Genomic DNA, 53901 nt, shown 5'->3' with positions numbered 1-53901 from the left:
TGGATGTGGGCGATGGCAGCGCCGGCTTCCGCGGCTTCCAGCGCGGAGGTCGCGATCTGCTCGGGCGTGATCGGGAGATATGGCGACTGTTCGGGCTTGGTGAGATTACCGGTGATGGCGCAGGTGATGATGGTTTTGGCGGTCATTTGATGCTCCCGTCTTCCTTCTCCCCTTGTGGGAGAAGGTGGCGCGAAGCGCCGGATGAGGGGTACCTCTCCACTGACGAGATCGGTCGTGAGGAGAGATACCCCTCACCCGTCTTCGCTTCGCGAAGCCACCCTCTCCCACAAGGGGAGAGGGAAAAAAGTCAGATGATCCCCTGCTTCTTCAACTCCTCGATCTTGCCCGCATCATAGCCGAGCTTGCCGCCGAGCACTTCTTGCGTGTGCTCGCCCAGCAGCGGCGGGGCGCGATATTCGGTGATCGGGGTGCCCGAGAGGGTCAGCGCATTGCGGATCAGCGAAAGCTCCGGCTCGAACTTGTGCTCGGTCTTCACCCGCATGCCGCGAGACTGGACGTGCGGATCGGCAAACACCTGCTCGAAATTATTGATCGGGCCCGAGGGCACGCCGGCCTCCTCCAGCTTGTCCAGCCAGTAGGATACCTTCTGCTTCAGGAACAGGCCCGCGAAGATCGCCATGATTTCCTTGCCGTGCACGACGCGGTCGTTGTTCTTGACGAAGCGCGGATCGGTCGCCAGCTCCGGCGCGCCGAGCACGGCGCAGGTGCGCTGGAACTGGCCGTCATTGCCGACCACCAGCATCAGCTCGCCGTCGGTGCAGCGGAACACGCCGGCCGGCATGCCGCCATTGCCCCAGGTGCCGCGCCGCGGCGGCGTCTTGCCGTTGACGAGATAGATCTGCAGCCAGTGCGACAGCGAGGCGATGACGGTGTCGAACAGGCAGACGTCGATGTGCTGCCCCTGCCCGCCATTGACGTCGCGATGGTAGAGCGCGGAGAGAATGCCGATCGAGGTGTTCATGCCGGTCATGTAGTCGACGATCGACGGGCCGACCTTCATCGGGCCCTCGCCGGGCTCGCCGTCGATATGACCGGTGACGCTCATCAGGCCGCCCATCGCCTGCAGGATGGCGTCATAGCCGGCGCGCGGTGCGTAGGGGCCGGTCTGGCCGAAACCGGTCACCGAGCAATAGATGATGCCGGAGTTGATCGCCTTGATGGTTTCGTAGTCGAGGCCGTAGCGCTTGAGGTCGCCGACCTTGTAGTTCTCCATGAAGACGTCGACGTCCTTGGCCAGTTCGCGGATGATCGCCTGCCCCTCGGGCTTGGCGATGTTGACCGTGACCGACTTCTTGTTGCGGTTGGCGCAGAGGTAGAAGGAATTGTTGTTGTTCGCCTTGCCTTCGGGATCGGTGAGGTAAGGCGGCCCGAAGGCGCGTGCGTCGTCCCCGGTGCCCGGCCGTTCGATCTTGATCACCTCCGCGCCGAGATCGCCGAGCATCTGGGCCGACAAGGGCCCGGCAAGCACGCGGGTGAGGTCAAGGATCTTGATGCCTGAAAGCGGCAGGGCCGACATGTCGATTTCCTCCGGGGAACTGATATTGGCGCGCCTGCGAGATCACGGGGTCGCGCTTCCCAGCGGATACACCATTTTGGCGCCCTGAGCACTGCACTCCGCTCATGCGGCTATCCCCGGCCGGCGCCGGAAGCGCGCGTCGCGGCCGAATTCCGCGCCACGAAGATCGTCTCAGGTCGCGGCCGCGACCGCGACCCGCGGCCGCCGCCGGCCGAGCAAGACCAGGATCAGCACTGCCGCGCAGGAGAACACAAAGGTGAGACCAAGCGCGCCGCGGCCGCCGAACTGGCTGAGCAGACCGGCCAAAAGAGGTGGAGAGAGCGCGGACGCGAGGTTGAGCGGCAGTGCGATCATCGACGACGCCTTGGCGAATTCGGTCTGGTCATAGAAAACCAGCGGGATGGTCGCTCGCGCCACTGCCATCGCGCCGCTGCCGGCGCCGTAGAGCAGGATGAAGACCGCGACCGCCCAGGTCGCCCCTTCGCTCAGCATCAGGAGCAGCATGGCGACAGGCAGCGCCGTGCCGGCGACGAGCCCGGTCGTGATGCCGTCCCACCGCCCGCCGCCGAGGAAGTCGAGCCCTCGCGCGCTGACCTGGATCACGCCGAGCATCGAGCCGAAGGCGATGGCCTGCGACGGCGCCAGCCCCTCGGCCCGCAACAATTCGACAAAGACGGCGCTGAGGCCGAACGTGACGAAGGCATTGAGGGTGATCGCGGCGACGACGAGGCCGAACGTGCTCCGCGGGATTGACGGCGCATCGGCTTGCCTGGCGGTCGCCGTGCCTGCCTCCGTCGCGACCGCCCGGCGCGGCGTTGCGAAGGCGTAGAGCGGAAGCGAGACCAGAAGCAGCATTGCCGCGTAAACCAGACACGTTCCGCGCCAGCCGAAATGTCCGCTGAGGAACGAGGTGGTCGGCCAGAAGATGCTGCCGGACAGGCCCGTCACCAGCATCAGCGCGCCGATGGCGCTCTTGGCCTTGGGGCCTGCCAATTCGTTGAGCAGTATATACGCGCCCGTGGACAGCGTGGCGCTGCCGGCGATGCCGAGGATGACCCAAGCCGCGAAATAGAGCATCGGCTCGTGGGCAAGGGACAGAACGATATAGCCCGGCACGGCCACGATCGTGCCCGCCATCATCACCTTGCGCGCACCGTGCCGCGCAAAGGCCCTGGCGAGCCAGGGCGCGCACAGCCCCATCGTGACATAAAGGGTCGAGGTGCCCGCAAACACCATCGGCAGGCTCATGCCGAGATCGGCGGCGAGGTCGCGGCCGACGATGGGCGGAAGGCCGATTGTACCCCAGCCAATGAGCTGGGTGATCGCGAGCACCAGCAGGACGCCGGTCAGCCTGCTGTCAGATTTCAAGAACCGCATTCCAAACGTCGCCTGCCCGGCGGCGCAGATCGCGCCGACAAGCATCTCTTACCTGCACATCGAGGTCACGGGAATGTCGGTCGGGATGGGCACTGCTGCGTCCGCCGCAGAGCAGCCGTCCTCAAGCGGTATGGCCGGGATCGACGTGCTTCGGCGTCTTCTTGTCGCGCTGCGGCGTCATCTTGGCCGGATCGGGCGCACCGGGGACACCGCGGGGACCCAGCTGTTCGCGCTGGATGTCGTCCTCGGAACGGGATGGCTCGACGCCGTTCGGCTCAGGAGACTTGGTCATCGCGTTATTCTCCTTGTTCGGTGACGCCGCTAAGGGGCCGCCTTGAACCCCAGCGTGCCCTCGCCCTCCTGGCGGCCGGGAACGCTGACGTGAACTTCATGTCCCTGCCGAATCGCCAGCGTCGCGGCCGACACCGCGGACTCGAACGCCGCTTCCTTGGTGGCATACCTGTTCTTGACATCGCCGTCGTGCAGCACGCCCCACTCGTCCTCGACGGGAACGATGGCATATTGTGCAAGGCTCATTGATCACTCCTGACGCTGCGTGAGTTGGGGATGCGCGGCGGTGACGCGCCAGACGGTGTTGCCGGTGTCGTCTGCAATCAGCAACCCGCCGCTCTTGTCCAGCGCAACGCCGACAGGACGACCGCGCGCCTGATTGTCCTGGTTGAGAAAGCCGGTGACGACGTCCTGCGCCGGCCCTGAGGGCTTGCCGCCCTCGAACGGGACGTAGACGACCTTGTAGCCATTCAGCACCTGCCTGTTCCAGCTACCGTGCTCACCGACGAAGGCGCCGCCGCGATAGGCGGCGGGCAGGCTCGTGCCGGTCGAGAACACCATCCCGAGCGGAGCGACATGCGAACTCAGGGCATAATCCGGCATGATCGCCTTGGCGACCAGATCCGGCCGCTGCGGCTTGACGCGGGGATCGACGTGCTGGCCGTAATAACTGTAGGGCCAGCCGTAGAAGCCGCCGTCCTTCACCGAGGTCATGTAATCAGGGACGAGATCGGGCCCGAGTTCGTCGCGCTCGTTCACCACCGTCCACAGTGCACCGGTCTGCGGCTCGAAGCTGAGCCCGTTGGGATTGCGCAGGCCGCTTGCGAACACGCGCCAGCGGCCGCTGGCACGGTCGACCTCGAGGATCGCCGCACGGTTGTGCTCGGCTTCCATGCCGTTCTCGGTGATGTTGCTGTTGGAGCCGACGCCGGCATAGAGCTTCGAACCGTCGGGGCTCGCCACCAGGCTCTTGGTCCAATGATGGTTGATCGGCCCGCCCGGCAGCGGCGTCAGCACCGTACCCGGCGCGGTGATCGTGGTCTCGCCCTCGGTGTAGGGATATCTGACGATTGCATCGGCATTGGCGACGTAGAACTCGTTGCCGACCAGCGCGATGCCGAACGGCGAATTGAGATGGTCGAGGAAGACGCTTTGCGTATCCGGCACGCCGTCGCCATTGCTGTCGCGCAGGAGCGTGATGCGATTGCCCGGTCCGGTGTCGTTGCCGCCCGAGGTCGCCCAGGACTCGATGTAGCCCATGACGATCTCCTTGGGGCGCTTGATCCCCGCCCCCTTCGGCGCCTTGGATTCCGCCACCAGCACGTCGCCATTGGGCAGCACGTAGATGAAGCGCGGATGCTGCAGGCCGGTCGCGAAGGCCTTGACCTGCAGACCCTCAGCGACGGTCGGCGTCTCGTCCTTCTTCCAGCCGACGATGCGCGCGATGTGCATGGGCGGCAGCAGATATTGCTGGATGTCGGGGAGCTTCGGGTTGGCGCCGATCTGCGCCTTGGGATCACCGCTACCGTCGTCGCAGCCGCCCAAGAGCAGCACGGAGGAGCACAGCAGGGCGCGGGACAGCTTCGACATCATCGCGCAACTCCCACGCCGTGACGATACACCATGGCCCAACCGAGCCAGCCGGTGACGAGCAGGATCAGGACAGTGAGGATTGAAAGAACAAGGCCGATGGGCCACACCGACGTCCAGGCATCGCGGCTGTGGATTAGCGTGTTGACGATCGCCAGGACCAGCGCCACGACATTGCCAATCAGATGCGGCCAGGCTGGCGTCTGCGCCCGCACCAGGCGGTTGCCGAGGAAATCGGTGAGGCCCGCGATCGCCGCCAGCACGCCGAAGATGACGCCGACAACGAGAAGCCAGGCGGAGAAATCCGCCCACATGATCTCGGCGCTGGCGACGTAGGCGATGTCGGTCAGCAGCGCTCCGATGAAGCACGCGATCGGGATCGGCACCAGCATCGGATGAATGGGATGACCCGCGATCTGCGCGGTCGTGCGCAGGCGCACCTGCTCTCGCACAGTCTCTTGCACGGTCTGTCCTCTTGCCATTCGCCCCACTACCCGATGGAAAACTCGACCTCGTGACGAAGGTTCCTCAGCGTCGATTGGACGCATCATCGTAACGACCGCACTGCACGGCGGAACCGACGAGCGCGACCGGCCTTGAAAGCGATCACCATTCGGAGACCCAGCGTGGATCAACGCCGCGACGACGACTCATTCAGTGCGGCCTCGAAGCTGGACGGCGTCTCGCAGCGCCAAACCGAGCAGATCGAGTCCCAAAGCCGGCCGAATGCTGCGCTCATCCACGAGACGATCCGCGCCGAGGGCGAGCAGGAATTGGAGCGGCGATGGTGGGCGATCGTGATGTCCGGCTTTGCCGCCGGCCTGTCGATCGCGCTGTCGCTGATCGTCCAGGGGGAGTTTTACGCGCTGATCTCCGATGAGGGAACGCGTCGCCTCGTTGCGCCGCTCGGCTACACCGTTGGCTTTCTGGTCGTCGTGCTGGGGCGGCAGCAGCTTTTCACCGAGAACACGCTGACACCGATCCTGCCACTGCTGCACAATCGCGATCTCGGCACGCTCGGAAGCGTGGCCCGTCTGTGGGCCCTGGTCCTCGCCTCCAACCTCGCGGGGACCTGGGCGGTCGCCTCCGTGCTCGCTCACACCAGCATCTTCGAGCCGCGTATCGTCGATGCCTTCGTTGAGATCAGCCGGCACACCGTGGAGGGCGACTTCACGTCGACCCTCGTCCGCGCGATCTTTGCGGGCTGGCTGATCGCCCTGATGGCATGGCTGCTGCCGGCCGCCAAGGGATCGCGCGCGCACATCATCGTCGTGATGACCTATGTGGTCGCACTCGGCGGGTTCGCGCACATCGTCGCGGGCTCGGTCGAGTGCGCCTTTCTGGTGCAGAGCGGCCGGGCATCGCTCGCTCAATACGTCATGGACTTCTTCACGCCGACGCTGCTCGGCAACATCCTGGGAGGAACGACCCTGGTTGCGCTATTGAACTACGGACAGGTCGCCTCTGAGATTGACGACCACAGGGAATGAAAAGGACCGCGGCCTGGATGGCCATGGGCCCGGGCCGCGCTCGCGGCGGCGACATCAGCTTTCTCGGTGCCCGCGAGCGCCGACGCGCGTCAGGCCTAGCCTTTCACGGACCGCGTCATCCTCGATCGCCTGATCCAGGCGCGCATCCTTGCCGGTTTCGAAATCTTCCGCGATCGCCTCGAGTGCCCGAAACGCCTCCCCTGCGCTGGGTGCCGCCGCGATGTGAGCAAGCGACTGACCGTTGACCGTGAGATCGGCCTCGCCCCACGGCGTGGTGTCAATCTCAAGGCGGTCGCCGCCGGCCTTTGCGGTGAAGTGCTGGACGGTGGATTTGGAAGTCGGCAGCGTGAGATCCGGCGTCCAATCGATCGGCTTGTCTGTCATGTCGTGGTTGTCCCGAAGTTGCAGCCAACGGATAGACGATCGGGTGCCGGGGGCATTGACCTGGATCAGCTCATGGCGATCTGCCTTGGCCAGTGTCTGGCAACGGCCACAGGCCTTGATCGGAATCAAGACACACCCGGGCTGCGGCCTTAACATCAGGCAAGCGCAGATTTGCTCCTGAACGGATCGAAGCGGCTGATCCAAACGCTGAGGAAGACATCCATGAGCCGTCTTCGCCACAACGAAACACACCTGGTCGATCGCATAGGATGGCTCAGGGCCGCGGTGCTTGGCGCCAACGACGGAATCATATCAACCGCTAGCCTGATTGTCGGAGTAGCGGCAGCTGCGGCGAAGCAGAACGACGTTCTGATTGCAGGGGTCGCGGGACTGGTCGCCGGTGCCATGTCCATGGCCGCAGGCGAGTATGTCTCTGTGAGTTCGCAGTCCGACACTGAGAGAGCGGATATCGCAAGAGAACGAAGCGAACTGCGCAGTAATCCCGTCGGCGAACTCGGTGAGCTTGCAGAAATCTACATCCGGCGCGGGCTCGACGCTGACCTTGCCCAGCGAGTTGCAGCGCAACTGATGAAGAACGATGCGCTCGGTGCCCATGCTCGCGATGAACTGGGCATTTCAGAGATGACCACCGCACGGCCCGTGCAAGCAGCTATAACTTCGGCCGTGACATTTTCGGTAGGAGCAGCAATGCCATTGCTGATGGTCGTCGTGTCACCTTCGAACGTGCTGGTGCCGGTTACGTCAGCGGCGGCCCTGGGCTTTCTTGCGCTTCTCGGCGCGATCGGCGCAAAGGCAGGCGGAGCGAATATCCTTCGCGCGACGATCCGGGTCACGTTCTGGGGAGCATTGGCACTCGGCATCACCGCTGGGATAGGAAAACTGTTTGGCGCGATACTCTAGCAACCAGACCTATCCTCTCTCGGAAAGCGAGTATCAGAACGCGTAAAGCAGCCCATTTGTCAGAATGAAATCCGACGCTTTCGCTAAGTCTTTGAAAAGGCTGGAGCGGGTGAAGGGAATCGAACCCTCGTATTCAGCTTGGAAGGCTGCTGCTCTACCATTGAGCTACACCCGCGTGACCGGCTCCCTAACACGGCCGGGCGGCGGTCTCAACTGCCCAGGCGGTCGGTTTCCAACGTCTCCCCGGCCCTGCGAGCCCCAGGTTCCGCCGGAGCCGCCGCCTCTTAACAGCGGCGCCGATGCCGCCTATATTGAACTCTTCCGAAACCAACGAAAGGAGGTGATCCAGTGTCTCTTACCAAGCGCTGTCACCTCGCTGGGATCGCCCGCTAAGCTCTGAATAAGGGCCTGGCATCGGGGCGCTCTCAGCCCTGGACCAGCGAGCAAGAAATCGGGCGCGACGGGGCTTCCCCGCCGCGCCTTTTTCTTGAGATGTCCTGAATCGGAAAACGAGGTCAGCCCGTGCGAAGCCGCTCGCGCAGCGCGACGGCGGCGATCAGCATGCCGACGCACCAGGCCACGACTGCGCGGTGAGGCTCCCCGCCGAGCAGCACCGTGACAATGCTCGTCAGCAGGCACGGCACGATGGCCCTGCCCGTCCGGCTCGTCAGCGCGAGCAGGAAGGGCATCGCCGCGATCGATATTTGAAGGACGTCCATATTGGTCATCGGTCGCGAGGCTTCAGAAGCCGCAAACACCGAGCGCGCGCGGGCGCTTGCCGCCCCGGCTTTCGACGATGCGCTCGCCGCCATTCTCCGCCGAGCTGCCGTAATAGCGGTGATGGCCGCTTTGGTCGTGCAGATCGGCCGCCTGAGATTGTCCGGCCCGACGTGCGTCGCAGATGATCTTGATATGACTCGACATTGCCGCCTCCAGCAGAAATCTTGTTGTTGTGGTCATCAGTCGCGATCGCTTCCGGCGGCGTTCACACGACGGGTGCGCAATCGGGTTTCAGGACGGTTTCGTCGCGGCACGGCAACGCAATATTTTATGTGCGGGGATTGTCGGCATCGCCTGCGGTGCTACGTCCTCTGAGACCGGTGCAGAAAGACAACGAGGTGACGATGCTGTACGCCATCCTGGCCTACCATGTGGAAGACGAAATCCTGTCCTGGACGCCTGAGCAGGACGCCGCGGTCGTCGCCAAGGTCATCGAAGTTCAAGCCCCCTTGCGGGCCAGCGGGCAATTCGGGCCGGCCGCTCGGCTGGATGAGACCCGAAAGGCCCGCACCTTGCGCGGCCCCGGCGCTGGCATGGTGCTGGACGGCCCGTTTGCCGAGACCAAGGAACAGCTCCTGGGCTTCCATTTGATGGAATGCGCCACCGAGGAAGAGGCGATCACGGCGGCGCGGAAACTGCGTGCGGTCAATCCGACGGCGGTCTACGAAATTCGCCCGGTCAAGCTTTACGTGCCAGCCGATGGGTTCGGCGCGACGTCCGGGTGAGGCTCAGCCTCACGCGCCCGGCCCCGTCCGCGCACCGTAAAAGCGCTGGATCAGGAGGCCGCCGAAAGCGATGAACCACAGGAAGGGCGCGGCGTGCGGCGCGAAGGCCGCCACGATCGTGCCCGGAATGAACACGAGCAGCGGAAACAGCGAGGCCATGATTTCATGGCTCCAGCCGCCCAATATCCTCCACCATAGCCAGGCGTTGAGGCCGGCGATAGCGCTCAGATGCAGGCCATAGAGCACGGCGACCGCGCTGCTGAGGGGATAGTTGGTGTAGAGGCCGTTGGTAACCGGCAGCAGCACGATTGAGAGCAGGAAAAACAGATTGAGCATCACCGCCCCGCGGCTGCCCACCGGCTGACGCGCCAGCCGCCGGTGATGGCTGATCCAGAATACGCCGGCAATGATGAAGCTGAGGGCGAAGCCGATCAGCTTGCCGGAATAGACCCGGGCCAGATCGTTCCAGTCGGGCGCGCCAGTAAATACAGCGGCCTTCGGCAGGTCATAAGCCAAAAGCGTCATGGCGACGCCAAAGATGGTATTGCTGAGCGACTCCAGCCGCCGCATCTCGAACTGTTCGGGCTTGGACTCGAACTTGGGCTCGGTCATGCCGGTTGCGCGCTTTCGGGCTGGAACTTTTGGGCCTTCTTGTCCCTAGGTGTTAAATCGAGTTGCGTCCAGACGCATTGCGATTCGCGCGGCAATAGCCGACTCTCGCTCTTTCACCGGGGCGATTCGTGGCGACATATCTGGACACGCTCAATGCGGAGCAGCGCCGCGCCGTCGAGCATGGCGTGGCCGATGGCGCGACCGTGGGCGCCCCCCTGCTGGTCATTGCCGGCGCCGGCTCCGGCAAGACCAACACGCTGGCGCATCGCGTCGCGCACCTGATCGTCGCCGGCGCCGATCCGCGCCGCATCCTGCTGATGACGTTTTCCCGCCGCGCCGCGGCCGAGATGGCAGGCCGGGTCGAGCGCATCTCCCGCAAGGTGCTAGGTGAGAACAACGCCGCGATCATGCGCGATGCCCTCACCTGGGCCGGCACCTTCCACGGCATCGGCGCGCGCCTGTTGCGCGAATATGCCGAGCGGATCGGCGTCGATCCCGCCTTCACCATCCACGACCGCGAGGATTCCGCCGACCTGATGAACCTGGTCCGGCACGAGCGCGGCCTGTCGAAGACCGAGAGCCGCTTTCCCGCCAAGGGCACCTGCCTGTCGATCTACTCGCGTTGCGTCAACGCCGAGTTGGAGATCGAGAAGGTGCTCGGGCAGCATTATCCCTGGTGTGCGGGGTGGGCTGCCGAGCTGAAGGGCCTGTTCGCCGCGTATGTCGAGGCCAAGCAGGCCCAGCACGTGCTCGATTACGACGACCTGCTGCTCTACTGGTCGCAGATGATGAGCGATGCGCTGATCGCCGAGGAGATCGGCGGCCGCTTCGATCACGTGCTCGTCGACGAGTACCAGGACACCAACCGCCTGCAATCCTCGATCCTCCTGGCGCTCAAGCCCGACGGACACGGGCTCACCGTGGTCGGCGACGATGCGCAGTCGATCTATTCGTTCCGCGCCGCCACGGTGCGCAACATCCTGGATTTTCCGCAGAACTTCTCGCCCCGCGCGGAAATGATCACGCTCGACCGCAACTACCGCTCGACGCAGACCGTGCTGGCGGCGGCCAACGGCGTCATCGGGCTTGCGCGCGAACGCTTCACCAAGAACCTCTGGACCGACCGCACCGCCTCGCACAAGCCGCAGCTCGTCACCGTGCATGACGAGGCCGACCAGGCGCGCTATATCGTCGAGGAGGTGCTGGCGAACCGCGAGCAAGGCGCGCTGCTCAAGCACCAGGCAGTGCTGTTCCGGACCTCCTCGCATTCCGGTCCGCTCGAGATCGAGCTGACCCGGCGCAACATTCCGTTCGTGAAGTTCGGCGGGCTGAAATTCCTCGACGCCGCGCACGTCAAGGACGTGCTGGCGCTGCTGCGCTTTGCCGAGAACCCGCGCGACCGCGTCGCCGGTTTCCGCATCCTGCATCTGTTGCCGGGCATCGGGCCCGCGACCGCGCAGCGCGTGCTCGACCAGATGGCGGAAAGCACCGACCCGCTTGCCGTGCTCGGCCAGCTGCCGGTGCCGCCACGCACCGGCGCGGACTGGACCGACTTCGTCCGCACCGTCGAGAATTTGCGTTACTCGGAATGGCCGGTCGATCTCGAACGCGTGCGGCTGTGGTACGAGCCGCATCTCGATCGCCTCCACGAGGAGTCCGAGACACGTCGCGCCGATCTGATGCAGCTCGAGCAGATCGCGAGCGGCTATGCCAGCCGCGAAAAGTTCTTGACCGAGCTCACGCTCGACCCGCCGGATGCGACCAGCGACAAATCCGGGCCGCCGCTGCGCGACGAGGACTATCTGATCCTCTCCACCATCCACTCCGCCAAGGGCCAGGAGTGGAAGTCGGTGTTCGTGCTCAACGTCGTCGACGGCTGCATGCCGTCCGATCTCGGCGCCGGTACCTCCGCCGAGCTCGAAGAGGAGCGCCGCCTGCTCTATGTCGCGATGACACGCGCCAAGGACGATCTGCACCTCGTCGTGCCCCAGCGCTTCTTCGTTCACGGCCAGGCCGCCAAGGGCGACCGCCACGTCTACGCCTCGCGCACCCGCTTCATCCCGGAGCAACTGGTCTATTTGTTCGAGCGCACCGCCTGGCCGAAGGCCGCCGCAGGCGCAGCCCGCACCGCGGCGCAGGGCCCGAAGGTCGACATCGGGGCGCGGATGCGCGGGATGTGGCGGTAGACGCAAGCGGCTCGTCGCAGGACCTGTCAGGATAACGGAAACAACAGAGGTCCGGCATGAAAGCCGTCGTCGTCGAGCGATACGCCCCCATCGATCAGATCGAACTGAAGGACGTTCCGTCGCCGTCCATGGAGCCGGGACAGGTGCGCGTCCGGGTCGAAGCTGCGGGAATCGGCTTCGTCGACGGCCTGAAGATCGAGGGACGCTATCAGACCAAAGATCCCCTGCCCTTCATCCCCGGCACGGAGTTCGCGGGCGTGGTGACGGACGCGCCCGGCTCCCCCGGCGGCTATCAGGCCGGCATGCGCGTGATGGGCATGACGCGGTCGGGCGCGCTGGCCGAGGAGATCGTCGTTGGGCCCGAAGCGCTCCATCGCCTGCCCGACGGCGTCGCGGCCGAAGTCGCCGCCTCGTTTCGTGCCAACTATCTCACCGCCCTCTATGCGCTGAGCGCGCGCGCCTCGCTGGTCGCCGGCGAGCAGCTGCTGGTGCTGGGTGCGGCCGGCGGCACAGGCACCGCAGCCGTGCAGATCGGCAAGCTGCTCGGCGCCCGCGTGATCGCGGCGGCATCGACGCCGGAGAAACGCGACTTCGCGCAGGCGCACGGCGCCGACGCGGTGATCGACTACACGCAGACCGGCTGGCGCGACACGCTCAAGGAGTTGACCGACGGACGCGGCGCCGACGTGATCTTCGATCCCGTCGGCGGCGAGATTTCGGTGCAGGCGTTTCGCTCCATCGCCTGGCGCGGACGCCATCTCGTGGTCGGCTTTGCCGCCGGCGCCATTCCCGCATTGCCGTTCAATCTGCCGCTTCTCAAGGGCGGCGCGCTGCTCGGCGTCGACCTCGCGCAGATTGCAGCCCGCGAGCCCGACGTTCAGAAGCGTCTGATGTCGGAACTGATCGGCTGGCTCGCCGACGGCAAGCTGAAGCCCGCCGTCGGCCGCGTCTTCGCGCTCGAGGAGTTTCGCGAGGCGTTCAAGACGATGCAGACGCGCGAGGCGCTCGGCAAGATGGTGTTGCGGATCGCGCGATAGGCCCCACAAACGGAAACCGAGCATTTCCGGAATGCAGCCTTGTGGGCTGGCGGTCGTCCATTAAATCTGGCCGATCCTCCACAGAGATCTGATCGATGACCGCACCGCTTCAATTCGGACTGGACACCTTTGGCGACATGACGAAGGACGCCGCCGGCGCCATGCTTCCGCACGCGCAGGTGATTCGCAACGTCGTCGACGAAGCCGTGCTGGCCGACGAGCTCGGCCTCGACTTCATCGGCCTCGGCGAGCATCACCGCGCCGATTTTGCGATCTCCTCGCCGGAGACCGTGCTCGCGGCGATCGCAGCGCGTACCAAGCGCATCCATCTCGGCTCGGCCGTGACAGTGCTGTCTTCGGACGATCCCATCCGTGTGTTCCAGCGCTTCGCCACGCTGGATGCGCTCTCGAACGGACGCGCGGAAGTGATCCTCGGCCGCGGCTCGTTCACGGAATCCTTTCCGCTGTTCGGCTTCGACCTGCGCAAATACGAAGAGCTGTTCGAGGAGAAGCTCGACCTGTTCGCCGCGCTCCTGTCGCAGAAGCCGGTGAGCTGGGAGGGCAAGCTGCGTCCGCCGCTGCGGGATCAGCTGGTCTATCCGCCGGTCGAGCACGGCACGCTCAAGACCTGGATCGGCGTCGGCGGCAGCCCGCAATCGGTGGTGCGCGCCGCGCATTACGATTTGCCTTTGATGCTCGCCATCATCGGCGGCGATCCCGCGCGCTTTGCGCCCTTCGTCGATCTGCATCACCGCGCCGCCAAGGAATTCGGCCGCACCGCGCAGCCGATCGGCGTGCACTCGCCCGGCTATGTCGCCGAGACGGACGAAGAAGCGCGCGAACAGCTGTGGCCCGACTACAAGGCGATGCGCGACCGCATCGGCAAGGAGCGCGGCTGGCCGCCGATGGGCCGCGACGAGTTCGTCAACGAGGTCGAGCACGGCTCGCTCTACGCGGGCTCGCCGGAGACGGTGGCACGCAAGATCGCGAGGACGGCGAAGACGCTCGGCATTGCACGGTTTCAGCTGAAATATTCGGCGGGGCCGCTGCCGCACGAGAAGCTGATGAAGAGCATCGAACTCTATGGGCGCAAGGTGGTGCCGATGGTCCGGGAGCTGATGGGATAGCGGTTTGGCTTCAGTCCGTCTTCGCCCTACGGCTTCGCCGGACACCACGCTTCGGGCTGCGCCACGCGTAGCCCGAAGGGCGAAGCATGGTGGGGGAGGCAGGACTCGAACCTGCGAAGCCATAAGGCGGCTGATTTACAGTCAGCTCCCTTTGCCACTCGGGACACTCCCCCGCTCGACGGCAGCACAATCGGGCCGGACCTTGCCGGCGACCGAAGACGGCCATGGAACGTGAAGGCCGCGACAGCCCGGATGGGGGCGCGACCGGGCGCGGTTATCGGCGAAGCCGTGGGGTAAAGTCAACCGAGGCGAACAGCTAAAATCGCCCTCTTGGGCGTCCAAATTGCCATATTCGGGGACCCGTGACACAAGCGAGCCCATGAAGGATCGAAAATTCACCCCGAGGGGCCCCCGCGGCGGGGCTAAGCCTTTCAACAGACCCGGGAAATCGGCCGGCAAGCCAGCCTGGCGCGACCGCGATTCGCACCCCGACGGGCCGGTCATCCTCTACGGCTGGCACACCGTCACCATGGCGCTGGCCAATCCGGCGCGGCAGATCCGCAAGCTGACGCTGACCGAGAATGCCGCCAAGCGGCTCGCCGACGAGAACATCCAGACCCGCGTCACCCCCGAGATCGTCCGGCCCCAGGAGATCGACCGGCTGCTGTCGCCGGACGCCGTGCACCAGGGCCTGCTCGCCGAGGCCGATCCCCTGCCCTCGCCCGACATCGAGGACCTCAAGCAGGACGGCATGGTGCTGGTGCTCGACCAGATCACCGATCCCCACAATGTCGGCGCCATCCTGCGCTCTGCGGCAGCCTTCGCGGTGAAGGCGATCGTCACCACCGCGCGCCACAGTCCGGAAGCAACCGGCGTGCTCGCCAAGGCCGCCTCGGGCGCGCTGGAGCTGGTGCCAATGGTGACCGTGCAGAACCTCGCGCGCGCCCTGACCACGCTGAACGACATCGGCTTCCAGACTGTCGGCCTCGACAGCGAAGGCAGCGAGGATCTCTCGGAGGTCGCGCTGCGCGAGCCGCTGGCACTGGTGTTGGGGGCCGAAGGCAAAGGCCTCAGGCAATTGACCCGCGAGACCTGCAGCGTCGTGGCGCGGCTCGACATGCCCGGCGAGATCAAGAGCCTCAACGTGTCGAACGCCGCCGTGCTCTCGCTCTATGTCGGCGCGAGCCGACTGGGGCTGATGAAGCGGTAATTCAAACAAGCAAAACGCCCGTCCGCATCGCGCGAACGGGCGTCTCGTCAGCTCAACCGATCAGGGATCAGTAGTAGCGGCGCAGCACGCGGTGGCCGCCGTAATACGGGGCCGGCGCGTGGCGGTGGGCGTAGCCGTAGCGCGGACCGTAGCCGTAATGCGTGCGCGGAAGATAGCCGACACGCGGGCCGTAGCCGTAGCGATACGGCCGATAGTACGGGCGATGATAGGGAACCACGGCGGCGCGATAGCCGTAGCCGTAACCACGGCCATAGCCGTAGCCGTAATTGGCGGGCGCGACGACCGCGTCTTCACGGTAGGTCGGATACGGCGCAAAGGCACCCGGGCCGGTATAGGTCGGACCCTGGTTGACGTGATAATATTGCGTGGTCGGCTCGGCGAGACGCTCATAGGCGCCGTAGCCGGCGCCATAGCCGTAGCCGCCGCAACCGGTGTTGCAGCCGGAATAGACCGGTGCGACCGGCTGGCAGGGGTTGAAGCCGCACGCCGCGGCGGGTGCCGTGGCGACGAACATCGCGGCAGCTGCCGCGACCAGTCCCGAAATCATCTGACGCATTACTCTCTCCTGTTGATTTCCGTTTGTTGGATTTTGACGTTTCTTAACCCGGCGGCCGGCCGGGGGCTTGGACACGCGGTCGCGGTGGCCGCGGACGATCGTTGATCTCGGGTGCGAGGATCACCGGCGGCGCGTCGACCGGCGCATTCATTTGCGCCGGCAGCGGCGCCGATTGCGCGCCCCAGCTCTGGTAATAGCTCTCGGCAGGCTTCGGCAATTTGCGGTTCGCGGGCGGCTCGACCTCGAGCCGGCCATAGCCGGGCCGCAGGCCCATCGTCGGATAATAATGGCCGACGTCGGCCGGTTGCCGCTCGGCGACATAGCGTCCGCCATAGATCGTGGGCTGCACCTGCTGGTTCTTGCCCAGGCCCCAGACACCCTCGACCACGGCATAGGACGCGTCGATATTGTTGATGATGATCGGCACGCCGGGCCGGCCGGGCACGACGATATCGAAGCCGCCGCCGGCAAACGCCGTCGCGGGCAGTCCGATCAGAAAGGCAGCGAGCGCTACAGCACGCATCAGGGGACCTCGGTTATGCGCCGGCAACCTACCCGATGGCGGCGACAAGAGGGTTAAGGCGCCCTCACCAATTTCCGGTAAGCCTAATGTGTAAGGATTGCGCGGCGTTCAAATGCCGCCGAGCCAGCTAGCGAAGCGTTAACGGCGCGCGTCAGAGCCAGCATGGAACCGCACCGTGCTCACATCGGTTTGACCAACCAACTCGCGAAAAGCGTCGGTCTTCGCGGAACGTCCGGCGCCGCCGGCGTTTAGCCATCGTCAAGAATTTGGGAGACAAACAATCATGAACATCAAACTTCTCGGAGCGACGGCGATTGCAGTGACCATGCTGGCAGGCGCGGCCAACGCGCAAGCGGTCATCAATGAACCGGGCCGTTGCGCAGCGCAATTCCCCAACGCGAACTGCACGAATCTCGGTCCCGGCAATCCCTACACCGATCGCGGATACCGCAATCATCGCGTGTCTTACCGTCAGACCGATTCCTACCGCCAGACCAATGGCGACTGGAATAACGACTGGAACAGGAGCCGCACCGGCTTCTGGCCGACCGACGTCGCGGTCGGCGTAGCCGGTGCCGCGATCGGCACCGCGGGCGCGATTGCCTCCGCGCCGTTCCGCGCCTGGGACGATTCATACGCTTCCGACAACAGCTGGAACACCTCGTGGGACAACCGCGGCTGGGACAATCGTGGCTGGGACACCCGCAGCTACGCCCAGCGTAACGGCTTCGTCTGCACGCCCGGCACCTGGTTCAAGGGCGAAGACGGCCGCCGGCACATCTGCCAGTAAGCCTGTTTAAATCTTGCGAGCGATCAGGCGGCCTCCGGGCCGCCTGATTCATGTCGGGGCCGACGGCCTTCCGGTTCTGGCACTTTCCGATCAAGTCTGGTATTGCGGCGCGCAACGGGTGGACACCCGGCCCATGCCGGCCCCTGCCCGCGTCGTAAGGTGTCGCCGGCTTAGCTCAGCGGTAGAGCAGCGGTTTTGTAAACCGAAGGTCGGGGGTTCAATCCCCTCAGCCGGCACCATTCGTCGCCGGGAATCAAGAACTTGCTAATGGCGGCAGGAGCCTGTTTCTGGGACTGCGGGGGTCTAACTCCGCATATCGCTCGGTGACGCCTTTGCCGTGGCCGAGCTGGCCTTGCACCTCCCACTTGGAAACGCCCTTCGCGCGCATCCAGCGGCCAAGAATGTGGCGCCACAATATTCGGTCGGCAAGGGTGCATGCTCCCCGCATTTACCGTGAAGCTTGCGGAGATAAATCGTAAACGTCAAAAATTCTCGCGCATTTTCTTCCGTCCAATGCGATGGCCGATCGCGCCGAAGACGACCGCGAGGAAGAGCATCACGAAGAACTTGCTCCAACCTGGTCCGTCGAAGACAAATTTGTTCACGACCAGTGCAAGCATCACGCCGTGGCCAGCAAAGATCAGGCCCTTCCACCGAATCGTCCAGTCGTGGCTCATTGCCGTCCCCTTTTTGAGAGTTGGACATCAGTGCCATAGGGCAATCGGGCCATCTGTGAGCAACCGCACTCAAGAGCTTCCCAAAGGCTGCCGATGCTGGAGGCGCTAAGAGCTTGAAAGCATCACGGTGCACGTACCGCAAAGCAACTGACGCTCAGCCCTCGGCGCGAGCGCTGCCTTGCTGGAAGTGTCCGGCACCTTCGATCTCCACCCAGCCATGTTTCGACTGCTCGAACACCGATCTGACCGGCGATGGAAAATCCGGATCGGCAATCGCGCCGACGGCAACGCCCATCATTGCGGGCAGATTGTCCGCTTGCCAATAGACCGTCGAGCCGCAGTCGGGACAAAAATAGTTGCTGACCTTGCCGCCGCTCGCGGCTGTCCGAACGTACGGCTTTGGCGTTCCTGAGATCGTGCCGGCCTCCACCAGGTAGAACGCACCGACGCCGAACGGCGCGCCGGTTCGTCGCTGGCAGTCGAGGCAATGGCAGGCGACGACGAGCCGCGAAGGCCCCGGAAGCGAGAGCGCGAGAGCGCCGCAACTGCATCTGGCTTCGATCATCGAATGCAATCCTTGTTTCGGTCTCGGCAACCTTCGGGAGTTTCGTTCCGTCCCATTTCAGCATGGCCTCATGCACAACGCCTGGCTCCCCGCTCCGTAACTCAATGCTCTGAATTCGGAGGATGCATGATTGTTTTGACTGATGATGAGGATCTCGCCGTCCAAGCCAAGCTCAACTTCAGCCTGGGTGCAAAGGCATACGACACGTACCTTCAGGGGTTCCGTTGTACACAGTTGGCCGGCGGCGTCGTGACTGCCTATGCGCGCAGCGAGTACATGGCGGCCGTCATCAGTGCGGAATATAGCACGCAGATCGCGGACGCGGTCGAGAGCGTCGTCGGGCAACCCGCGACGATGGTGCTGGTCCTGCCGCGCCCCCGGTGACGAGCCTCACTCCGTCCCGACTTCGAACGCCAGCAGCACGTTGCCGGCGACGCCGCTCCATTGGCCGTAGCCGGAATTGGTGTAGAGCATGCCGCCGGCGATGACGGGCCCGGGGCCGTCGATCGCGCCTCCATGGGCGGGAACGCCGTTGACGGCCTTGAAATCCTGGGCCGTGTCAAACTCCCAGAGCAGCTTGCCGTCGGTGGCATAGGCGCGCAGGAAACCGCTGACGCCGCCGGAGAACACCACGCCCGGGATCAGGCTCACCGCTGCCGAGAGCGCGGGGCTGCATTGGCGGCGGTCGCCGCACGCGACCGGCGGCACTTCCATGGCGATCTTGCCGCTCGCGAGGTCGAGGCCGAACAGGCCGCCGCCTTGCGTGGAATCGAGTCGCCGCGTGCCGTCACGCATGAAGCGAACGTCGGAGTTGGCGACATAGATGTGCTCGCCGTCCGCGGCCGAGCCCCATTCGCTGCCGCCGAGCGAACCGCCCTTCCCGATCCGGGTCTGCCACAGGATCTTGCCATCGTCGTCGGGATCGAGCGCGTGCACGACGCCGGATTTCTGCGCGATGACGAGCATGCGCCTGCCGTCGCGCAAGGTCACGAGGATCGGCGACTGGCCGAAATCGTGATCGGGTCCGTGATCCTCGGGACAATTGGACTTGTCCGATGTGAAGCACGCCACGACAAAGGCATCCTTGGGTGTGGCCTGCTGCTTCCAGAGCAGCTTCCCGGTCGCGAGTTCGAAAGCCAGGATCGCATCGGCGGTTGTCGCCGGCGGGTTCGAATAGGAATTGCTGGTCCCCACATAGACCGCGCCGCGCTTCGCATCGATCGTCGGCGCCGACCAGATCGAAGCGCCGGACGGACCGAACAGCTGCGTGCCCCTGGCATTCTTGCCGGTCGGGTGCGGCACTTCCGGAATCGTATAGGCCTGCCACATCAGCTTGCCGGTCGCGGCGTCCAGCGCCACCACGCTGCCGCGGAAGGTGCAGCATTCGTAACTGGCCTGCGAACCGGCGGCTTCCTCGATCGAGGACACCGGCACGTAGAGCACGCCGGAATGCAGCGTCGGCGCGCCGGTGATGCGCGCGGCGGCATGCTCCTCGACCTTCGTCTTCCAGATCAACGCGCCGGTCAGCGCGTTCACGGCATAGGCGTTGGCGCGCAAATCGCCGAAGAAGATCGCGAACTGGTCGGAGCCCGGAAGTGGCGCAAAGCTGATCGCGGCGCGCACCGCCGCATCGATCGCCAGCGTCCACAGCGTGCAGCCGCTGCGCGCGTCGAGCGCGTGCACCTTGCGATCGGTGCCGCCGATGAACAGCAGGCCGCCCACGATGGACGGCGGCGCAAACGACACCGAGGCGCCCGGGAAGGCATAAGCCCATTTCAACCGCAGGCGCGGCACCTGCTCCGCCGTCAGCCCCGCCATGTCGGCGGGTTGGTACCGGCTGTTGTTGGTGTCGACGCCCCATCCGTTCCAGCGCGGGCCGTCGAGGGCTTGCGGAAAGCCGCTGACCTGTTGCGTGCAGCGGCCTTCCGCGTCGGCTGCAACGCTGCCGGTCGCGATCTTGCCGGTGACGAAGGACGCGATCGCGCGGCGTTCCGCGTCGCTGCGATCCTTTGCCATCGCCGCCATGCTGCCGGAGGTCAACGCCGCCAGCACATGGTCGAACGACATCGCCTGCATGGCGCCGCGGCCCGGCACGCGGCTCTGCGCATCGCCGTCGTGGCATTGCGCGCAATGCGTCGCATAGAGCGCGGCGCCCTCCTGCTGCGCCAAAGCCGGCGCGCTGCACCAGATCGACAACGCGGCCAGGAGAGCACGTGCTTTCATGATGGGCTCCGGCATGCGACTGGAGATCTCGACACAACCTGAAGTCTATCGCCGGGGCGATCGCGGACGCAATGGACGTTGCGCCCGCAGCTGTCACACATCCGCGGCGGCGCGAACGCGATCCGGCAACTCGTCCAGCCGCCAGAGCCCGAGGCTCTTGTCGCGCCAGCCGCCATCGCCCTCCTCGCAGCGCTCGTCGATCAATTCGCGCGGCACCGGCCAGCCGAACGGCGCCTTCGTCATGTTGAGCGCGCGCCAGTCGCCGTCCTCGCAATCACAATTTTCCTGCCATTCCGGAAACGTCGTGACGAGCAGGAATTGCGCGCCGCTCTGGCGAAAGCGGCCAATGGCGCGGGCGATGTTCTGAAAACTCAGATGCACCAGGCAGTCTCGGCACAGGATCAGGTCGGTCCGCGGCAGTGCATCGCGCGTGATATCGGAGACCAGGAATCGGCCGGCCAATTCGCCGCGCGCCGCACGCGCGTTGTTGGCCTCGATCAGCGAGGGCACGATGTCGATGCCGATGTAATCGAGATCGAGCTTGACGCGGCCGATCCAGCCGGCGTCGCCGCAGGGCGCATCGAGCAGCGAGCGCGCGCCGAGCCGCCGCAGCAGCGAAGGAAGCGCATGCCGGATCGCGGCGGTCGCAGGGTCCTCCGAGCCAAGGCCCGACGCGGAAGTCGCGGCCCCCCAAAGGTTGGTGCGCTCGATCCGCTCGAACCGCGCGGCGAGATCCAGCCCCGAGAAATTGTCGCGGTCGGCGACGAAGCGGTCGTGGGCGAGCACGGGGGGACGATTGGCGGTCATTGGTTCGGACTCGCAGTCGAGATTCCGGTGCAAGCGAGCTATACTCGCTTCCGATGCGGTCGACCACTCCGAGAGAGAACGCCAAGATCGTCGCCGGCGCGGTGACGGCCGTCGTCGCGACGGCCGTGCTGCTGGTTATCGCGCTCGGTTTCGTGCTGGCGCTCTAGAACGCGCGGCGAACGTGTTCCGGCGGACTTACGCCGTGCGCACCGTCCGCAGGAATTTCCCGACTTCGTCCTTCAGGCGGTTGCTGTCGCTTGCCAGCATCTTGGCGGTCGAGAGCACCTGCGAGGAGGCCGAGCCGGTCTCGGCCGCACCGCGCTGCACGTCGGTGATGTTCGAGGAGACCTGCTGGGTGCCGTGCGCGGCCTGCTGGACGTTGCGCGAGATTTCCTGGGTGGCGGCGCCCTGCTCCTCGACGGCCGCGGCAATGGTCGAGGACACCTCCGACAGCCGCTCGATGGTCACCGAGATATCGCGGATCGCGTTGACGGACTCCTGGGTCGCGGTCTGGATGCCGGATATCTGCTGGCTGATCTCGCCGGTCGCTTTCGCGGTCTGTTCGGCCAGCGTCTTCACTTCGGCCGCGACCACTGCGAAGCCGCGGCCGGCCTCGCCCGCACGCGCCGCCTCGATCGTTGCGTTCAGCGCCAAGAGGTTGGTCTGGCCGGCAATGGTGTTGATCAGCTCGACGACGTCGCCGATCCGCGTCGCCGCGACCGAGAGCTCGCTGACGCGCTCGGTCGTGGTGCGGGCCTGGGCGACGGCTTCACCCGCCATCCGCGCGGATTCCTGCACCTGCCGGCTGATCTCGTTGACCGAGGACGACAGCTCCTCCGTGGCGGTCGCGACCGACTGCACGTTGCCGGTGGCTTCGCCGGACGCGACTGCAACGACCGAGGTCAGCTCCTGCGCGCGCTGGGCGGTGGTCGCGAGCGTCGAGGACGACGCTTCGAGCTCGGTGGACGCCGAGCCCACCGTCTCGATGATTTCGCCGACCGCACGTTCAAAGCCATCGGCGAGGTTGACCATGTCGCGACGGCGCTGCTCGGCAGCCTGCTTCTCGACCTCGTGCTGCGCAGCCTTGAGGCGCTCGACTTCCAGCGCATTGGTCTTGAAAACTTCGACCGTCCTGGCCATGTCGCCGATCTCGTCGTGCCGGTCCTTCTCGGACACCTCGGTCTTGAGATCGTTGCGGGCGAGCCCCTCCATGGCGAGCTTGAGCCGGGCAATCGGCTTCGACATCGCCTTGAGGCCAATGAACAGCGCGATCGCGATGCCCAGGATCAGGCCGCCGGCGCTGACGCCGACCGCGGTCCAGGTCGCGGCGCGCGCATCGCGGTTGATGGCCTCTTTGCGCTTGGCGACGGCCTGACCGGTTTCGGTGGTGAACTGGGCAATGCGTGCGAGGGCCGCATCGAGCAGCGGATCGCACTCCTTGTGCGCCCGGTCGGCGGCCTTGGCATTCTCTTCAGTGCTGCTGGCCTGCGATCCCGCCTTCAGCACCGGGTCGCAGCCCGCGAACGCTCCCGTCAGCTGGTCTCCGATGCTCTTGATCTGATTGGCGCGCTGCGGATCGTCCTGCTCCGCCGCGTTCAGATATTGACGAATCTCGTCGCGGTTCTGGTTGGCGGTCTTCAGGCGGGCGGCATTGCCGGCCTCGGTTGCCTCGGTGAGGACGGCATAAAGCGCGGCATGGTAAGTCTCCGCACGACGCTGGGCGCGCGCGAGGTTGAGCGCGGAGGATTGCGCGGCGGCGAGTTCGCCAAAGCCGTCGACGGTCGCGGCAAGTTCGCGCGCGCCGAAGCCCGCGACGGCGATCATCGCGCAGCCCATCACCGCCACGATCAACGCCACTTTCCAGACGATCTTCAGATTGTTCAAAAAGCTCATGTCCGCCGCCCACCAATGTTCTGCCGGGGCATAAACCCAGCACCGTGCATTAAAACCTGCGGTTGTTAAAATTTAATGCAATTTGAAGGCGTCCTCTTACGGAAAATAAACTCCTCTGCGCTCTGGCGTAAGCTTCGCGTAAGCTTGAGCCCATTTTCGCGGCACTCGGGATGTCTCCAATAGCGGAACCGCGCCCCGGCGTTTCGCGTTGTCGGCCCATGCGGATCAGAGAAGAAAACCGGAATATGTTTTTGCTGGCGACGGTGACGCTGTGCTGCGGCGCTGTGGCGGGCACATTGGCGCTGCTGGAGCCGGCCATGGGACCCCAGTCCGAAAGACTGGTCGCTGGGCGGGCGACGGCCGAGCGGGCGACGATCGAGATGTCCCGGACGTCGGATCTAACGCCGGTTCGGGTGATCGGCGCCCCGTTCGAGCCGAACGTCAATCCACGCGAACGATAACGCTCACTTCGGCGACGCCTCCGCGCCCTCCTCGGGCCGGTCCTGCATACGTGCCAATCCCTCCACGAACGCGATGACCTCCGCCCGCTTGTCGGGCGGCAGCGACAGGAAAGCGCGGATGAGCCTCAGGCCCTCCACCGCGTTCGACCGTTCTGTTCCGGAGTCCATCCGCCCTATGTCGGATGACCGGGAAAAATATGCAATCCCTTTGTAAACTTGCTTGATTCGACCCAGCCGCTTTGCTGGAATGGGGGGCGGCTGAGGTGGATCATGAAATGGATTGCGGAACGCGACGCACTGATCGCGCAGACACTGGCCTTCGTCCAATCGGTGACCGGCAGGAAGGATGATGTCCTTCGACCGGGCACGAGCACGGCTGCCCAGACTATCCCGGTAGAGAACGTTACCGTGCAGGCTCGCGCTGTCGAGATCGCGCTGACGGAAGCCCCAGTGCCGCCCCCGCCCGCCCCCCTGCCGGCGCCGCGCGCGGGCGGGGATTTCCGCAACGAGATGCAGGCCCGCATCGCCAATTTCCGCAAGCATCAGGAGCGGTTCGAGCGCGAGCGCGAGGAATATTGCGTCGAAACCCTGACCAGATTGCGCGCCGCCATCCGCGACGGCTCGGGCTCACCGGCCAGAAAGTAAGGCCGACCGATCAGGGGCTTAGATCCAGGACCACACCAGCCAAAGATTGGCCGCGCAGGCGCCGACCAGCGCCAAAGTCAGCGGCAGGAGCATGTGCCCGCAGGAGGTGTTCAGGTCGCTCGTCATGGCCGGGAACATCCGCTGATTCCGCCAAACGAGTCCCAGGGATTCTTTTTTCCTGGATTCAGGACTCGTTAAAGACTCAGAACCCCTGCCTCCTGATCACGGCCCCGTGATCGGAAGCCTTCCGGAACCGCCTGCCCTTCCGGTCGTTAACGCGCTTTCCTGGAGCGGAAAGAATGCCCTACGCCTTGTTCTGCAACGACGCCCAGATCAGCAAAGCCTATCCGAGCGAATCCGACGTCTGGCAGCTGGCGCATCGGAGCGGCCTGGTCGTGGATGTCAGCGCCGACGAGGACCGCCCCGGGCCGCGCCGCGTGCTCGACAACGACTACGAGATCAAGTCCTGCCGGGTTGCCGAGGGTGAGGATCCGGCCAGGAACAAGGCCGAGGCCGACCGCCAGGCTAGGATGGAGCTCGAGCTGAATTCGTGAGGGCGGCGCCAGCCGCGAAGTGATCAGGGCGTCGCGGCCGCCAGCGAGGCCTGCTCACCGGGCATTGGGACGCAAGCCTTGCGGCGATGCAGCCCACGGATCGCGCCCGTCACCTTCAGCACCTTGCCCGACGGGCAGGACGCGTCCTTGACGAAAGCCACCTCGTAAGGTGCCAGCATCAAAGGCTCGGATTTGAGGATTGTCTGTGCAGAGCACGGCAGGCCAAAGAAGCAAGAGAGCGCTACTGCCGACACCAAGATACGCATGTCCGTCGTCCCACCAGCCCGGTAATTCTCATATAACGCTTTCCGGAGCGCGAGTTCCGTAAGCGGCAAAAATTATTTTTGCTTTACCCAAGTCCCATGACGCGCGTGAGAAGGCGCGCGCCGGGATGTTTTCCTGCAAATGACGCGCCAGATGGTTCACACAAAGGAAAGATCGGGCCGGCAGGCAGAAGGCTGACAAACGAAAGGCCGGCGGGAAGCCGGCCTTTGTCAGAGCTTGGTCGCTGTGGAGCGTCAGTAGCGCGAGGCTGCCGGACCGCCCCAGCCGAAGCGATAGTTCACACCGACCTTGACGGTATGCTCGTCCTCCCGGCCGCGAACACCGACGACGTCGGCCGGCCCGGAGGTGATCGTCGTGCTGCCGAAATTATAGTACTGGTACTCGGCCTTGGCCGACCAGTTCGGCGCGAACATGTATTCGAGGCCGGCGCCGACGGTGTAGCCGTCCTTGCTGTTGCCGGTGGTGGTGAAGCCTTGCGGCACGCCGGCAATGTTGACGCCCAGTCCGCCATTGCGCCAGGCGTAACCGCCCTTGGCGTAGAGCAGCGCCGGACCCCAGGTATAGCCGATGCGGCCGGTCACCGACCCGAGTTGGTCGGTGTTGGAGGTCACCTGCGTGCCGAACGGGAACGTGACACCGTTATTGTTGGTCGGCAGCCAGGAATACTGGGCCTCGATACCCAACACCCAGTTGGGCGCGAACTGGTAGTCGAAGCCGCCCTGCACGCCGCCAAGGAAGCGGGCGTCGCTGGACTGGAAGCTGCTGTCGCCGGCAAACGCGCCGCCGACATGGCCGCCGATATAGAAGCCGGTCCAGTTGTAAATCACCTGCGGCGGCGTATAGGCCGGAGCCTTGGTGTAGGTGCGCGCTTGCATGTCCGCGGCTGCGGCTGGCGCCGCCAGTGCGAGCAGAGCGGCTGCACCTAGCAAAATCGATTTCATTGTCATCCCCGTTCTTTCATTTACGACACTCAGGAAACAACGTGGCGTGAATTGGGTTGCTTCGCGGCGATGCCGGAACGTTGATCGTTCGTAACTGTGACGGAGTGGCAACAACGCGATTTTGTTCCGTCAAATTGCCTTGCACCGGCTATTTTTTTGTCGCCTGCGCAAAGCCTGCCGTAACAATCTGTCGCGCGGTCAAACCGCCCCGTTCAAAGCTCCCCGAAATGTGATCCAACGGCTCCGGCAGCCCTTGCTCTAGCATCCCGGAATGAAAGCGGGCTTTGCACTACCGCGTCATCTTTTCGAGTTCCGGAAACGGTACGTAAACCGCGCCGGCGCAGAGGTCGCTCGTCCGGTCGGCGACGCGGTCCGCCCGTCCGTTCACGAAGATCACAGCGCGCTCCCGCATGGCCTTGTAGCTGCCGTCGGTCTCGCGCGGGATGAAGTGGAGACAGCTCACGTAGAACTGCCGGCCGCCGACCTCACGCTGGACCGGCTCGGCCATGCTGGCCTCACGCACGCCGACCGGGTTGTTCAGGTAGGTGCGCATCAGCGCCAGGATGTCGGTTCGGAAATTGTCGGGAAACGGCTGCGGCCCTCCGGCTTGCGGTCCACCGATGATGCTCGGACGGTCGCCGTCGCTGCCGAAACATGCCGTGAGTGCCAGCGGCAACAACAGGACCGTTGCCAAGCTCGCCGCACGTTTCGCCAATCGCCCCACAGGTCCCGCTCCCGCTCGAACAGACTCGGGGGACGTTCTAGCCGCAAGGTCGCGCAAAGGGAATTCGGTCTTGCCCGCAGGCCTTGCTTCGCAACGCACCGCGGCCGGCGCCTGCGCTTTCGCACGGACGCCGGCCGGGCCTGAGGTCCTCACCCGGCGGCGGGCAATGGATGCCGCCGCGCAAGGATCAACCGTTAGCTGCGCTTCTCGGTGGTCAGCGGCTTGGTCGCGTCAGGCTGCGCCTTCAGCTTCTTTGCCGACAGATGCTTGTGGTGGTGGCGATGGGTGTGCACGGCCTTGTGCTCGTCGGCCGTGACCGCGGCGTTGGCATTCATCGCCTTCGACTTGGTGTCGACCTTGGCGTCGGCCTTGATGGCGGTGTCCGGTTTCGCGGCGGTGGTCGAGGCCTTGGTCTGGCTTTGGTCGGCCTTGATCACCGGGGCCGTGGTGGTCTTGCCGGCCTCGGCAGCGAAGGCCGGGGCTGCGATCACGGAAGCGGCGAGCAAGGCTGCGGAAATGGTCTTCAACATGGCAGGTCTCCTCTTGGAAGGATCTCGAGGCGGCGCCCTCTCGCCGCCCCTTCGATCGTGGGTGGGAGCCTAGGGACGGCGCGCTGAACCCGGTCTGAAGCCGCTGGCAGGCTTCCGTTCATCTCGATGACGAGTTTGTCATCCGCGCCCGGGCGAATGGATCGTGCGAAGCGGGAATGTTTTCGGCAGACGGGTGTTCCGGTCTTCGGGCAATCGTGTAGGATCGCCACGTTCCATACGGGAGAATTCAGATGCGCAAACTCTCAATGCTTGTCGTGCCGGGATTGGTCGCCATGTCGCTGGCGGCCGCGCCGGTGCTGTCCAGCGCCTATGCCGCCGGCAGTGACGAGCCCTCGTCGCCACCGAAATCGGACTCCTCGTCCAAGAAGGGCAAGAAGAAGAGCTCTTCCGTCAGCGATCCCAAATTCCTCGCCGCCTATCGCACAGCCTACACTGCGATCTACGACAACCACGACTACAGCGGCGCGATCGGTCAGTTGAAGTCGCTCAAGCGCGACGACGTCGCCGACGTCGCCAACCTGATCGGCTACTCCTATCGCAAGCTCGGCGACTACCAGTCGTCGAAGGTCTATTACGAGCTGGCGCTGAAGGACGATCCGAACCACGTCCGCACCTGGCAGTATTACGGCCTCTGGCAGCTCGAGCAGGGCAACCGCGAACAGGCGCAGTATCATCTGAACAAGATCGCCTCGCTCGCCGGCACCGACAGCTCCGAGTATCGCTCGCTTGCGACGGCGCTCGACAAGCCGACCGGCGCGACGCTCGTCTACTAAGACGATCGCATCTTCATTCTCGCGAACGGGCACAACCTTTCGGTTGTGCCCGTTCGGCTTTCTCGGTTAGCCTCGCGCATCGATTTTCCCAGCAAATTGGTGTGCAATGGACCCGTGGCTGCGATCCGCGATCGACTACATCGGCTCCTGGATCGAATTCCAACTGACGACGATCCAGCAGCCTGGCGTCATCGTCGCCTTCGCCCATCGCGGCGAAATCGTCGCCGAGCCTGCGTTCGGCCTCGCCAATCTCGACACCGGCGAGAAGCTCACCCCGCGCCACCGCTTCCGCATCGCCTCCCATTCCAAGAGCTTCACCTCGGCCGGCCTCATGAAGCTGCGCGAGCGGCGCAAGCTCCGGCTCGACGACACGATCGGCCAATATGTCGGCGGGCTGCATCCGCGCGTCGCCGAGACGACGATCGCGCAGGTGCTCTCGCATAGCGCGGGGCTGACGCGCGACGGCGCCGATTCCGGCCAGTTCATCGACCGCCGCCCCTATCTCGACGCGAAGGAACTGCTTGCGGAGCTCAAGCTGCCGACCGCGATCGAGCCCGGCACCCGTTTCAAATATTCCAATCACGGCTTCGGCCTGCTCGGTCTCGTGATCGAGGCCATTGCGAAGGAGCCCTACTCCGTCTGGATCAAGCGCGAGGTCATCGAGGCTGCAGGCCTGCGCGAGACCGAGCCGGACGCGCCGCTTCCCAAGGGCGCACCGTTCGCGCGCGGCCACACGCGACGCGTGCCGCTCGGCGTGCGCTGCATCATCCCCGGCGACAATCCGACGCACGCAATGGCGTCCGCGACGGGCTTTGCCGCCACGGCCGGCGATACCGCGCGCTTCTTCGCGCAGCTCGCACCCAATGCGAGGAAGAGCGTATTGTCGGTCGCGAGCCGCCGCGAGATGACGCGCCACCATTGGCGTATCCCGCAGAGCTTCGAAGCCTATTACGGCCTGGGCATCAGCGCTGGCAAGACCGACGGCTGGGACTGGTTCGGTCACGGCGGGCACTTCCAGGGCTACATCTCCCGGACCTGCACGATCCCGGCCTGCGAACTCACGATCAGCATCATCAGCAACTCCATCGACGGCGGCGCGCCGTTCTGGATGGATGGCGCGATGCAGATCCTGCGCACATTCAGGACGCGCGGTTCGGCCGACCGCCGCCTGCGCGACTGGAACGGCCGCTGGTGGACGATCTGGGGCGCGACCGACCTCGTGCCCGCGGGCAACCGCGTGCTCGTCGCCAATCCGCAATTCATCAATCCGTTCATGGATGCTGCCGAGATCGAGGTGACCGGCCGCGACACCGGCAAGCTCGTCTCCGCCGCTGGCTATTCAAGTTACGGCGAGCCGGTGCGACGGATCCGCGACAAGCGCGGCAAGGTCAGCGACGTCTGGATCGCCGGTGCCAATCTGAAGCCGGCGAGCGTCGTCGCGCGCGAGATTGAGCGCAAATACAAGCCGCGCAAGCGCCGCCCTACTCCCTGACCAGCGCCTCGACCTCGCTGCGAAACGCCTGCCGCGAGCCGCCTTGCGAATAGAACATGTGGCCGCCGGGATAGACGACGAATTTCACGCGCTGGGTCGCGAAGGCCGGCATCTGATCGAGCACCCGTTTCGTGCCGAAATAGGGCGTGGCAAGGTCGAACAGACCGTGCCCGACCAACACGTTCAGCTTGGCATCGGTGGCGAGGATCTGGCGCAGTTCGGACACCGATTGCGGCGGGTTGATGCCACGGCCGAAATCCCAGTGACCTTCCACGGCGCCATTGAGGACTTCATAGGAGCCGTCGGGCCGCCAGTTGAGCTTGCGCGTGAGCACGTCGACCGCAGCGCTGGTCAGCGGTGCCTGCAGCGCATCGCCCGAGGGGTCGCCGAACCGCGAGCTGCTCGAATCCGGATAGGGATCGAAGCCGCGTACGGAGGCGTCGTAACGTCCCGTCACCTTGCCGTTCTTGCGGTCAAGTTCGCGGCGGAATTCGCCGACGTCGAAACGGCCGGCGAGCCTGCGGCTCACCGCCGGGTCGATGCCGGTGAGCGCGGCGACCTTGTCGGCAAGCCGATTGGTCGCCTCCTTGTCCGCCTCGCCTTTGACGAGGTCCGCCAGGAATTCGCTGCGCGCGTAGGCCTCGACGTCGGCGAGATCGGCGCGCTTGACCGGTCCTTTGGCTTCGCGCGCCACCGCCACATAGCTCGGCAAGGTCGCGACATATTGCAGGAGGCTGGTGCCGGTGAACTCGCGGAAATCCAGTAGCGGCGACACCAGGATCAGGCCCTTGATGCCGACGCCGTGCTGGATCTGCAACTGACGCACCACTTTCGGCCCGCGAATGCCGCCATAGCTCTCGCCCGCGATGTATTTCGGCGAGGTCAGCCGGTCGTGCTTCTCGAGCCAGCGGCGGATCACCAGCGCGATGGCGTTGGCGTCGCCGTCGACGGAGTAGAACGATTTTCGCGCGTCCTCGCCGCTCGCGATGAAGCGGCTGTAGCCGGTGCTGACGGGATCGATGAAGACGAGATCGGTGAAATCGAGCCAGGTCTCCGCGTTCGGCTTCACCTCGGGCGAAGCTGACGGTGACAACCCTTCGCCGTCGAGCGGCAGCCGCCATGGACCGGCCGCCCCGAATTGGAGCCACGCCGAGGACGCGCCCGGCCCGCCGTTGAACAGAAACGTGACCGGGCGCGTGGCGCGATCGGCGCCGTCGAGCTGGTAGGACGTATAAGCGATGTCGGCGAGCGGCTCGCCCTTGCCGTCGAACACGCGGATGGAGCCGGCCGTCGCGGTGAAGTTGAGGCTGCGGCCGGGCAGATCGAGCGTCTGCTTCGTGGTTGAATCCGGCGGGAGACGGTGTGGCTCGGCCGCGGACGGCGAGGCCTGCGTCGCGCTTTGAGCGCTGCCTGCGCGCCCGCCCTTCTGTGCCGCCGGCGATGCCGCCTCGGAGCGAGGCTGCTGCGCATCTTCCGCGCGCGCAACGCCCGTAAGCGCGATCGCGGACACGGCCAGCACGAGCCCGGTTCGTCGCAGCGTCGGCAAGATCGTGAGCATGATCGTTCTCCCTGCCCCGCTATCACAGCCGGCGCGCATCGTAGCTAGCGAGGAATTGCGACGGTTTGCGGGATCATCGGTCCGGTGGCGCCCGGGCTGGCTCAAATCAACCCGTTTTGTTCTCCAGATCGACAATCAGCCGTTTGCCCTGAGACCCGGTCATCCTCGACAATGCAGGCCCACCTCGTATAGACGAGCCCGGCGGAACTTCCTCCAGCCAGGGGCCCTGCCCGACAAGCCATGACCAAGCCTCCGCGATACGACCGCATTGCCTTCGTCGCCAGCCCGAGCAGCGAGGCGCAGGCCGCCTTCGGCCAGCTCACCAGGGACTATGGCAATTGCGACCTGGAGGAGGCCGACATCGTGGTCGCGCTGGGCGGCGACGGGCTGATGCTCCAGACGCTGCACCAGAACATGCACACGGGAAAACCGATCTACGGCATGCATCGCGGCACCGTCGGCTTCCTGATGAACGAATACTCGCCGCACGATCTGCGCGCGCGGCTCGAGACGGCGCATGAATCCGAGATCAATCCGCTCCTGATGCGCGCGACCGACGTCAACGACCGCGTCCACCTGCACCACGCCATCAACGAGGTCTACCTGTTCCGGCAGACCTCGCAGGCCGCGCACCTCCGGATCCTGATCGACGAGCGCGAGCGCATGCCCGAGCTGATCGCCGACGGCATCATCGTGGCAACGCCAGCCGGCTCGACGGCCTACAATCTGTCGGCGCAGGGCCCCATCCTGCCGATCAACGCCGCCCTTCTGGCGCTGACCCCGATCAGCGCCTTCCGGCCGCGGCGCTGGCGCGGCGCCCTGCTGCCCAACACCGCCTATGTCGTGATCGAGGTGCTGGAGGACGACAAGCGCCCGGTCGCGGCCGTCGCCGACCATGAGGAGGTACGCAGGGTCCGGCGTGTCGAGATTCTCTCCGACAAGAGCATCTCGATGCGCATGCTGTTCGACCCCGGCCATAGCCTGGAAGAGCGGATCCTGCGCGAGCAGTTCGGCTACTGAAGCCGCCTTCCCGCCAGTCGCCGCAGCTTCGGTCGCAACGCTTCGTTAACCCCCGCCGCGATATGGTTAACGAAGGTTGACCGCTCTGGCCCAGGCGTCATGTTCCGCATCGATTTCAACAAGCTGCGCTTCCTCATTTGCGACGACAACCCGCACATGCGCCGCATCCTGCGGACGCTGCTGCATTCGTTCGGCGCGCGCGAAGTCTACGAGGCCGAGGACGGTGCCACCGCGCTGGAAATGTACAGCCATTACGTGCCCGACATCGTCATCGCCGACTGGGCGATGCCGATCTTCGACGGGCTCGAACTGGCGCAGATGATCCGGCAGCCGGAATCCAAGGGCAACCCTTACGCCCCGATCATCATGCTGACCGGCCATTCCGAGAAGCGCCGCGTAACCGTGGCGCGCGATGCCGGCGTCACCGAATTCCTGGCCAAGCCGATCTCGGCCAAGGGGCTCTATCAGCGCATCCTCAACGTGGTCGCCAATCCCCGCCCCTTCATCAAGACCAAGACCTATTTCGGGCCAGACCGGCGCCGCAACACCAATTCCGCCTATATGGGTCCCGAGCGCCGCGTCGGCGAAAAGCACGAGGTGCTGCAGCAGCCCTCGCTGCTCGACAAGGCCCGCTCCACCATCTAGCGCAACGGCTTCAGACGAGGCAGGCATCATGGCGAAGAACAGCGCAAGGGACATCGAGGTCACGGCCTTCGCCACGCATCAGATCATCACGCAGCCGAACCCGCTGCGGAAGGTGCTGCGCCGGGTCGACGAAAAGGACACGGACGATCCGGTCGCCCGTGCCGAGCAGGCACTCGCGAGCCTGTCCGGCGAGTTCAAGCAGTGGATGACGACGGAGGTCAATCGCCTGTCGGCCGCCTATCTCGCCATCGGCAACGACGGGTTCACCAGGGAGCGGCGCGACGAGCTGTTCCACGCCGCCCACGACATCAAGGGCGACGCAGTGACATTCGGCTATCCGGCCGCGGCGGGAATTGCCGAGAGCCTGTGCCGCGTCATCGAGCACGCGCCTGATCTTGAAGAGGTCCCGGCCGAACTGTTCACCCACCACATCAACGCCATCCTCGCCATCCTGCACGAGAACACCAGGCTCGACAGCATCAGCGTCTCCGCCGAGCTCAGCCGCCGCCTGCGCAAGGTCGCCGACGACTATCTCGCCGACGTCAACCGCGACCGCCCCGAGCACCTCGAGGTGATCCTGGCGCCGAGCATCGCACCGGCGGAGTAAGGGCTCGGCTCTTTCCGTTCGTCATTGCCAGCGCAGCGAAGCGATCCAAAATCCTCCGCGGGAACAGTCTGGATTGCTTCGCTGCGCTCGCAATGGCGGAATTTGCGGATCCTGCTACGCCGCGATCAGATCGTCGTAAACCACATCGATCGCATCATCCGCGACCAGCTCGTCGCAGAACAGCCGCGCCTCCTCGCGCGCGGATTCCGTGGCGAAGCGGCGCAGCAGGACCATCAGCGGCTCGGTGGCCCCGCGGTCGGTCTCGCAATGGGTGAGCACGCGCTCGACCATGCGCCGGCGCAGCCTCACCGCGCCGTGGTCGCTGTCGACAAAGCCCTGCTCGTGGCACGCGTCGAGCGCGACCTGGAACGCCGCGAACGTCACCTCGGGCAGCCCGGCACGCCGGAGCACCGCGTGCAGGCTGTTGCCGCCGCGGTCGTGCAGCAGCGCGGAGACGCGCGCCAGCGGCAGGTCGGCAAGCTCGGCCAGCGCCGCGTCGAACAAATCGAGATTGCTGGACAGCAGCGCGCGCAGGATCAAGCCGGCGGTGAGCTGGCCGGTAATGCGCAGGTGCCGCACCAGGCCTTGCATGTCCTCGCCGCGCGAGCGCGCCGCGATATTCATGGTTGAGCGGTCGCGCGCCTCGAGCGCGATGCGTTCCGCGCGGTCGGCGCTAAGCCAGTTTCGCGCCACGACGAATTGCGCCAGCGTCTCGGAGAGTTTGGCCACCAGCGCGGCGCGGGTTGCCGCCGGCAGATCGTCCAGCACCAGCATCGCCTCGCGGATCGCAGCGAGATGGCCGTGACGCTCGACGATGCGGTGCCATGAGAACGGCGCGAGTTCTGCGTGAGGATTCTCGATCAGCTCCAGCGCGGCCGCCGCGCAGCCGACTTCGGCAATGGCAGCGCAGACCGAAACCGGCAGCGCGATGCGGCGGGCAACCGCGCATTGCACCTCGTCATTCCCGGTCGCGACGATGTCGACGAGATCGGCATCGATCAACAGCGGAGAATGTTCGAGCACGGGCAGTGCGACGGTCGGCTGGTCCGCCGACAGCGCCCGCACGATCGAGGCCGGCGCATCCGTGCTGCGCGCAAACGCCTCGGCCATCGCCTGCCGCACCAGCGGCGAGGGATCGTCGAGCAGCATCAGGAGCGCGCCTTCGGCGGCGATGCGGTCGTCATGAGAAAGATCCGAGATCAGCCAGGCCCGGGCCAACGCCCGTGTGGCCTCGGCCCGGTCGCCGGCAGGCGCCGTCCTGATCCAATTGATGAACTGCCGAACAATCATGCTGCTTCCGGCTTACACAACAAACGAAAATGGTGACGGCTCGTCACCTGCAACAAAAAATAAACCACGACGCTTAACAAAGCGTTCACCATAACTGGCTGGTTTCGTTGAGGATTTGTTAAGGGCAAAATCTCGAGAGGCGTTCGCGGCTAGGTCCCGGCTCTGCGGCAGCGTTTCACGCTGCAGCGCGTCCGGGACACGAGAGCGAGGATCAGCTCGAGAACGTGCCGCTGCGATCGCTGAACAGATCGAGCGGCTGCGGCGGCCGCACATCCGGCGTCGCGGATGCAACCGAGTTGAGCGAGGCGTTGTTGCCCCACAATTTCTGCACCGTGGTCGAGACCGGCTGCGTGACATCGCCGGGCTGATAGATCGAACGAAACACCGGTGTGCTCGGGGCATTCTCCGCCACCGTCGTCGGCGACGTCGCGCTGACGGGTGTTACTGCGCGCGTGGTCGGGAAGGTCTGGAGATAGGCGGCGTTGTCGATGACGGGCACGGTGGGCTGCACGCCGCTCGCGCTCGCAACCTCGGTGGTCGACGGTGTGCCGCCATACATCGCCATCGCGCTGCGGGTCGTTTTTGAGTTGGCCGCGCTGGCATAGCGCGCGTCCAGCACCGAATAGACTTCGGAGACGCTGCGGGCGCGGCCATCCTTGGCATAGAAGATCGAGCGGTTGGCGGAGGCCGCATTGGGAAACAGCCGCGCGCCGACGGCTTGCGGATTGTCCTCGGCGTTGGCGATCAGTTTTGCGGCCCCGCCGACGCCCATGAAATGCGCCATGTAGAGTTCGCTGTCGCTCGGCCTGCGTCCGAGCAGGCCCGTCAGCTTGAAGCTGTTCGACTGCGTCAGCGCCGCGGCCATGCTGGAGGCGGCCTCGGGATCGTCGCGCAGCTTCATGATCGACCGCTTCATCGCGGGATCGTCGACGGCGTAGCCGCCCGAAGTCGTCCTGGAGATTGCGTTGGCATAATTGCCGTAGCCGAGCTGGGGGCCAGCCTCCTTCACCGTGCCGAGCCAGGTCTGGTCGATGAACTGATAGAGCCCGTGCGCGGATGACGTGGTGGCTCCGGCCTTCGGATCGAAATCCGATTCCATCTTGGCGGTGGTCAGCATGTACTGGAAGCTGACGCCCGAAACGTTCGAGGCCTGCTTGATCGCACCGGCGACGCGCGCCCGCGACGGATCGAGAACCGCCGTCTGCGTGGCACTGGAATTGTCGATCGACATGATGAAGTGCCCGCCCCGCGCGGCGTTGAGCGGCGCCGGCAATTCGGCGCCTGTCGTCTCACCGTGGGACAGGTATGGTTAATGCGGGGTTAACTGGGCTCTCCCCGCCCGCTCCGCGTCATTCCAGGGCGGACCGCAGGTGCGAGCCCGGAATCGATTGAGCCGCGCGTGATGCCTTGCGATGGATTCCGGGCTCGCGCTGCGCACGCCCCGGAATGACAGCAGGTTACGTCTTGTAGACCGCGTTCGGATCAAACAGCCGCTCCGCATCGACGAAGACAAGCCCGGCACCGCCGCCCTCGGCCTCGACCTTGCGATAGAAGCACGACCTTCGCCCAGTGTGGCAGGCCGCGCCGATCTGCTCGACGCGGATCCAGACGGCATCCTGGTCGCAATCGGTGCGGATCTCGACCACGCGCTGGGTCTGACCCGAGGTTTCACCTTTTCGCCACAAGACATTGCGCGAACGGCTGAAGTACCAGGCTTCGCCGGTCGCGATCGTCTTGCGCAGCGCTTCGTCGTTCATGTGCGCGACCATGAGCACGTCACCGGTGGCGGCGTCTGTCGCGACCACCGTCACGAGGCCGGCAGCATCGAACCTGGGGAGGAAGGCAAGACCTTCCTCGATCTCGTGGGAGTGAGCGGACACGGCGACCTCGCTTAAGACACTCGCGAGGTCAGCGCATGCCTCGCACCATGGACAGGAAACGGGCCTGCTCCGCTGGATTGTCACGGAACATGCCAGTGAAGCGGCTGGTGAAGGTGGAGGCGCCGTGCTTGGCGACGCCGCGCACCGACATGCAGGTATGCTCGGCCTCGATCAGCACCGCCACACCGCGCGGTTTGAGGACCTCGTCGATCGCCGCCGCGATCTGCGCCGTCAGATGCTCCTGGGTCTGGAGCCTGCGCGCGAAGATGTCGGTGAGACGGGCGAGCTTGGACAGGCCGACGACGCGTTCCACCGGCGTATAGGCGATGTGCGCCTTACCGTAGAACGGCATCATGTGATGCTCGCATTGCGAGGTGAATTCGATGTCGCGCACCAGGACGAAATCGTCATAGCCCGCGGTCTCGCCAAAGGTGCGGTCGAGCACCTCGGCCGGGCACTGGTGATAGCCCTGGTAGAGTTCGTCGAAGGCCTCGACCACGCGGCGCGGGGTGTCGAGCAGGCCCTCGCGCTCGGTGTTCTCGCCGATATAGGCGAGCAGCGTCTTCACCGCCGCTTCCGCCTCGGCGCGCGCCGGCCGCGGCTGGTCGGCGCGGACGGCGGCGGCGAGGAATTCGGCAGGGTCAAGCTCGGCCGGGCGGCTCTCGGGCTGCCGGTCGGAGGGCTTGCTGGGGCGGATGGCTTTGATGGTAGCGTCCATGTCGACTCCGTTCGACGGCCTTGCGGCCGGAGTGTCACCGGCAGACGGGGCGGCAATGCCGCCGGACGCCTGTAGAGAACAGTCTCGGCGAAAAAGGTCCTCGCGCTATAACGCGGGCAGCACCGATCTGGATCACCGCCACCGTACTGCTGGACTGTTTTTCCGCCAGTTCCACTCCTATATAGGACCCTGGACGTCGCCCGCCAAGGCCGATCCGGGCCGGACGCGGGTGTGGACGTGTTGGACTCCCTCACATGCTGAACGACATCTACAACAAGCGGATCATCGAACTGGCCGGCAATATTCCGCGCCTCGGGCGGCTGCCGGACCCCGACGCCACCGCCACTGCCCATTCCAAGCTGTGCGGCTCGACCGTGAAGGTCGATCTGAAGATGGAAGACGACAGGATCACGGACTTCGCCCATGACGTGAAGGCCTGCGCGCTCGGACAAGCCTCTTCATCCATCATGGCAAGTCGCATCGTCGGCTCGACTGCGAGCGAACTCCGTGAGTTACGCGAAACTGTTCGCAAGATGCTGAAGGAAAACGGTGCGCCTCCTGAAGGAAAATGGGAGGAGATCAAGTTCCTCGAGCCGGTCCGCGACTACAAGGCGCGGCACGCCTCGACGCTGCTGACCTTCGATGCCGTGGTCGACGCCATTGGCCAGATCGAGGCCAAGGCAAAGACCGAGGCCAAGCAGCCGGCCGCAGCGCAGGGCTGAGGCCGGGTTCGCGTGACGCGCGCACCGGAATGACTGCCGGGATATGTTTGGAGCTTACTTCTGCGTCGCCTGAGCCGGTGCGGCCACGCCGCCGGTCGGCACCAGGGCTTCCGCCGTCTTGGTCGATTTGGCAGGCTGCGAGAGTTCCGGTTCCGCGCCGAACCTCGCCTGCGTCTTCGGCGCAAGCTCCGCCATGGCCGGCGCCGAGATGTCCACATGCGGCAGCACGTCCGCAACGAGGTCGGTCGTCACGAGATTGGTGAGCTTCAGCTCGCCGGCATCCAGCTCATGCAGGTCTTCCCAGGGCGGCACGCTAAGCGCGAGCGACAGCAGGTCGCCGGCGCCGCCCATGTCGAAGGTGTATTTGGCGAGACGGCCGATGTCGCGTTCCACGATCATCAGATCCTGCGCACTGTAGCTCGCCGACTTGGCATCGTCGGCGCGATCACCCATCCATATCTGGTGCACGCGGACATGGGCAGCTTCCGGCACGTAACGCTTCTTACCTGCCAGCAGCAGGAACACGCACATGGATTCGCAATAGGCCTCAGACGCGACCGCCGGACGGGCCGACTGCCCGCCGCGCAGGCTCACGCCGACCGTGGTCAGAAGTCCGAGATTGCGGAAACGCCGGCCGAGGGTGATCGCGTCGTTGACGGAACCGCCGCTGGAATCGAGCACCACGGTGGCGCCGCCGAGCTGGCGTCCGCGGGAAAACTCCTCGAAATCCTTTGGTGTGTCCGCGGTGATGATGCCGACCGCGCTGACCCAGCCGCGGCAGTTCGGCTCGCAGGCGATCCAGTTGAACTTCATCGGCAGCTTGCGCTCTTCGAGAGCAGCACCAGCGCGGGCCGACGATCCGAATGTCGCAACGGCACCAGCCAGCGCGACTCCACAGACGGCGGTTCCCACCAGCAACCAGCCGCGAAGATTGAGCGACGTCAGAACTTTCAAACTGGTTCCTTCCCCAAGCCCCAAGCACTAAGCCAAAGCCGATTCAGGCACGCCCCGTTTTACGTCCGATGAGTCTACACATGAACGTCACAAAAATGGTATCCGGGGGAATACAGATCGTCCATAGGTACTTGCTGCACTGCTCCCCAAAAGCATGAATAGTATGGCGCGCAAACAACAGCTTACAGTTCCCTGCGCCGGAACCATACAACCCCTCGCCTAACGTCGCAGCACATCGCACATGAAGCATTCAGTCTGCGGGCACTGTTCCAGCTCAGTCGAAGGGGTGTTTCGACTCCCACGCAGATTCGGCCGTGCGTTGATCTGGGTCTACCGACATACGCTGTCGCCCCTGGTCGGCTACAATTGCCGGCATCTGCCGACCTGCTCCGTCTATGGCGACGAGGCGATCGAGCGGTTCGGGCTCTGGGCCGGCGGCTGGATGACGCTCGCCCGCCTGCTGCGCTGCAATCCGTTCGGCACGTCGGGCATCGACAATGTGCCGCTCACCGCACCGCCCGGCGCGCACTGGTATTTGCCATGGCGCTACGCCCGCTGGCGCGGCGTCAATGCACCGTGAGATTGCTGCGGTGCTTTGCGCATCGGTGGCCTGAGCGGAACTGCAAGCCTTCTTACCGCGTTGTTTTGACGCTCCCCCGGGAGGAAACAACAATGCGCTGGAAAATCAGCCCTCATCTTCACGTCAGACATCTTCATGTCAGGCTTGGGCCAACGCCCGGCTCCAGGCGGCGCCACGACCCCAGAACCATGGACCTGCTCGCCATCGTCGCCTTGCTGGCCCTCGTGATGGGCTCCGGCTGGTACCTGGCGACGAGCCTTGCGACCGCGCCGGCTACGACCGCGTTCATCGTGCCGAGCCAGAGCGTGCACTGGTAATCAGCGATACCAGTAGAAGCGCCCGGGCGGCGGGATCGGCTCCGGCGGCCGCAGCCGCTTCGGGCGCGACTGTTTCGGCGGCGGCTCTGCCGAGGAGGTCGCGTCCGCCGCCGGCGCGGTCTCGCTGCCCGGCACCCTCACCGACAGCAGCAAATTGGATTCATGCATCCGCCAGCGATAGCCGACGCCGAAATCGATCGGCTGGGCGCGGGTGAACAACTCGGCGTAGCGCTCCTGGTAGCGGCCGGGGAATTCGCCGATCGGCCCGAGATATCGGCCGAACGGGAAGAACCGCCATTGCCGGGCGCCGTAATTCGCAAGCGGAATGCCGGAATCATCCTGGATGATGGTGGCGCTGTTGGCGAGCAGCCAGTTGCGGACAACCGCGAAGTCGCTCTTGTGCAGCAGATAGGATGCACTCTTGAGCAGGCTGTTGCCGGGCCCCAGCGTCTCGCAGAATTTCAAAAACCCGGTGTTACGCGCGCCGGCGTTGGAGAGGTCGGTCGAGAAATAATACAGCGTGCGCGCTTCGCCATCGGGGCCTGCGAAGGTGATGCGAACGCCGCGCACTGCGTTACGCCCCGGATTGTCGTCGCCGACATGCAAGCCCCCCTTATCGTCGAGCGCGATCATCTCGACGTTGCGGATGGTCTTGCCGGAGCGCGCGAGGAAAACATAGAGGATCGGCAAGGTGCCGTTGACCTGGTTGGCGTGGAGGTCGACCTTCATCTGCTTGGTGATGAAGAAGGAAAAGCTCAGGATCGAGCCGAGCGAACGCTCGACATTGTAAAGCGCGGCACCGACCGAGCCGCGCGGCAGCCGCGTCAGATCAGGCACGGCGCCGACCGGCTCCAGCGCGCCGAGCACGTAGGTGCTCGCTTTGGAATAGAAGGTGTTGGCGTAGAGGAAATCGGGGCCGCTGAACATGTAGAACATGGTCGGCCGGGGCGCGGCCAGATTGACGTCGGCCCAATCGCGGATCCTGGAGAGCTGGCCCTGTTCGAGCTGGGCAAACGCGCCGTCGAAGAATTTTGCATGACGCTGCCAGCCCGGATCCTTCGTCAGCGGCAGCAGCGGCGAGTCCGCCGAAGGCTGCATGCCCGCGAGGAAGCGCGCGGTGTCATCGAAGCTCACCTCGGCTGCACGCGGGGACGAGACGGCCGCCGCCAGCAGGGCAAACGCGAAGGCCACAATTCTGAAGGGACGAAACATGTCTATGCGCGATCGGGTGAATTGCCAGCGGCGACCGGCCGCCTGCGGAAAACAGCATAAATCAACAGGCCGAAGAGCATGACCAGCATCCCCGAGAGCGACTGCATGGGACGCTCGGTCAACAGGTAGTACATCATGAACCCCGTCACGAGCAGGAAAAGCAGCGGCGTGAACGGGTATCCCCAGGCGCGATAGGGCCTGGGCAAATCGGGATCGGTGATGCGCAGCTTGATGACGCCGGCGACCGTGAAAAACGAGCAGAACAGCAGTGCGAACTGGATGAAGTCGAGCACCGCCTCGAAGCTGCGCGTGAACAGCAGCAGATTGGCGACCGCGAGCTGGAACAGGATGGCATAGGCCGGCGCGCCGCTCGTCGATCGCTTCGAGAAGACGCGCAGCGCCGGAATGTCCTCCCCCATCGTCATCATCACGCGCGGACCGATCCACATCATCGCAGAGATCGAGGAGATCAGGCCGACGCAGATCATCGCACCGACGATACGGCCGCCGAGACTGCCGAAGATGGCACTGCCGGCGACGCTGGCGACATCGAGCTGGCCGGCGAGCGCACCTGCGGGCGTGGAATAGAGGAACACCGCGTTCAGCGCGACATACAGCACGAGCACGATCAGCGTGCCCGAAAGCAGCGCGCGCGGCAGATCCCGCTGCGGCATGTTCATTTCGCCGATGATGTAGGTCGCGGCATTCCAGCCGGAGAACGAATACATCACGAAGACGAGCCCGATCGCGAACGGCGCGCTGACGATGTGGGCGAGATCGCCCGGCTGCGGCGTGAAAGCGATCGGCTGCGGCACGCCGATGACGAAGCCCGCGACCAGGAAGCCTATGATCAGCACGACCTTGATGATCGTCGCGATCAGCTGGAAGGTCGAGGAGTGCCTGACGCCGGTCAGTTGCACGAGCGAGACCAGCCACACCACGGCGATCGCGAGCGGGATCGGCGGCAGATCGGGCACGACCGATTTGGCGTATTCGCCGAACGCCATCGCCGCCAGCGCGACGGGCGCTGCGAAGCCCACCGTCGCCGAGACCCAGCCGGCGAGAAAGCCGAAGGCGGGATGGTAGGCACGGCCGAGGAAATTGTACTCGCCGCTGGAGCGCGGAAACATCGCCCCGAGCTCGCTATAGGCGAACACCCCACACAGCGCGACGATGCCGCCCACGGTCCACAGCAGCAGGATCGAGAAGCCGGACGGGATGTCCTTGACCTGGAAGCCGAGGCTGGTGAAGACGCCGACCCCGATCATGTCGGCCACGACGATGGCGGTTGCGACCAGAACCGAGACCCCGGTCCCACTGCCTGGCAGTCGGCTCGCCCAGGGCGCCGTTCCCGCATCTGATGCCGTCATCGGGGTCCTTAGCCTCAGGCGTCTTGCCTCGCCGGTCATCGTGCGGTTTCGCCCAGTCAATTCAAGCAGGGTTAACAAGTGTTAAATGAGGCGACGGAAGCGGGTATTTGAGCACCGCTTATTCGCGCTGCCGGGTGAAAAGCTGCGTCCGACCCGGGAAGTCCCGCTCCCCTTCCCCCACAATCAGGACACGATTGCATGGTCCTTTTGAGCGTTCCGGATGTGGGGAAGTTTCTCCGGACACTTAACGTCGCCTAAACGCCACTCGGCTCATTTGAGAAGCCGATGGATGTGACTTTGGGGTCATGGGTGGATGGTCGGGGCCGTTCCGAAACTGAGAGCTGACATGCGTGCCGACCGGACGACGTCCGGTGCGCGCGGTCGTGCGCTCCGGATCGGCCTGATCTCAGCCTTGGTGCCGCTCTCGCTGACACTGGTTCAATGCGGCAAGGCGCCCAACCCGGCGGCGCTCGCGGCGAACTCGCAGGCCAATGTCCAGGGGGGCAGTCAGGTCGTCGCCAAGACCAACACCCAAGTCGCGACCGGTGACACGTTCGAGGATCGCTTCCCCGCTCCGCAATTCAGGGAGCGCTTCCCCTCGGCGAACGAGAGTTTCCTGCAACGGCAGATGTCGGACTTCTCGCCGAAGCGCGCAGTGCAGCAACCATCGCCGGAGCAGGCTCCCTACAAAGTCGCTTCGCTCGAGCCGCAGCTCCCCTACAAGCGCTCGCCGCGCGACGACCTGACGACCCTCGTCAGCATGAAGTCGTCGGCCTTTCCCTATTTCGGCACCAACCCCGCCTCCGACGCGCCCTTCCTCAACATCTCCAAGGGTGACCGCCGCGGCCATCGCAGCTATTCCGGCCGCGTGTTCTGGCAGGACGAGACCTACAATGACAGCCGCGTGCTGATGCACGTGCCCGAGCATTTCGACGTCCGCAAGCCGGGCGTGATCGTGGTGTTCTTCCATGGCAATGGCGCGACGCTGGAGCGCGACGTGCGTGATCGCCAGCTGGTGCCGAAGCAGATCACCGATTCCGGCGCCAATGCCGTGCTCCTTGCCCCGCAATTGGCGGTCGATGCCGCCGATTCCAGCGCCGGCAAGTTTTGGCAGCCGGGCGGCTTCAAGCGCTTCATGGCGGAATCGGCCGACCACCTCGCCCGCGCCACCGGTGATCCCAACAGCGCGCGCGCCTTCGCCAACATGCCGATCGTGATCGTCGGCTATAGCGGCGGCTTCCTGCCGACGGCGTGGAGCCTGGAGGTCGGCGGCATCAGCGACCGCGTCCGCGGCGTCGTACTGCTCGACGCCATCTATGGCGAGATGGACAAGTTCGCGTCCTGGATCGAGAGCCATCGCTCCGGCTTCTTCGTCAGCGCCTACACCCGCGGCACGGCGCGGCGCGACCGCGAGCTGATGAGCACGCTGCGGCAGAAGGGCATCAGCGTCGCGGAGGACATGGACGGCCCCTTGCGTCCCGGCAGCGTGGTGTTCGTCGAGACCGCAGACGGCATCACCCATCGCGACTATGTCACCCGCGCCTGGACGCGGGATCCACTCAAGGACGTGCTGGTGAAGATGTCGGCGACACCCGCGCTGGCGCTGACGCGCGTCGCCTCGACCACCCCGCCGGCATCGAGCCGCTAACTGATATTGCGCGAGCCGGCATTTGACAGCACTGCCTGCAATTGTCTCAGGCCCTGATCAAAATGTGATGTTGATGGCCGGCATCCCCGGAAGCCACCGGATTGCTTCCCCCGGCAGAGCTCCTAGTTTGCGACCGAGTTGCGTTTGGAATTGTGCGGGGACAGTCAGTGCGTCAGGGATTGTACAAGGTCGACTTCCACACCGTTCATGGAACGGGCTGCGGCGTCGTCTATGTGACGGACGGCAAGATGCGCGGAGGCAATTCCGCTTTCGCCTTCATCGGCACCTATACGGGCGAAGGCGACAGCATCAAGGTCAAGATCTCGACCCAGCGCTACAACGACGACCCGTCCTTCAAGGCGCTGTTCGGCGCCGACCGGATCACGCTGGCGCTCGCCGGCCGGGCGGACGGCGACTACGCGGAATTCGAGGGCAACGCGCTGCAGGCGCCGGGCGTTACCTTCCGGGCCGTTCTGAGCCGGATCAGCGACTGAGCATCAGATCGTTCACGATCAGCTCTTGTAAGTCTCAGCTGTCGTAGTCTCAGCTCTTGTAAATCTCAGCTCTTGTAAATCTCAGCTTTTGGGCAGCTTCGGAATGCTCTCGGCGAAGCCGTTGAAGCAGGCCAGCCGCTCGTCTTCTTCCTTGAGGAAACGGCAATCGGCGTAGCCCTTGGCCTTCGCCGGCTTCGGCTTCGGCGTCGGCGGGATGATGGCATCGTAACAGTTGAGACGGTCCTTGGTGCCATCGTCGAGCTCGAGGCAGGCTTGCAGCCGGGCCGCGATCGATTGCTGCTTACCCTTCGGCGCTGCGGCCGGCTTGGCCGCTGCCTCTTTCGTCCCCTTGGGCTTGACCTGTACCAAGGGCTTGTCCCCCACCATCGGTGGCTTGTCGGCTTGCGCGAACGCGGAGGCTGAATAGAGCACCGCGGCAACCGCCAGAATCATCCTCATTTCAGTCAACTCTCTTTGGTCCCCATGACCGGCCTTCTAGCGCTCCAGCGCGCGGTTTGCCAAGCACCTTGCGTACACGAAAATGCGGGATTCAGGCCGTTGCGGCCGCAGGCCGGGGCCGGGTCATGACCACCAGGATCAGCGCCAGCACGACGAAACCGACCGCGACGAAGCCGAGCGCATGCAGGAATTCGTGGGCGAACAGCAGCCCGCCGACGGCGGAACCGACCGCCTGGCCGATATAGAGGACGGACGTATTGAGCGCGACGGTTGCCGATGCCAGCGGCGGCGCGGCCGCGACCAGCCGCACTTGCTGCATCGAATTGGTCGAGGCAAAGCCGAGGCCCCAGATCGCGACTCCGGCTGTCATGAAAGCAAGCGTGCCGGCACCGAGCGCCCAGCCCGTGACGCCCGCGAGCAGCAGGCAAGTAAACAGCAGCGAGGTCCGGTACGGTCCCGAGGTGTCGACGATGCGGGTGGCGACGACGACGCCGAGGAAGCCGCACACGCCGTAAAGCGCGAACACCATGCCGATCGCATCCGGACCGGCCCCGGTGAGCTTGTTGAGCAGCGGGCCCATGAAGGTGAACACCACGAACTGCCCCGACATCTGCAGCATGGTGATCGCCAGCAACAGCAGGATCGTTCTGTTGCGGCCGACATCGCGCCAGGTCTTCAGGTCCACCGGCGCGCCCTTCAGGCCCGCCGGTAGCCGCAGCAGCAACAAGAGGAAACTGAAACAACCGAGCACGCCGATCGCACCATAGGCTGCGTGCCAGCCATAGCGGCTGGCGATGAAGGTGATCAGCGGAAGGCCGACGGCGGCAGCGAGCGACCAGCCGAGAAAGATATAGGCGATGGTGCTGCCACGCCGCTCGGCCCGCACGATCAACGCCGCGGTACCGGCAGCCTGCGGCGTATAGAGCGCACCGACCGCGAGCATCACGAGACGGACGGCGAGGAGGCTGGCGTAATCGGGCGCTAAGGCGGAAGCGAGATTGCCGAAGGCAAGCGCCGCCAGCGTTGTCGTGAGCAGCGTCCGCCGATCGATGCGGCTGGTCAGCCAGGCGGTCAGCGGCGAGCCGATGCATAGCGTGATCGCGCCGAAGGTGACGAGGAGCCCGGCCGCATGAATGCTGACGTCAAGCCCGCTCGCCAGCTCCGGCAGCATGCCCGCCGGGGCCAGTACCGAGCATCCGGTGACGAGATTGCCGAGCATCAAGGCGGTCGGCGCGAAACGGCCGGCGGCGGGCGGATTTTCCATGCAAGTGCATGTAGAGCAGCCCCTTGACCAGTTAAAGGGTACGGCTCGAAATAGTTGAAGCGCCGCCCCGGCTTTTGCGCGCCACTTTCTTGGAATTGCCGGATTGCGCAGGCCGAATCGCCTGATATATCGCTCGTTCCCGCTTACCTGCGCTCGTTCGCAGGAGTGAGCCTCAGGAGAAAAGCAATGACCGAGCCTAAATCCGAATCCGGCTTCCAATATTCCCTCAGCAATCTGAAGCCCGTGACCCCTGCCGCCAAAGTCACCCTCACCTTCCCGGACGGCGCCCAGCGCCAATTCGACTACGGAATCACCGGCCTCGACATCGCCAAGGGCATCTCGCCGTCGCTGGCCAAGCGCACGGTTGCGATGGCGCTCGACGGCGTGGTCGCCGATCTCAACGATACGATCGAGGCCGATGCCAAGATCGAGTTCGTCAATCGCGACGACCCGCGCGCGCTGGAATTGATCCGCCACGACTGCGCCCACGTGCTCGCCGAAGCCGTGCAGGCGCTGTGGCCTGGCACCCAGGTCACCATCGGTCCCGTGATCGAGAACGGCTTCTATTACGACTTCTTCCGCAACGAGCCGTTCACGCCGGACGACTTTGCCGCCATCGAGAAAAAGATGCGCGAGCTGATCGCGCGCGACAAGCCTTTCACCAAGGAAGTCTGGGACCGCGAAAAGACCAAGCAGGTGTTCCGCGACAAGGGCGAGGCCTTCAAGGTCGAGCTGGTCGACGCCATTCCCGGCACCGAGCCGATCAAGATCTACTATCAGGGCGACTGGTTCGACCTGTGCCGCGGCCCGCACATGACCTCGACCGGCAAGGTCGGCAACGCCTTCAAGCTGATGAAGGTGGCCGGTGCCTATTGGCGCGGCGACAGCAACAATCCGATGCTGACCCGCATCTATGGCACCGCCTTCGCCAAGCAGGAGGACCTCGACGCTTATCTGAAGCAGATCGAGGAAGCGGAAAAGCGCGACCATCGCAAGCTCGGGCGCGAGCTCGACCTCTTCCATTTCCAAGAGGAAGGCCCGGGCGTCGTGTTCTGGCACGCCAAGGGCTGGACCATCTTCCAGCAGCTGATCGCCTATATGCGCCGCCGCCTGACCGGCGATTACAGCGAGGTCAACGCGCCGCAGATCCTCGACAAGTCCTTGTGGGAGACCTCGGGTCATTGGGGCTGGTACCGCGAGAACATGTTCGCGGCGCAGTCTGCCGGCGACGAGGCCGAGGACAAGCGCTGGTTTGCGCTCAAGCCGATGAACTGCCCGGGCCACGTCCAGATCTTCAAGCACGGCCTGAAGAGCTACCGCGACCTGCCGCTGCGGCTCGCCGAGTTCGGCGTGGTGCATCGCTACGAGCCGTCCGGCGCCATGCACGGCTTGATGCGCGTGCGCGGCTTCACCCAGGACGATGCGCACATCTTCTGCACCGAGGATCAGCTCGCCGAGGAATGTCTCAAGATCAACGATCTCATCCTGTCGACCTATGCCGATTTCGGTTTCACCGGCGATCTGACCGTGAAGCTGTCGACGCGGCCGGACAAGCGCGTCGGCACCGACGAGATGTGGGATCACGCCGAGCGCGTGATGGCGACTGTGCTGCGCGAGATCCAGTCGCAGAGCAATCACATCAAGACCGAGATCAACCCGGGCGAAGGCGCGTTCTACGGGCCGAAGTTCGAATACGTGCTGCGCGACGCCATCGGCCGCGACTGGCAGTGCGGCACCACGCAGGTCGACTTCAACCTGCCGGAGCGGTTCGGCGCATTCTACATCGACCATGACGGCGGCAAGAAACCGCCCGTCATGGTGCACCGTGCGATCTGCGGCTCGATGGAGCGCTATATTGGCATCCTGATCGAGCACTATGCCGGCAACTTCCCGCTCTGGCTCTCGCCGGTGCAGGCGGTGGTCACCACCATCACCTCGGAAGGCGACGAATACGCCAAGGTGGTGATGGAGCAGGCCCGGCGCGCCGGGCTTCGGGTCGAGATCGATCTGCGCAACGAAAAGATCAACTACAAGGTCCGCGAGCACTCGCTGGCCAAGATCCCGGCGCTGCTCGTGGTCGGCAAGAAAGAGGCCGAGACGCATTCGGTCTCGGTCCGCCGGCTCGGCAGCGACGGCCAGAAGGTGATGACGACCGAGGAGGCGATCGCCGCGCTCGTCGACGAGGCGACGCCACCGGACGTCAAGCGAATGCGGGGCGCGGTCTGATCTCTGAAATCGATCTAAATTCGCTTCCGGTTGCGGGCGTGCATGCTTATCTCGGCATGGCACGCCCGACGACCATTTGAAGAGGATATCGCAGTGCCCGACGCCATCGAACTCCTGAAGACCCGCCGCTCGGTCAAGCCGCGCGAGATGACCGGACCCGGCCCTTCGGCGGCCGAGCTCGAGACCATCCTCACCATCGGCGCGCGCGTGCCTGACCATGGCAAGCTCGCGCCCTGGCGCTTCATCGTTTTCGAGGGCGATGCCCGCCAGCGCGCCGGCGAGGTGATCGCGAACGTCTTCGCCCGGAAGAATCCCGGTGCACCCGCCGCCGACGTCGAGACCGAGCGCAAGCGCCTCACCGACGCGCCGCTGGTGATCGGCATCGTCAGCTTCACCAAACCGCATCCTAAGGTGCCAGCGTTCGAGCAGGAATTGTCGGCCGGCGCCAGCGCCATGAACATCGTCACGGCCGCGACCGCGCTCGGCTACGGCGCCTGCTGGCTGACCGGCTGGTTCTCGTTCGACCGCGACGTGCTCGACGGCCTCGGCCTCAAGCCGGACGAGAAACTCGCCGGCTTCATCCACGTGGGTACGCCGACCAAACCGAGCGAAGACCGTCCGCGACCGTTCCTTTCGGAAATCGTGACGCGTTTTTAATCGAACGCTTGTTGACGCCTCCGGCATCTTGCGGCTTTGATCCCGCCAAGGGAGGAAGGTGCGGATGAGACGTCGTGATTTTCTGGTCGGAGCCGCAGTGCTCGCCGGCACGATGGCGCGAAGCCGCGCCGCCGACATCCCCGCCCCCTCGCCGGACGGGCTCGAGCGCATCACGGCCTATTTCAACGACGAGGTCGGAAGCGGCCGGCTGCCGGGCGCGGTAATCCTGGTGCAGCAGCACGGCAAGCCGGTCTACCAGAAAACGTTCGGCGTGCGCGATACCAGGACCGGCCTTGCGATGACGCCGGACACGATCTTCGCCATCCACTCCATGACCAAGCCGATCACGTGCCTTGGCGCGATGATGCTGATCGACGAGGGCAAGCTCGCCCTCACCGACCCCGTGTCGAAATACGTTCCGCTGTTTGCCGACACCAAGGTCGGGCTTGAGGTCACCCTGCCCGACGGCAAGCTGAAGCTCGATCTCGTGCCGCCGGTCCGGCCCGTCAACATCGAGGATTTGCTGCGGCACACCTCGGGCATCAGCTACGATTACATCGGCGGCAAATGGGTCGAGCAGGCTTACAAGGCCGCCAACATCTTCGAAGGCGCCTTCAACAACCGCGAATTCGCCGACCGCATCGCCAAACTGCCGTTGGCGCGGCAGCCGGGAACGCTGTGGCGTTACGGCCATTCCACCGACGTGCTCGGTGCGGTCATCGAGATCATCTCGGGTCAGACGCTGTATCAGTTCCTGAAACAGCGCATCCTCGATCCGCTCGGCATGAGCAGCACCAAATTCACGCTGGCGACCGAAGACGAGCTCGCGCGGATGGCGCGGCCGCTGCCGAACGATTTCATCCTGCTCGCCGCCGAGCGCGACCGCCTCGATCATCCCGAATGGCAATCGGGCGGCGGCGGCCTGCTCTCGACCATCACCGACTATCAGCGCTTCTCGCAGATGCTGCTGAACGGCGGCGAGTTCGAGGGCAAGCGCTATCTGAGCCCCGCTGCATTCAAGGCGATGACGACCGATCATATCGGGCCCGGCTCCGGCGTCGGACGCGATTATTTCTATTTCCCGGGCGACGGTTTTGGCTATGGCTACGGCCTTGCGGTGCGGACCGATCCCGGCAACGCCAAACCGCCGCCGCCGGGCTCGCTCGGCGAGCTGAAATGGGACTCAGGGAGCGGCACCTATTTCGGCGTCGATCCCAAGCTCGACATGGTCTACCTCATGATGCAGCAGACCCAGAACGAGCGCAGCCGCATCACCCCCGCCTTCAAGGCGCTGGTCTACGATTGTTACCCCGAAGGGCTACGCCGCCCGTGAGGCTCGTCGGCCGAAATCGGCGAGCAGCTTCGCGATCTCGTCCGCAGGCCGTGCCGCGCTGAACAGAAAGCCCTGCACCTCGTTGCAGCCTTCGGCGCGCAGCCAGTCGAGCTGGTCCTCTGTCTCGACGCCCTCGGCGGTCGTGGTGATGTTGAGGCTGCGGCCGAGCCCGGAGATCGCGCGCACGATCGCGCCGCAATCGGGCCGCTCCGCAAGATCCTTCACGAACGAGCGGTCGATCTTGATCTTGTCGAACGGGAAGCTCCTGAGATAGCTGAGGCTGGAATAGCCGGTGCCGAAATCGTCCATGGAGATGCTGACGCCGAGCTCGCGCAACTGGTGCAGGATGGCGAGATTGGCATCGGTCTCGGCGAGGAAGATCGACTCGGTGATTTCGAGCTCGAGCCGCCGCGACGACAGGCCGGACTGCGCCAGCGCCGAGATTACGATCTGAACCAGATTGCGGCTGCGGAACTGCGCCGGCGACAGATTGACCGCGACCTTGACGTCGGCAGGCCATTTGACGGCCTCGGCGCAGGCTTCGCGCAGGACCCACTCTCCCAATTGCGTGATGAGGCCGATGTCCTCGGCAACCGGAATGAACTCCGCCGGCGAGATCATGCCCTTGTCCCGATGACGCCAGCGCAGCAGCGACTCGAAGCCGGAGATGCGGTCGGACGCGATCGACACCAGCGGCTGATAGTGCAGCTCGAACTCGCCATTGGCGAACGCACGGCGCAGATCGAGCTCCATGTCGCGGCGCTTCTGCGCCTGCAGGTCCATCTCGCGCTCGAAGAAATGGTGTACGCCGCCGCCGTCGGACTTCGCCCGGTACAGCGCCATGTCGGCATTTCGCATCAGCTCTTCCGGCGTCGTGCCGTCGCCGGGCGACAGCGCGATGCCGATGCTGGCGCCGATCACCATCTCCTGACCGTCGAGATCGTAGGGCGCCTTCAGCATGTCGATCAGCAGGCCTGCACAGGCGCTGGCCTCGTTCGGCGAGACGTCGGCGGCGAGGATCACCGCGAATTCGTCGCCGCCGAGCCGGGCCGCCAGATTGCCGCCGCGGACCGCGGTGGTGAGGCGTTCTGCGACGTCCTTGAGCAAGCGGTCGCCGACGGGATGACCGAAGGAATCGTTGATGTTCTTGAACAGGTCGAGATCGATGTAGAGCACGCCAACGCGCTTGTCGCTGGCCTGGTCCAGCGCCTGCTTCAGGCGCTCCCGGAAATATTCGCGGTTCGGTAGGTCGGTGAGCCCGTCATGGTGCGCCATGTGCACGATGCGCGCCTCGGCCTTGCGCCGCTCCGTGATGTCGACCACCGCGACCAGGTAGCCGTCGCGATCGTCGAAGGCGACGCGGCGGCCGAAGGTGAGCACCTCGATCTCGCTGCCGTCGGCGCGCAAATGCCGCCAATTGCGCGAGGAGTGATAGGCCTCGCCGACGCGCTCCAGCGCCTCGGCGTGGCTGTCCCACTCGTCCTCCGGCCAGATCTCGTGCAGCTTCATGCTCAGGAAGGTGGCGCGGCTGTAGCCGTAATGCTGGACCGCGGCGTCGTTGACGCCGAGGAATTGCCTGGTCTGCGCGTCGAACACCCACATCGGCATCGGGTTGTTGTCGAACAGCAGGCGGAACGAGGCGTCGCGCCGCTTCAACGCGGTGACGTCGGAGATCGTCAGCGAGACCACGTCGGCGAAGGCCGTCGCGCTGAGGCGGAGGTGGCGGCCCTCGCTCTCGATCTCGAGCTGCTCGCCGCGGCCGCCGGCGACGGTCCTGAGCAGGAAGTCCATGATCTCGGGCAAGGCCAGCAGCGTGCTGCCTTCGCCGATCCGCCGCCACAACAGGCTTCCGGCCGCGACCTTCAGCAGCGCGCTGGCGCTGTTGTTGTGGTGCACGACCTGGAGATCGGACGGCTTTCCGGTCGCATCGCGCAACGTCGCCAGCGAGATCACCGCGTCGTCGGTCGAGGCGAAGATCGCGTCAAGCAGATTGTACTGCGTGCCGCGTTCGTTGATGTAAGCGCCGACCAGCGTGGCGCCCCAGCGCGAGGCCGTCGGCAGTGCCAGCACGTCGTAGGTCCGCACCATGCCGTCGCGCACGCAATGCGCGCTGGCCCGATGCGGCCGCCCCGTCGCGAGCGCGATGGAAGCGGCTTCCGTCAGGGCCGTGGCGCAATCCGGCGACAATTCGGCGACGGGAATGTCCCAGCGCTCCTCGCCGAGCCATTTTTGCACGTAGCGTCCGCTGCGCGACAGTTCGAGCCTGCCGTCGTTCCTGAGCAGCGCGATGTGATCGGCGAGCCGTCCGAGACTGCCGAGCATCACGTCCTCGTAGCGCGGCAGCCGATCGCCCGGCTTCAACGCCGCGCGCCATTTGCGCTGAAGCACCGGGATGTCGTCGAACATTTCGGCGGCCGGTTTTCCCGACACTTTCTTCGCGGCATTCATGGCAGTCCCCAACGCACTTTCCCGCTGCATCCAATGCAGTCGCACTTAACGACCTGTAAAAAGTGCGCAGGCGCGGGTTCCGTTCGGTGATTATGACAGTTTTAAGTCAGGTGTTGGTTAGTGCGTTTTAGAGACTGTGACGATCGTGCGAAGGCGATGCGTCCGGGTGTGGGCGTTCGAATTTTGACGCGCGTCTCTTGCGTCCCGGACGCGCCGCAACGCTCTTGCGTTGCTGCGCAGAGCCGGGACCCAGCAGGCCACAGCACGCGCTGTGACATGGGCCCCGGCTCTGCAGCGCACCGTCGAAGAGACGCTGCGCTGCGTCCGGGGCACGAGAGTGGAGTTGGTGGCCCGCCTGTTTCCGCCTCGTCATTGCGAGCGAAAGCGAAGCAATCCAGAATCTCTCACCAGAAAGATTCTGGATTGCTTCGTCGCAAGGGCTCCTCGCTATGACGGAGTGTGTGGCCAGAGCGCGCCTCTCCCCCGTGTCCCGGACGCGCAGCAGCGTTCTTACGCTGCTGCGCAGAGCCGGGACCCAGCAAGCCGCGCAGTCGCTGATACATGGGCCCCGGCTCTGCAGCGCACCGCCGAAGGGGCGCTGCGCTGCAGAGCCGGGGCACGAGAGTGGTGTTCAACGGCACACATCATTGATCATCCTCGCGGCGGATTTCGCCCGAGCTTTGCTTGATCTCTTCACCCTCTTGAATGGAGAGGGCGCAGGGAAGACCGGGTGCCGGCCGGGCACCCACGG

59 protein-coding genes and 3 tRNA genes (1 of these 62 only partly in view) are annotated in these 53901 nt (G+C 65.0%); 26 read left to right on the top strand and 36 right to left on the bottom strand.

Annotation, left to right across the window (positions count from 1 at the left end):
• The 7 genes from C7G42_RS34150 to C7G42_RS34125 all read right to left on the bottom strand — a co-directional run.
• Positions 1–146, bottom strand: partial view of a beta-keto acid cleavage family enzyme gene (locus tag C7G42_RS34150; protein WP_106953211.1) — the 5' portion only. The gene continues 730 nt to the left of window position 1, outside the view; only the first 146 of its 876 coding nucleotides appear in the window; its start codon is at positions 144–146; its stop codon lies beyond the left edge, outside the window.
• A 161-nt stretch (positions 147–307) separates the two neighbouring features.
• Entirely contained in the window at positions 308–1537 is a 1230-nt protein-coding gene (locus tag C7G42_RS34145) for a CaiB/BaiF CoA transferase family protein (RefSeq protein ID WP_106953210.1), read from the bottom strand.
• Positions 1538–1708: 171 nt separating this feature from the next.
• Positions 1709–2914: an MFS transporter gene (locus C7G42_RS34140; RefSeq protein ID WP_106953225.1), complete on the bottom strand. Its 1206-nt coding sequence runs from the start codon at positions 2912–2914 to the stop codon at positions 1709–1711.
• Between the two features lie 121 nt (positions 2915–3035).
• Positions 3036–3206 (bottom strand): hypothetical protein, encoded by a 171-nt coding sequence (locus C7G42_RS35605; RefSeq protein WP_199581291.1) that lies wholly within the window; start codon positions 3204–3206, stop codon positions 3036–3038.
• Between the two features lie 29 nt (positions 3207–3235).
• A complete protein-coding gene (locus C7G42_RS34135) occupies positions 3236–3451 on the bottom strand; it encodes a hypothetical protein (RefSeq protein WP_106953209.1) in 216 nt (71 codons plus the stop codon).
• Positions 3452–3454: 3 nt separating this feature from the next.
• Entirely contained in the window at positions 3455–4798 is a 1344-nt protein-coding gene (locus tag C7G42_RS34130; protein WP_106953208.1) for a PQQ-dependent sugar dehydrogenase, read from the bottom strand.
• Positions 4795–5187, bottom strand: a complete 393-nt coding sequence (locus C7G42_RS34125) for a DUF2231 domain-containing protein (protein WP_502694251.1) — start codon at positions 5185–5187, stop codon at positions 4795–4797. Before C7G42_RS34125 ends, C7G42_RS34130 begins: the two co-directional genes overlap by 4 nt.
• A 234-nt stretch (positions 5188–5421) precedes the next feature.
• Between C7G42_RS34125 and C7G42_RS34120 the strand changes: the two genes are divergently transcribed.
• Positions 5422–6285, top strand: a complete 864-nt coding sequence (locus C7G42_RS34120) for a formate/nitrite transporter family protein (protein WP_106953206.1) — start codon at positions 5422–5424, stop codon at positions 6283–6285.
• A 54-nt stretch (positions 6286–6339) separates the two neighbouring features.
• On the opposite strand, the gene C7G42_RS34115 is transcribed toward C7G42_RS34120, so the two are convergent.
• On the bottom strand, positions 6340–6798 hold the full coding sequence (locus C7G42_RS34115; RefSeq protein WP_106953205.1) for a hypothetical protein: 459 nt from the start codon (positions 6796–6798) through the stop codon (positions 6340–6342).
• 93 nt (positions 6799–6891) lie between these two features.
• Between C7G42_RS34115 and C7G42_RS34110 the strand changes: the two genes are divergently transcribed.
• On the top strand, positions 6892–7590 hold the full coding sequence (locus tag C7G42_RS34110; RefSeq protein ID WP_106953224.1) for a VIT1/CCC1 transporter family protein: 699 nt from the start codon (positions 6892–6894) through the stop codon (positions 7588–7590).
• A 101-nt stretch (positions 7591–7691) separates the two neighbouring features.
• Here C7G42_RS34110 and C7G42_RS34105 read toward each other — a convergent pair.
• The 3 genes from C7G42_RS34105 to C7G42_RS34095 form a co-directional block, all read right to left on the bottom strand.
• Positions 7692–7765 (bottom strand) — tRNA-Gly (locus tag C7G42_RS34105).
• A gap of 340 nt (positions 7766–8105) precedes the next feature.
• Positions 8106–8309 carry a hypothetical protein gene (locus tag C7G42_RS34100; RefSeq protein ID WP_106953223.1) on the bottom strand — a complete coding sequence of 68 codons (204 nt, stop codon included), beginning with the start codon at positions 8307–8309 and terminating at the stop codon, positions 8106–8108.
• Positions 8310–8331: 22 nt separating this feature from the next.
• Positions 8332–8514 carry a hypothetical protein gene (locus tag C7G42_RS34095; RefSeq protein ID WP_199581289.1) on the bottom strand — a complete coding sequence of 61 codons (183 nt, stop codon included), beginning with the start codon at positions 8512–8514 and terminating at the stop codon, positions 8332–8334.
• 200 nt (positions 8515–8714) lie between these two features.
• Between C7G42_RS34095 and C7G42_RS34090 the strand changes: the two genes are divergently transcribed.
• Positions 8715–9095 (top strand): YciI family protein, encoded by a 381-nt coding sequence (locus tag C7G42_RS34090; protein ID WP_199581288.1) that lies wholly within the window; start codon positions 8715–8717, stop codon positions 9093–9095.
• A 9-nt stretch (positions 9096–9104) separates the two neighbouring features.
• Here the strand turns inward: C7G42_RS34090 and C7G42_RS34085 are convergent, their stop codons facing one another.
• Positions 9105–9707 (bottom strand): TMEM175 family protein, encoded by a 603-nt coding sequence (locus C7G42_RS34085; RefSeq protein ID WP_106953203.1) that lies wholly within the window; start codon positions 9705–9707, stop codon positions 9105–9107.
• A 128-nt stretch (positions 9708–9835) separates the two neighbouring features.
• On the opposite strand from C7G42_RS34085, the gene C7G42_RS34080 reads away from it, so the two are divergent.
• The 3 genes from C7G42_RS34080 to C7G42_RS34070 all read left to right on the top strand — a co-directional run bounded on the left by C7G42_RS34080 (position 9836) and on the right by C7G42_RS34070 (position 14057).
• Positions 9836–11893 (top strand): ATP-dependent helicase, encoded by a 2058-nt coding sequence (locus tag C7G42_RS34080; RefSeq protein WP_106953202.1) that lies wholly within the window; start codon positions 9836–9838, stop codon positions 11891–11893.
• A 56-nt stretch (positions 11894–11949) separates the two neighbouring features.
• Entirely contained in the window at positions 11950–12930 is a 981-nt protein-coding gene (locus C7G42_RS34075; RefSeq protein ID WP_106953201.1) for an NADPH:quinone oxidoreductase family protein, read from the top strand.
• Positions 12931–13025: 95 nt separating this feature from the next.
• Complete coding sequence (locus tag C7G42_RS34070) at positions 13026–14057, top strand: LLM class flavin-dependent oxidoreductase (protein WP_106953200.1); 1032 nt, start codon at positions 13026–13028, stop codon at positions 14055–14057.
• A gap of 87 nt (positions 14058–14144) precedes the next feature.
• Here the strand turns inward: C7G42_RS34070 and C7G42_RS34065 are convergent.
• Positions 14145–14230 (bottom strand) — tRNA-Tyr (locus tag C7G42_RS34065).
• 206 nt (positions 14231–14436) lie between these two features.
• Here C7G42_RS34065 and rlmB point away from each other — a divergent pair.
• Positions 14437–15267: a 23S rRNA (guanosine(2251)-2'-O)-methyltransferase RlmB gene (gene rlmB / locus C7G42_RS34060; RefSeq protein ID WP_199581287.1), complete on the top strand. Its 831-nt coding sequence runs from the start codon at positions 14437–14439 to the stop codon at positions 15265–15267.
• Positions 15268–15334: 67 nt separating this feature from the next.
• Here the strand turns inward: rlmB and C7G42_RS34055 are convergent, their stop codons facing one another.
• Together C7G42_RS34055 and C7G42_RS34050 are read right to left on the bottom strand one after the other, a co-directional pair.
• Positions 15335–15844 (bottom strand): hypothetical protein, encoded by a 510-nt coding sequence (locus C7G42_RS34055; protein ID WP_106953198.1) that lies wholly within the window; start codon positions 15842–15844, stop codon positions 15335–15337.
• 43 nt (positions 15845–15887) lie between these two features.
• Complete coding sequence (locus tag C7G42_RS34050; protein ID WP_106953197.1) at positions 15888–16367, bottom strand: hypothetical protein; 480 nt, start codon at positions 16365–16367, stop codon at positions 15888–15890.
• 283 nt (positions 16368–16650) lie between these two features.
• Between C7G42_RS34050 and C7G42_RS34045 the strand changes: the two genes are divergently transcribed.
• Positions 16651–17157: a hypothetical protein gene (locus tag C7G42_RS34045; RefSeq protein WP_106953196.1), complete on the top strand. Its 507-nt coding sequence runs from the start codon at positions 16651–16653 to the stop codon at positions 17155–17157.
• A gap of 164 nt (positions 17158–17321) precedes the next feature.
• Positions 17322–17396, top strand: a tRNA-Thr gene (locus C7G42_RS34040).
• Between the two features lie 243 nt (positions 17397–17639).
• On the opposite strand, the gene C7G42_RS34035 is transcribed toward C7G42_RS34040, so the two are convergent.
• A complete protein-coding gene (locus C7G42_RS34035; RefSeq protein WP_106953195.1) occupies positions 17640–17834 on the bottom strand; it encodes a hypothetical protein in 195 nt (64 codons plus the stop codon).
• Positions 17835–17988: 154 nt separating this feature from the next.
• Complete coding sequence (locus C7G42_RS34030) at positions 17989–18399, bottom strand: GFA family protein (protein ID WP_106953194.1); 411 nt, start codon at positions 18397–18399, stop codon at positions 17989–17991.
• Between the two features lie 126 nt (positions 18400–18525).
• Here C7G42_RS34030 and C7G42_RS34025 point away from each other — a divergent pair, with 126 nt between their 5' ends.
• Positions 18526–18783, top strand: coding sequence for a hypothetical protein (locus C7G42_RS34025; RefSeq protein WP_106953193.1), 258 nt, complete (start codon positions 18526–18528; stop codon positions 18781–18783).
• A gap of 6 nt (positions 18784–18789) precedes the next feature.
• Here C7G42_RS34025 and C7G42_RS34020 read toward each other — a convergent pair whose 3' ends face one another.
• From C7G42_RS34020 to C7G42_RS34010, 3 genes are all read right to left on the bottom strand, one after another.
• Entirely contained in the window at positions 18790–20622 is a 1833-nt protein-coding gene (locus C7G42_RS34020) for an outer membrane protein assembly factor BamB family protein (RefSeq protein ID WP_199581286.1), read from the bottom strand.
• A gap of 93 nt (positions 20623–20715) precedes the next feature.
• A complete protein-coding gene (locus tag C7G42_RS34015; RefSeq protein WP_106953191.1) occupies positions 20716–21429 on the bottom strand; it encodes a class I SAM-dependent methyltransferase in 714 nt (237 codons plus the stop codon).
• Positions 21430–21624: 195 nt separating this feature from the next.
• A complete protein-coding gene (locus tag C7G42_RS34010; protein WP_106953190.1) occupies positions 21625–23322 on the bottom strand; it encodes a methyl-accepting chemotaxis protein in 1698 nt (565 codons plus the stop codon).
• A gap of 245 nt (positions 23323–23567) precedes the next feature.
• Between C7G42_RS34010 and C7G42_RS34005 the strand changes: the two genes are divergently transcribed.
• On the top strand, positions 23568–23783 hold the full coding sequence (locus C7G42_RS34005; protein ID WP_106953221.1) for a hypothetical protein: 216 nt from the start codon (positions 23568–23570) through the stop codon (positions 23781–23783).
• A 3-nt stretch (positions 23784–23786) separates the two neighbouring features.
• Here the strand turns inward: C7G42_RS34005 and C7G42_RS35600 are convergent, their stop codons facing one another.
• Positions 23787–23951, bottom strand: a complete 165-nt coding sequence (locus C7G42_RS35600; RefSeq protein ID WP_199581285.1) for a hypothetical protein — start codon at positions 23949–23951, stop codon at positions 23787–23789.
• A 102-nt stretch (positions 23952–24053) separates the two neighbouring features.
• On the opposite strand from C7G42_RS35600, the gene C7G42_RS34000 reads away from it, so the two are divergent.
• Together C7G42_RS34000 and C7G42_RS33995 are read left to right on the top strand one after the other, a co-directional pair.
• Positions 24054–24428, top strand: coding sequence for a hypothetical protein (locus C7G42_RS34000; protein ID WP_106953189.1), 375 nt, complete (start codon positions 24054–24056; stop codon positions 24426–24428).
• A gap of 299 nt (positions 24429–24727) precedes the next feature.
• Positions 24728–24982 (top strand): hypothetical protein, encoded by a 255-nt coding sequence (locus C7G42_RS33995; protein WP_106953188.1) that lies wholly within the window; start codon positions 24728–24730, stop codon positions 24980–24982.
• 23 nt (positions 24983–25005) lie between these two features.
• On the opposite strand, the gene C7G42_RS36280 is transcribed toward C7G42_RS33995, so the two are convergent.
• The 4 genes from C7G42_RS36280 to C7G42_RS33975 all read right to left on the bottom strand — a co-directional run bounded on the left by C7G42_RS36280 (position 25006) and on the right by C7G42_RS33975 (position 27462).
• On the bottom strand, positions 25006–25248 hold the full coding sequence (locus tag C7G42_RS36280; protein ID WP_106953187.1) for a DUF6719 family protein: 243 nt from the start codon (positions 25246–25248) through the stop codon (positions 25006–25008).
• Positions 25249–25500: 252 nt separating this feature from the next.
• Positions 25501–26208: an outer membrane protein gene (locus tag C7G42_RS33985; RefSeq protein ID WP_199581284.1), complete on the bottom strand. Its 708-nt coding sequence runs from the start codon at positions 26206–26208 to the stop codon at positions 25501–25503.
• A gap of 289 nt (positions 26209–26497) precedes the next feature.
• Entirely contained in the window at positions 26498–26932 is a 435-nt protein-coding gene (locus C7G42_RS33980; protein ID WP_199581283.1) for a hypothetical protein, read from the bottom strand.
• A gap of 194 nt (positions 26933–27126) precedes the next feature.
• Entirely contained in the window at positions 27127–27462 is a 336-nt protein-coding gene (locus tag C7G42_RS33975; RefSeq protein WP_106953184.1) for a His-rich protein BRANT, read from the bottom strand.
• Positions 27463–27713: 251 nt separating this feature from the next.
• On the opposite strand from C7G42_RS33975, the gene C7G42_RS33970 reads away from it, so the two are divergent.
• Both C7G42_RS33970 and C7G42_RS33965 read left to right on the top strand, forming a co-directional pair.
• Positions 27714–28256, top strand: a complete 543-nt coding sequence (locus C7G42_RS33970; RefSeq protein ID WP_094972084.1) for a tetratricopeptide repeat protein — start codon at positions 27714–27716, stop codon at positions 28254–28256.
• Between the two features lie 106 nt (positions 28257–28362).
• Positions 28363–29748, top strand: a complete 1386-nt coding sequence (locus C7G42_RS33965; RefSeq protein WP_106953183.1) for a serine hydrolase domain-containing protein — start codon at positions 28363–28365, stop codon at positions 29746–29748.
• Here the strand turns inward: C7G42_RS33965 and C7G42_RS33960 are convergent.
• Positions 29738–31306, bottom strand: a complete 1569-nt coding sequence (locus C7G42_RS33960; protein ID WP_106953182.1) for a S10 family peptidase — start codon at positions 31304–31306, stop codon at positions 29738–29740. The genes C7G42_RS33965 and C7G42_RS33960 overlap by 11 nt on opposite strands.
• Positions 31307–31546: 240 nt before the next feature.
• On the opposite strand from C7G42_RS33960, the gene C7G42_RS33955 reads away from it, so the two are divergent.
• The 3 genes from C7G42_RS33955 (at position 31547) to C7G42_RS33945 (ending at position 33578) form a co-directional block, all read left to right on the top strand.
• Positions 31547–32326 (top strand): NAD kinase, encoded by a 780-nt coding sequence (locus tag C7G42_RS33955; RefSeq protein WP_106953181.1) that lies wholly within the window; start codon positions 31547–31549, stop codon positions 32324–32326.
• 99 nt (positions 32327–32425) lie between these two features.
• Positions 32426–32971 (top strand): response regulator, encoded by a 546-nt coding sequence (locus C7G42_RS33950; RefSeq protein ID WP_094895472.1) that lies wholly within the window; start codon positions 32426–32428, stop codon positions 32969–32971.
• A gap of 28 nt (positions 32972–32999) precedes the next feature.
• Entirely contained in the window at positions 33000–33578 is a 579-nt protein-coding gene (locus C7G42_RS33945) for an Hpt domain-containing protein (RefSeq protein WP_106953180.1), read from the top strand.
• Between the two features lie 114 nt (positions 33579–33692).
• Here C7G42_RS33945 and C7G42_RS33940 read toward each other — a convergent pair whose 3' ends face one another.
• The 4 genes from C7G42_RS33940 to folE form a co-directional block, all read right to left on the bottom strand.
• Positions 33693–34868 carry a DUF2336 domain-containing protein gene (locus C7G42_RS33940; RefSeq protein ID WP_106953179.1) on the bottom strand — a complete coding sequence of 392 codons (1176 nt, stop codon included), beginning with the start codon at positions 34866–34868 and terminating at the stop codon, positions 33693–33695.
• 211 nt (positions 34869–35079) lie between these two features.
• On the bottom strand, positions 35080–36141 hold the full coding sequence (locus C7G42_RS33935; protein WP_106953178.1) for a transglycosylase: 1062 nt from the start codon (positions 36139–36141) through the stop codon (positions 35080–35082).
• Between the two features lie 184 nt (positions 36142–36325).
• Complete coding sequence (gene hisI, locus C7G42_RS33930; protein WP_106953177.1) at positions 36326–36748, bottom strand: phosphoribosyl-AMP cyclohydrolase; 423 nt, start codon at positions 36746–36748, stop codon at positions 36326–36328.
• A gap of 28 nt (positions 36749–36776) precedes the next feature.
• Positions 36777–37466, bottom strand: a complete 690-nt coding sequence (gene folE, locus C7G42_RS33925; RefSeq protein ID WP_106953176.1) for a GTP cyclohydrolase I FolE — start codon at positions 37464–37466, stop codon at positions 36777–36779.
• Positions 37467–37720: 254 nt separating this feature from the next.
• Between folE and C7G42_RS33920 the strand changes: the two genes are divergently transcribed.
• Positions 37721–38188 (top strand): iron-sulfur cluster assembly scaffold protein, encoded by a 468-nt coding sequence (locus tag C7G42_RS33920; protein ID WP_106953175.1) that lies wholly within the window; start codon positions 37721–37723, stop codon positions 38186–38188.
• A 54-nt stretch (positions 38189–38242) separates the two neighbouring features.
• Here C7G42_RS33920 and C7G42_RS33915 read toward each other — a convergent pair whose 3' ends face one another.
• Positions 38243–39142, bottom strand: coding sequence for a COG3904 family protein (locus C7G42_RS33915; protein WP_199581282.1), 900 nt, complete (start codon positions 39140–39142; stop codon positions 38243–38245).
• A gap of 241 nt (positions 39143–39383) precedes the next feature.
• Here C7G42_RS33915 and yidD point away from each other — a divergent pair, with 241 nt between their 5' ends.
• Positions 39384–39722 (top strand): membrane protein insertion efficiency factor YidD, encoded by a 339-nt coding sequence (yidD, locus tag C7G42_RS33910; RefSeq protein WP_106953174.1) that lies wholly within the window; start codon positions 39384–39386, stop codon positions 39720–39722.
• A gap of 92 nt (positions 39723–39814) precedes the next feature.
• Entirely contained in the window at positions 39815–40039 is a 225-nt protein-coding gene (locus C7G42_RS36275; protein WP_106953173.1) for a hypothetical protein, read from the top strand.
• Here the strand turns inward: C7G42_RS36275 and C7G42_RS33900 are convergent, their stop codons facing one another.
• A complete protein-coding gene (locus C7G42_RS33900; RefSeq protein ID WP_106953172.1) occupies positions 40040–41251 on the bottom strand; it encodes a hypothetical protein in 1212 nt (403 codons plus the stop codon).
• 2 nt (positions 41252–41253) lie between these two features.
• Positions 41254–42621, bottom strand: a complete 1368-nt coding sequence (locus C7G42_RS33895; RefSeq protein ID WP_106953171.1) for an APC family permease — start codon at positions 42619–42621, stop codon at positions 41254–41256.
• A 346-nt stretch (positions 42622–42967) separates the two neighbouring features.
• Here C7G42_RS33895 and C7G42_RS33890 point away from each other — a divergent pair, with 346 nt between their 5' ends.
• Both C7G42_RS33890 and C7G42_RS33885 read left to right on the top strand, forming a co-directional pair.
• The gene (locus tag C7G42_RS33890) at positions 42968–44269 is read left to right on the top strand and encodes an alpha/beta hydrolase (protein ID WP_245428145.1); all 1302 of its coding nucleotides are present in this window, start codon (positions 42968–42970) and stop codon (positions 44267–44269) included.
• Positions 44270–44436: 167 nt separating this feature from the next.
• Complete coding sequence (locus C7G42_RS33885) at positions 44437–44763, top strand: GrlR family regulatory protein (protein ID WP_106953169.1); 327 nt, start codon at positions 44437–44439, stop codon at positions 44761–44763.
• 81 nt (positions 44764–44844) lie between these two features.
• Here C7G42_RS33885 and C7G42_RS33880 read toward each other — a convergent pair whose 3' ends face one another.
• Positions 44845–45222, bottom strand: a complete 378-nt coding sequence (locus tag C7G42_RS33880) for a hypothetical protein (RefSeq protein ID WP_106953168.1) — start codon at positions 45220–45222, stop codon at positions 44845–44847.
• A 91-nt stretch (positions 45223–45313) separates the two neighbouring features.
• Positions 45314–46486, bottom strand: coding sequence for an MFS transporter (locus C7G42_RS33875; RefSeq protein ID WP_106953167.1), 1173 nt, complete (start codon positions 46484–46486; stop codon positions 45314–45316).
• A gap of 186 nt (positions 46487–46672) precedes the next feature.
• On the opposite strand from C7G42_RS33875, the gene thrS reads away from it, so the two are divergent.
• From thrS to C7G42_RS33860, 3 genes are all read left to right on the top strand, one after another.
• On the top strand, positions 46673–48712 hold the full coding sequence (gene thrS / locus C7G42_RS33870) for a threonine--tRNA ligase (protein ID WP_199581281.1): 2040 nt from the start codon (positions 46673–46675) through the stop codon (positions 48710–48712).
• A gap of 93 nt (positions 48713–48805) precedes the next feature.
• Entirely contained in the window at positions 48806–49369 is a 564-nt protein-coding gene (locus C7G42_RS33865) for a nitroreductase family protein (protein WP_199581280.1), read from the top strand.
• Positions 49370–49433: 64 nt separating this feature from the next.
• Positions 49434–50702: a serine hydrolase domain-containing protein gene (locus C7G42_RS33860; protein WP_106953164.1), complete on the top strand. Its 1269-nt coding sequence runs from the start codon at positions 49434–49436 to the stop codon at positions 50700–50702.
• On the opposite strand, the gene C7G42_RS33855 is transcribed toward C7G42_RS33860, so the two are convergent.
• On the bottom strand, positions 50688–53150 hold the full coding sequence (locus C7G42_RS33855) for a putative bifunctional diguanylate cyclase/phosphodiesterase (protein WP_199581279.1): 2463 nt from the start codon (positions 53148–53150) through the stop codon (positions 50688–50690). The two genes, C7G42_RS33860 and C7G42_RS33855, sit on opposite strands and share 15 nt — an antisense overlap.
• Positions 53151–53901: the final 751 nt, after the last annotated feature.

The sequence above is a fragment of the Bradyrhizobium sp. MOS003 genome (assembly GCF_003020125.1).
Classification (GTDB): Bacteria; Pseudomonadota; Alphaproteobacteria; order Rhizobiales; family Xanthobacteraceae; genus Bradyrhizobium.
The sequence above is the reverse complement of the archived record's forward strand: the minus strand, read 5'-3'. Positions and strand labels throughout refer to the sequence as shown.

What these genes read in the sequence shown, in the direction of transcription:
- C7G42_RS34145 (WP_106953210.1), bottom strand. Translation starts at nt 1,537, where the DNA reads ATGTCGGCCCTGCCGCTTTCAGGCATCAAGATCCTTGACCTCACCCGC.
- C7G42_RS34140 (WP_106953225.1), bottom strand. Translation starts at nt 2,914, where the DNA reads ATGCGGTTCTTGAAATCTGACAGCAGGCTGACCGGCGTCCTGCTGGTG.
- C7G42_RS35605 (WP_199581291.1), bottom strand. Translation starts at nt 3,206, where the DNA reads ATGACCAAGTCTCCTGAGCCGAACGGCGTCGAGCCATCCCGTTCCGAG.
- C7G42_RS34135 (WP_106953209.1), bottom strand. Translation starts at nt 3,451, where the DNA reads ATGAGCCTTGCACAATATGCCATCGTTCCCGTCGAGGACGAGTGGGGC.
- C7G42_RS34130 (WP_106953208.1), bottom strand. Translation starts at nt 4,798, where the DNA reads ATGATGTCGAAGCTGTCCCGCGCCCTGCTGTGCTCCTCCGTGCTGCTC.
- C7G42_RS34125 (WP_502694251.1), bottom strand. Translation starts at nt 5,187, where the DNA reads ATGCTGGTGCCGATCCCGATCGCGTGCTTCATCGGAGCGCTGCTGACC.
- C7G42_RS34110 (WP_106953224.1), top strand. Translation starts at nt 6,892, where the DNA reads ATGAGCCGTCTTCGCCACAACGAAACACACCTGGTCGATCGCATAGGA.
- C7G42_RS34100 (WP_106953223.1), bottom strand. Translation starts at nt 8,309, where the DNA reads ATGGACGTCCTTCAAATATCGATCGCGGCGATGCCCTTCCTGCTCGCG.
- C7G42_RS34095 (WP_199581289.1), bottom strand. Translation starts at nt 8,514, where the DNA reads ATGTCGAGTCATATCAAGATCATCTGCGACGCACGTCGGGCCGGACAA.
- C7G42_RS34090 (WP_199581288.1), top strand. Translation starts at nt 8,715, where the DNA reads ATGCTGTACGCCATCCTGGCCTACCATGTGGAAGACGAAATCCTGTCC.
- C7G42_RS34085 (WP_106953203.1), bottom strand. Translation starts at nt 9,707, where the DNA reads ATGACCGAGCCCAAGTTCGAGTCCAAGCCCGAACAGTTCGAGATGCGG.
- C7G42_RS34075 (WP_106953201.1), top strand. Translation starts at nt 11,950, where the DNA reads ATGAAAGCCGTCGTCGTCGAGCGATACGCCCCCATCGATCAGATCGAA.
- C7G42_RS34070 (WP_106953200.1), top strand. Translation starts at nt 13,026, where the DNA reads ATGACCGCACCGCTTCAATTCGGACTGGACACCTTTGGCGACATGACG.
- rlmB (WP_199581287.1), top strand. Translation starts at nt 14,437, where the DNA reads ATGAAGGATCGAAAATTCACCCCGAGGGGCCCCCGCGGCGGGGCTAAG.
- C7G42_RS34055 (WP_106953198.1), bottom strand. Translation starts at nt 15,844, where the DNA reads ATGCGTCAGATGATTTCGGGACTGGTCGCGGCAGCTGCCGCGATGTTC.
- C7G42_RS34050 (WP_106953197.1), bottom strand. Translation starts at nt 16,367, where the DNA reads ATGCGTGCTGTAGCGCTCGCTGCCTTTCTGATCGGACTGCCCGCGACG.
- C7G42_RS34045 (WP_106953196.1), top strand. Translation starts at nt 16,651, where the DNA reads ATGAACATCAAACTTCTCGGAGCGACGGCGATTGCAGTGACCATGCTG.
- C7G42_RS34035 (WP_106953195.1), bottom strand. Translation starts at nt 17,834, where the DNA reads ATGAGCCACGACTGGACGATTCGGTGGAAGGGCCTGATCTTTGCTGGC.
- C7G42_RS34030 (WP_106953194.1), bottom strand. Translation starts at nt 18,399, where the DNA reads ATGATCGAAGCCAGATGCAGTTGCGGCGCTCTCGCGCTCTCGCTTCCG.
- C7G42_RS34025 (WP_106953193.1), top strand. Translation starts at nt 18,526, where the DNA reads ATGATTGTTTTGACTGATGATGAGGATCTCGCCGTCCAAGCCAAGCTC.
- C7G42_RS34020 (WP_199581286.1), bottom strand. Translation starts at nt 20,622, where the DNA reads ATGAAAGCACGTGCTCTCCTGGCCGCGTTGTCGATCTGGTGCAGCGCG.
- C7G42_RS34015 (WP_106953191.1), bottom strand. Translation starts at nt 21,429, where the DNA reads ATGACCGCCAATCGTCCCCCCGTGCTCGCCCACGACCGCTTCGTCGCC.
- C7G42_RS34010 (WP_106953190.1), bottom strand. Translation starts at nt 23,322, where the DNA reads ATGAGCTTTTTGAACAATCTGAAGATCGTCTGGAAAGTGGCGTTGATC.
- C7G42_RS34005 (WP_106953221.1), top strand. Translation starts at nt 23,568, where the DNA reads ATGTTTTTGCTGGCGACGGTGACGCTGTGCTGCGGCGCTGTGGCGGGC.
- C7G42_RS35600 (WP_199581285.1), bottom strand. Translation starts at nt 23,951, where the DNA reads ATGGACTCCGGAACAGAACGGTCGAACGCGGTGGAGGGCCTGAGGCTC.
- C7G42_RS34000 (WP_106953189.1), top strand. Translation starts at nt 24,054, where the DNA reads ATGAAATGGATTGCGGAACGCGACGCACTGATCGCGCAGACACTGGCC.
- C7G42_RS33995 (WP_106953188.1), top strand. Translation starts at nt 24,728, where the DNA reads ATGCCCTACGCCTTGTTCTGCAACGACGCCCAGATCAGCAAAGCCTAT.
- C7G42_RS36280 (WP_106953187.1), bottom strand. Translation starts at nt 25,248, where the DNA reads ATGCGTATCTTGGTGTCGGCAGTAGCGCTCTCTTGCTTCTTTGGCCTG.
- C7G42_RS33985 (WP_199581284.1), bottom strand. Translation starts at nt 26,208, where the DNA reads ATGAAATCGATTTTGCTAGGTGCAGCCGCTCTGCTCGCACTGGCGGCG.
- C7G42_RS33975 (WP_106953184.1), bottom strand. Translation starts at nt 27,462, where the DNA reads ATGTTGAAGACCATTTCCGCAGCCTTGCTCGCCGCTTCCGTGATCGCA.
- C7G42_RS33970 (WP_094972084.1), top strand. Translation starts at nt 27,714, where the DNA reads ATGCGCAAACTCTCAATGCTTGTCGTGCCGGGATTGGTCGCCATGTCG.
- C7G42_RS33965 (WP_106953183.1), top strand. Translation starts at nt 28,363, where the DNA reads ATGGACCCGTGGCTGCGATCCGCGATCGACTACATCGGCTCCTGGATC.
- C7G42_RS33960 (WP_106953182.1), bottom strand. Translation starts at nt 31,306, where the DNA reads ATGCTCACGATCTTGCCGACGCTGCGACGAACCGGGCTCGTGCTGGCC.
- C7G42_RS33955 (WP_106953181.1), top strand. Translation starts at nt 31,547, where the DNA reads ATGACCAAGCCTCCGCGATACGACCGCATTGCCTTCGTCGCCAGCCCG.
- C7G42_RS33950 (WP_094895472.1), top strand. Translation starts at nt 32,426, where the DNA reads ATGTTCCGCATCGATTTCAACAAGCTGCGCTTCCTCATTTGCGACGAC.
- C7G42_RS33945 (WP_106953180.1), top strand. Translation starts at nt 33,000, where the DNA reads ATGGCGAAGAACAGCGCAAGGGACATCGAGGTCACGGCCTTCGCCACG.
- C7G42_RS33940 (WP_106953179.1), bottom strand. Translation starts at nt 34,868, where the DNA reads ATGATTGTTCGGCAGTTCATCAATTGGATCAGGACGGCGCCTGCCGGC.
- folE (WP_106953176.1), bottom strand. Translation starts at nt 37,466, where the DNA reads ATGGACGCTACCATCAAAGCCATCCGCCCCAGCAAGCCCTCCGACCGG.
- C7G42_RS33920 (WP_106953175.1), top strand. Translation starts at nt 37,721, where the DNA reads ATGCTGAACGACATCTACAACAAGCGGATCATCGAACTGGCCGGCAAT.
- yidD (WP_106953174.1), top strand. Translation starts at nt 39,384, where the DNA reads ATGAAGCATTCAGTCTGCGGGCACTGTTCCAGCTCAGTCGAAGGGGTG.
- C7G42_RS36275 (WP_106953173.1), top strand. Translation starts at nt 39,815, where the DNA reads ATGCGCTGGAAAATCAGCCCTCATCTTCACGTCAGACATCTTCATGTC.
- C7G42_RS33900 (WP_106953172.1), bottom strand. Translation starts at nt 41,251, where the DNA reads ATGTTTCGTCCCTTCAGAATTGTGGCCTTCGCGTTTGCCCTGCTGGCG.
- C7G42_RS33895 (WP_106953171.1), bottom strand. Translation starts at nt 42,621, where the DNA reads ATGACGGCATCAGATGCGGGAACGGCGCCCTGGGCGAGCCGACTGCCA.
- C7G42_RS33890 (WP_245428145.1), top strand. Translation starts at nt 42,968, where the DNA reads ATGCGTGCCGACCGGACGACGTCCGGTGCGCGCGGTCGTGCGCTCCGG.
- C7G42_RS33880 (WP_106953168.1), bottom strand. Translation starts at nt 45,222, where the DNA reads ATGAGGATGATTCTGGCGGTTGCCGCGGTGCTCTATTCAGCCTCCGCG.
- C7G42_RS33875 (WP_106953167.1), bottom strand. Translation starts at nt 46,486, where the DNA reads ATGGAAAATCCGCCCGCCGCCGGCCGTTTCGCGCCGACCGCCTTGATG.
- thrS (WP_199581281.1), top strand. Translation starts at nt 46,673, where the DNA reads ATGACCGAGCCTAAATCCGAATCCGGCTTCCAATATTCCCTCAGCAAT.
- C7G42_RS33860 (WP_106953164.1), top strand. Translation starts at nt 49,434, where the DNA reads ATGAGACGTCGTGATTTTCTGGTCGGAGCCGCAGTGCTCGCCGGCACG.
- C7G42_RS33855 (WP_199581279.1), bottom strand. Translation starts at nt 53,150, where the DNA reads ATGAATGCCGCGAAGAAAGTGTCGGGAAAACCGGCCGCCGAAATGTTC.